General features: G+C 71.7%; 54 protein-coding genes, 2 tRNA genes and 1 riboswitch (1 of these 57 running past the window's edge). Of the genes, 26 read left to right on the top strand and 30 right to left on the bottom strand.

Annotated features, from left to right (window positions below; genetic code table 11):
• Positions 1-314: 314 nt before the first annotated feature.
• Positions 315-1817: an LVIVD repeat-containing protein gene (locus CCN29_RS08255; RefSeq protein ID WP_031016529.1), complete on the top strand. Its 1503-nt coding sequence runs from the start codon at positions 315-317 to the stop codon at positions 1815-1817.
• On the opposite strand, the gene CCN29_RS08260 is transcribed toward CCN29_RS08255, so the two are convergent.
• The 3 genes from CCN29_RS08260 to CCN29_RS08270 form a co-directional block, all read right to left on the bottom strand.
• Positions 1805-2482: a TetR/AcrR family transcriptional regulator gene (locus CCN29_RS08260; protein ID WP_031016530.1), complete on the bottom strand. Its 678-nt coding sequence runs from the start codon at positions 2480-2482 to the stop codon at positions 1805-1807. The genes CCN29_RS08255 and CCN29_RS08260 overlap by 13 nt on opposite strands.
• Positions 2483-2568: 86 nt before the next feature.
• The gene (locus tag CCN29_RS08265; protein WP_086680814.1) at positions 2569-3369 is read right to left on the bottom strand and encodes a phosphatase PAP2 family protein; all 801 of its coding nucleotides are present in this window, start codon (positions 3367-3369) and stop codon (positions 2569-2571) included.
• Positions 3370-3706: 337 nt separating this feature from the next.
• Positions 3707-5113: a family 2B encapsulin nanocompartment shell protein gene (locus tag CCN29_RS08270; protein WP_006136261.1), complete on the bottom strand. Its 1407-nt coding sequence runs from the start codon at positions 5111-5113 to the stop codon at positions 3707-3709.
• 310 nt (positions 5114-5423) lie between these two features.
• Here CCN29_RS08270 and CCN29_RS08275 point away from each other — a divergent pair, with 310 nt between their 5' ends.
• Both CCN29_RS08275 and CCN29_RS08280 read left to right on the top strand, forming a co-directional pair.
• Positions 5424-6005 carry an N-acetylmuramoyl-L-alanine amidase gene (locus tag CCN29_RS08275; RefSeq protein WP_006136262.1) on the top strand — a complete coding sequence of 194 codons (582 nt, stop codon included), beginning with the start codon at positions 5424-5426 and terminating at the stop codon, positions 6003-6005.
• Positions 6006-6139: 134 nt separating this feature from the next.
• The gene (locus CCN29_RS08280; protein ID WP_051803224.1) at positions 6140-7078 is read left to right on the top strand and encodes a 1-aminocyclopropane-1-carboxylate deaminase/D-cysteine desulfhydrase; all 939 of its coding nucleotides are present in this window, start codon (positions 6140-6142) and stop codon (positions 7076-7078) included.
• A 24-nt stretch (positions 7079-7102) separates the two neighbouring features.
• Here CCN29_RS08280 and CCN29_RS08285 read toward each other — a convergent pair whose 3' ends face one another.
• Positions 7103-8695, bottom strand: coding sequence for a Na+/H+ antiporter (locus tag CCN29_RS08285; protein WP_086680792.1), 1593 nt, complete (start codon positions 8693-8695; stop codon positions 7103-7105).
• A gap of 59 nt (positions 8696-8754) precedes the next feature.
• Here CCN29_RS08285 and CCN29_RS08290 point away from each other — a divergent pair, with 59 nt between their 5' ends.
• From CCN29_RS08290 to CCN29_RS08300, 3 genes are all read left to right on the top strand, one after another.
• The gene (locus CCN29_RS08290; RefSeq protein ID WP_006136265.1) at positions 8755-9015 is read left to right on the top strand and encodes a UBP-type zinc finger domain-containing protein; all 261 of its coding nucleotides are present in this window, start codon (positions 8755-8757) and stop codon (positions 9013-9015) included.
• A gap of 258 nt (positions 9016-9273) precedes the next feature.
• On the top strand, positions 9274-9687 hold the full coding sequence (locus CCN29_RS08295) for an ATP-binding protein (protein ID WP_006136266.1): 414 nt from the start codon (positions 9274-9276) through the stop codon (positions 9685-9687).
• A 17-nt stretch (positions 9688-9704) separates the two neighbouring features.
• Positions 9705-10817, top strand: coding sequence for an RNA polymerase sigma factor SigF (locus tag CCN29_RS08300; protein WP_189404090.1), 1113 nt, complete (start codon positions 9705-9707; stop codon positions 10815-10817).
• A 40-nt stretch (positions 10818-10857) separates the two neighbouring features.
• On the opposite strand, the gene CCN29_RS08305 is transcribed toward CCN29_RS08300, so the two are convergent.
• A complete protein-coding gene (locus CCN29_RS08305; protein ID WP_006134763.1) occupies positions 10858-11310 on the bottom strand; it encodes a hypothetical protein in 453 nt (150 codons plus the stop codon).
• 117 nt (positions 11311-11427) lie between these two features.
• Here CCN29_RS08305 and CCN29_RS08310 point away from each other — a divergent pair, with 117 nt between their 5' ends.
• Both CCN29_RS08310 and CCN29_RS08315 read left to right on the top strand, forming a co-directional pair.
• On the top strand, positions 11428-12396 hold the full coding sequence (locus CCN29_RS08310; RefSeq protein WP_006134762.1) for a diacylglycerol/lipid kinase family protein: 969 nt from the start codon (positions 11428-11430) through the stop codon (positions 12394-12396).
• Between the two features lie 316 nt (positions 12397-12712).
• Positions 12713-12970 (top strand): WhiB family transcriptional regulator, encoded by a 258-nt coding sequence (locus tag CCN29_RS08315; protein WP_003992873.1) that lies wholly within the window; start codon positions 12713-12715, stop codon positions 12968-12970.
• A 226-nt stretch (positions 12971-13196) separates the two neighbouring features.
• Here CCN29_RS08315 and CCN29_RS08320 read toward each other — a convergent pair whose 3' ends face one another.
• Positions 13197-14663, bottom strand: a complete 1467-nt coding sequence (locus tag CCN29_RS08320) for a PAS domain-containing sensor histidine kinase (protein ID WP_006134758.1) — start codon at positions 14661-14663, stop codon at positions 13197-13199.
• A 543-nt stretch (positions 14664-15206) separates the two neighbouring features.
• On the opposite strand from CCN29_RS08320, the gene nagB reads away from it, so the two are divergent.
• The 7 genes from nagB to CCN29_RS08355 all read left to right on the top strand — a co-directional run bounded on the left by nagB (position 15207) and on the right by CCN29_RS08355 (position 23317).
• Positions 15207-15992: a glucosamine-6-phosphate deaminase gene (gene nagB, locus CCN29_RS08325; protein WP_006134757.1), complete on the top strand. Its 786-nt coding sequence runs from the start codon at positions 15207-15209 to the stop codon at positions 15990-15992.
• Between the two features lie 158 nt (positions 15993-16150).
• Positions 16151-16915 carry a GntR family transcriptional regulator gene (locus CCN29_RS08330; protein ID WP_031020506.1) on the top strand — a complete coding sequence of 255 codons (765 nt, stop codon included), beginning with the start codon at positions 16151-16153 and terminating at the stop codon, positions 16913-16915.
• Between the two features lie 202 nt (positions 16916-17117).
• Positions 17118-17384: a DUF3311 domain-containing protein gene (locus tag CCN29_RS08335; protein ID WP_189404096.1), complete on the top strand. Its 267-nt coding sequence runs from the start codon at positions 17118-17120 to the stop codon at positions 17382-17384.
• On the top strand, positions 17381-19009 hold the full coding sequence (mctP, locus tag CCN29_RS08340) for a monocarboxylate uptake permease MctP (protein WP_006134754.1): 1629 nt from the start codon (positions 17381-17383) through the stop codon (positions 19007-19009). The genes CCN29_RS08335 and mctP overlap by 4 nt, the downstream gene beginning before the upstream one ends.
• Positions 19010-19086: 77 nt before the next feature.
• Positions 19087-19590 carry a GNAT family N-acetyltransferase gene (locus CCN29_RS08345; RefSeq protein ID WP_006134752.1) on the top strand — a complete coding sequence of 168 codons (504 nt, stop codon included), beginning with the start codon at positions 19087-19089 and terminating at the stop codon, positions 19588-19590.
• Positions 19591-19690: 100 nt separating this feature from the next.
• A riboswitch (cobalamin riboswitch) is annotated at positions 19691-19821 on the top strand.
• Positions 19822-19946: 125 nt separating this feature from the next.
• Positions 19947-22304: a ribonucleoside-diphosphate reductase subunit alpha gene (locus CCN29_RS08350; protein WP_031020498.1), complete on the top strand. Its 2358-nt coding sequence runs from the start codon at positions 19947-19949 to the stop codon at positions 22302-22304.
• Positions 22305-22360: 56 nt separating this feature from the next.
• Positions 22361-23317 (top strand): ribonucleotide-diphosphate reductase subunit beta, encoded by a 957-nt coding sequence (locus CCN29_RS08355; RefSeq protein WP_228679158.1) that lies wholly within the window; start codon positions 22361-22363, stop codon positions 23315-23317.
• A gap of 21 nt (positions 23318-23338) precedes the next feature.
• On the opposite strand, the gene CCN29_RS08360 is transcribed toward CCN29_RS08355, so the two are convergent.
• Positions 23339-23560: a hypothetical protein gene (locus tag CCN29_RS08360; protein WP_167334637.1), complete on the bottom strand. Its 222-nt coding sequence runs from the start codon at positions 23558-23560 to the stop codon at positions 23339-23341.
• 93 nt (positions 23561-23653) lie between these two features.
• On the opposite strand from CCN29_RS08360, the gene CCN29_RS08365 reads away from it, so the two are divergent.
• Complete coding sequence (locus CCN29_RS08365; RefSeq protein ID WP_031020494.1) at positions 23654-24616, top strand: GlxA family transcriptional regulator; 963 nt, start codon at positions 23654-23656, stop codon at positions 24614-24616.
• A 22-nt stretch (positions 24617-24638) separates the two neighbouring features.
• On the opposite strand, the gene CCN29_RS08370 is transcribed toward CCN29_RS08365, so the two are convergent.
• The 10 genes from CCN29_RS08370 to CCN29_RS08415 form a co-directional block, all read right to left on the bottom strand.
• Positions 24639-26006 carry a bifunctional albaflavenone monooxygenase/terpene synthase gene (locus CCN29_RS08370; RefSeq protein WP_031063775.1) on the bottom strand — a complete coding sequence of 456 codons (1368 nt, stop codon included), beginning with the start codon at positions 26004-26006 and terminating at the stop codon, positions 24639-24641.
• Positions 26003-27088 carry an epi-isozizaene synthase gene (gene cyc1 / locus CCN29_RS08375; RefSeq protein WP_031063773.1) on the bottom strand — a complete coding sequence of 362 codons (1086 nt, stop codon included), beginning with the start codon at positions 27086-27088 and terminating at the stop codon, positions 26003-26005. Before cyc1 ends, CCN29_RS08370 begins: the two co-directional genes overlap by 4 nt.
• A 216-nt stretch (positions 27089-27304) precedes the next feature.
• Positions 27305-27955 carry a peptide deformylase gene (def, locus tag CCN29_RS08380; RefSeq protein ID WP_006134741.1) on the bottom strand — a complete coding sequence of 217 codons (651 nt, stop codon included), beginning with the start codon at positions 27953-27955 and terminating at the stop codon, positions 27305-27307.
• A 96-nt stretch (positions 27956-28051) separates the two neighbouring features.
• Complete coding sequence (locus CCN29_RS08385; protein WP_006134740.1) at positions 28052-29032, bottom strand: tetratricopeptide repeat protein; 981 nt, start codon at positions 29030-29032, stop codon at positions 28052-28054.
• Positions 29033-29188: 156 nt separating this feature from the next.
• The gene (locus CCN29_RS08390) at positions 29189-30436 is read right to left on the bottom strand and encodes an HD domain-containing protein (RefSeq protein WP_006134739.1); all 1248 of its coding nucleotides are present in this window, start codon (positions 30434-30436) and stop codon (positions 29189-29191) included.
• Positions 30433-31812 (bottom strand): HD-GYP domain-containing protein, encoded by a 1380-nt coding sequence (locus tag CCN29_RS08395; protein WP_031020486.1) that lies wholly within the window; start codon positions 31810-31812, stop codon positions 30433-30435. The genes CCN29_RS08390 and CCN29_RS08395 overlap by 4 nt, the downstream gene beginning before the upstream one ends.
• 140 nt (positions 31813-31952) lie before the next feature.
• Complete coding sequence (gene rsrA, locus CCN29_RS08400; RefSeq protein WP_006134737.1) at positions 31953-32255, bottom strand: mycothiol system anti-sigma-R factor; 303 nt, start codon at positions 32253-32255, stop codon at positions 31953-31955.
• On the bottom strand, positions 32252-32938 hold the full coding sequence (sigR, locus tag CCN29_RS08405; RefSeq protein WP_006134736.1) for an RNA polymerase sigma factor SigR: 687 nt from the start codon (positions 32936-32938) through the stop codon (positions 32252-32254). Before sigR ends, rsrA begins: the two co-directional genes overlap by 4 nt.
• A gap of 254 nt (positions 32939-33192) precedes the next feature.
• A complete protein-coding gene (locus CCN29_RS08410) occupies positions 33193-33822 on the bottom strand; it encodes an alpha/beta hydrolase family protein (protein WP_006134735.1) in 630 nt (209 codons plus the stop codon).
• 1 nt (position 33823) lies between these two features.
• Positions 33824-34639 (bottom strand): SOS response-associated peptidase, encoded by an 816-nt coding sequence (locus CCN29_RS08415; RefSeq protein WP_031020484.1) that lies wholly within the window; start codon positions 34637-34639, stop codon positions 33824-33826.
• 60 nt (positions 34640-34699) lie between these two features.
• Between CCN29_RS08415 and CCN29_RS08420 the strand changes: the two genes are divergently transcribed.
• The 4 genes from CCN29_RS08420 to CCN29_RS08435 all read left to right on the top strand — a co-directional run bounded on the left by CCN29_RS08420 (position 34700) and on the right by CCN29_RS08435 (position 38308).
• Complete coding sequence (locus tag CCN29_RS08420; protein ID WP_031020482.1) at positions 34700-35431, top strand: M50 family metallopeptidase; 732 nt, start codon at positions 34700-34702, stop codon at positions 35429-35431.
• Between the two features lie 107 nt (positions 35432-35538).
• Complete coding sequence (gene aroA / locus CCN29_RS08425) at positions 35539-36855, top strand: 3-phosphoshikimate 1-carboxyvinyltransferase (RefSeq protein WP_006134732.1); 1317 nt, start codon at positions 35539-35541, stop codon at positions 36853-36855.
• Between the two features lie 9 nt (positions 36856-36864).
• A complete protein-coding gene (rsgA, locus tag CCN29_RS08430; protein ID WP_006134730.1) occupies positions 36865-37875 on the top strand; it encodes a ribosome small subunit-dependent GTPase A in 1011 nt (336 codons plus the stop codon).
• A 109-nt stretch (positions 37876-37984) separates the two neighbouring features.
• On the top strand, positions 37985-38308 hold the full coding sequence (locus tag CCN29_RS08435) for a DMT family transporter (protein ID WP_006134729.1): 324 nt from the start codon (positions 37985-37987) through the stop codon (positions 38306-38308).
• Positions 38309-38338: 30 nt separating this feature from the next.
• Here CCN29_RS08435 and CCN29_RS08440 read toward each other — a convergent pair whose 3' ends face one another.
• The gene (locus CCN29_RS08440; protein WP_086680796.1) at positions 38339-38950 is read right to left on the bottom strand and encodes a TetR/AcrR family transcriptional regulator; all 612 of its coding nucleotides are present in this window, start codon (positions 38948-38950) and stop codon (positions 38339-38341) included.
• A 125-nt stretch (positions 38951-39075) separates the two neighbouring features.
• Here CCN29_RS08440 and hisN point away from each other — a divergent pair, with 125 nt between their 5' ends.
• A complete protein-coding gene (hisN, locus tag CCN29_RS08445; RefSeq protein WP_006134727.1) occupies positions 39076-39879 on the top strand; it encodes a histidinol-phosphatase in 804 nt (267 codons plus the stop codon).
• A 170-nt stretch (positions 39880-40049) separates the two neighbouring features.
• Positions 40050-40451 carry a CBS domain-containing protein gene (locus CCN29_RS08450; protein ID WP_006134726.1) on the top strand — a complete coding sequence of 134 codons (402 nt, stop codon included), beginning with the start codon at positions 40050-40052 and terminating at the stop codon, positions 40449-40451.
• 72 nt (positions 40452-40523) lie between these two features.
• On the opposite strand, the gene CCN29_RS08455 is transcribed toward CCN29_RS08450, so the two are convergent.
• Positions 40524-41975 (bottom strand): catalase, encoded by a 1452-nt coding sequence (locus CCN29_RS08455; protein ID WP_006134725.1) that lies wholly within the window; start codon positions 41973-41975, stop codon positions 40524-40526.
• A 142-nt stretch (positions 41976-42117) separates the two neighbouring features.
• Between CCN29_RS08455 and CCN29_RS08460 the strand changes: the two genes are divergently transcribed.
• Positions 42118-42534: a Fur family transcriptional regulator gene (locus CCN29_RS08460; RefSeq protein ID WP_086680797.1), complete on the top strand. Its 417-nt coding sequence runs from the start codon at positions 42118-42120 to the stop codon at positions 42532-42534.
• A gap of 138 nt (positions 42535-42672) precedes the next feature.
• On the opposite strand, the gene CCN29_RS08465 is transcribed toward CCN29_RS08460, so the two are convergent.
• From CCN29_RS08465 to CCN29_RS08480, 4 genes are all read right to left on the bottom strand, one after another.
• Positions 42673-42746: transfer RNA gene (locus tag CCN29_RS08465), tRNA-Met, on the bottom strand.
• A gap of 145 nt (positions 42747-42891) precedes the next feature.
• Positions 42892-44709, bottom strand: coding sequence for a tetratricopeptide repeat protein (locus tag CCN29_RS08470; protein WP_442538274.1), 1818 nt, complete (start codon positions 44707-44709; stop codon positions 42892-42894).
• A 222-nt stretch (positions 44710-44931) separates the two neighbouring features.
• Positions 44932-45005 (bottom strand) — tRNA-Met (locus tag CCN29_RS08475).
• 56 nt (positions 45006-45061) lie between these two features.
• The gene (locus tag CCN29_RS08480) at positions 45062-48010 is read right to left on the bottom strand and encodes a UPF0182 family membrane protein (RefSeq protein ID WP_373297220.1); all 2949 of its coding nucleotides are present in this window, start codon (positions 48008-48010) and stop codon (positions 45062-45064) included.
• 164 nt (positions 48011-48174) lie between these two features.
• Between CCN29_RS08480 and CCN29_RS08485 the strand changes: the two genes are divergently transcribed.
• Positions 48175-48717, top strand: coding sequence for a PPA1309 family protein (locus tag CCN29_RS08485; RefSeq protein ID WP_006134721.1), 543 nt, complete (start codon positions 48175-48177; stop codon positions 48715-48717).
• A gap of 9 nt (positions 48718-48726) precedes the next feature.
• On the opposite strand, the gene CCN29_RS08490 is transcribed toward CCN29_RS08485, so the two are convergent.
• The 4 genes from CCN29_RS08490 to CCN29_RS08500 all read right to left on the bottom strand — a co-directional run bounded on the left by CCN29_RS08490 (position 48727) and on the right by CCN29_RS08500 (position 51873).
• Positions 48727-49821 (bottom strand): YlbL family protein, encoded by a 1095-nt coding sequence (locus CCN29_RS08490; RefSeq protein ID WP_031063765.1) that lies wholly within the window; start codon positions 49819-49821, stop codon positions 48727-48729.
• Positions 49822-49919: 98 nt separating this feature from the next.
• Complete coding sequence (locus tag CCN29_RS35685; protein WP_239011852.1) at positions 49920-50066, bottom strand: hypothetical protein; 147 nt, start codon at positions 50064-50066, stop codon at positions 49920-49922.
• A gap of 133 nt (positions 50067-50199) precedes the next feature.
• The gene (locus CCN29_RS08495; protein ID WP_086680803.1) at positions 50200-50658 is read right to left on the bottom strand and encodes a molybdenum cofactor biosynthesis protein MoaE; all 459 of its coding nucleotides are present in this window, start codon (positions 50656-50658) and stop codon (positions 50200-50202) included.
• Between the two features lie 102 nt (positions 50659-50760).
• On the bottom strand, positions 50761-51873 hold the full coding sequence (locus CCN29_RS08500; protein WP_031020471.1) for an SDR family oxidoreductase: 1113 nt from the start codon (positions 51871-51873) through the stop codon (positions 50761-50763).
• A gap of 192 nt (positions 51874-52065) precedes the next feature.
• On the opposite strand from CCN29_RS08500, the gene CCN29_RS08505 reads away from it, so the two are divergent.
• Both CCN29_RS08505 and CCN29_RS08510 read left to right on the top strand, forming a co-directional pair.
• A complete protein-coding gene (locus CCN29_RS08505) occupies positions 52066-53550 on the top strand; it encodes a zinc-dependent metalloprotease (RefSeq protein ID WP_086680805.1) in 1485 nt (494 codons plus the stop codon).
• The gene (locus CCN29_RS08510; protein WP_086680808.1) at positions 53547-54074 is read left to right on the top strand and encodes an NUDIX hydrolase; all 528 of its coding nucleotides are present in this window, start codon (positions 53547-53549) and stop codon (positions 54072-54074) included. The genes CCN29_RS08505 and CCN29_RS08510 overlap by 4 nt, the downstream gene beginning before the upstream one ends.
• Positions 54075-54146: 72 nt before the next feature.
• On the opposite strand, the gene CCN29_RS08515 is transcribed toward CCN29_RS08510, so the two are convergent.
• From CCN29_RS08515 to CCN29_RS08525, 3 genes are all read right to left on the bottom strand, one after another.
• A complete protein-coding gene (locus CCN29_RS08515; protein ID WP_086680810.1) occupies positions 54147-54902 on the bottom strand; it encodes an AIM24 family protein in 756 nt (251 codons plus the stop codon).
• Between the two features lie 17 nt (positions 54903-54919).
• A complete protein-coding gene (locus tag CCN29_RS08520; RefSeq protein ID WP_086680812.1) occupies positions 54920-55600 on the bottom strand; it encodes an AIM24 family protein in 681 nt (226 codons plus the stop codon).
• A gap of 11 nt (positions 55601-55611) precedes the next feature.
• Positions 55612-56126: part of an AIM24 family protein coding region (locus CCN29_RS08525; protein ID WP_442538275.1), annotated on the bottom strand (this coding region is incomplete at its 5' end). Its footprint extends 258 nt past the window's final position; the window shows 515 of its 773 annotated nt.

A 56126-nucleotide genomic window follows, 5' to 3' on the forward strand; every position in this document is an offset into this window, starting at 1 on the left:
CCTGTCCGCCGTCGCCGCCGGAGTCGCAGCCCACGAGCCCGAGTACGGCCAGCGCGGTCAGCCCGGCGGCGACGGCGGACAGGCGTGGCACGCGGCGGTGTTGCACATGGACCTCCTGTGACTGGCGGTATGCCCGCTCGGCAGTGGTGCGGGACACCTCGTGAGTGTCGATGACCGTCCTAGCACGGTTTCGCGCAACTTCGATCAAAAAACTTTGTTGCGATGCTGTGGCGCCCCTGTTGGTATGTGCATGCCGAAGACGATACTGCCGGTGCCACACCGTTCCGACGTGAACGGAACCAGGGAGGAAAACAGTGATCCTGTTGAGCGTTTCCCGAACCCGGCGGAGACGGCTGGGAGTCGCCGCGGCCGCGGGCGGCCTGCTGGCCGCGCTGCTCACCGCGGCGCCCGCCGCGGCCATCCCGGACCCGGGGGACTCGCCCGCCGCCGCGGAGGACGTGTCCCGCAGCGACCAGGCTGAGGCCCGTGCCGCCATCAGGAGCGGCGAGATACCCGGCCAGGACGAGATCGTCCACTCCGCCAACATCGAGCACGTGGCCCACATCCCCAAGGACGTGCTGTCCGGCACCAACTCGGACCTCGCCTTCCAGGGGAAGTACGCCTTCGCCGGCAACTACGACGGCTTCCGCATCTTCGACATCAGCAACCCCAGGAGCCCCAAGACGGTGGCCCAGGTGCTGTGTCCCGGATCGCAGAACGACATCTCCGTCTCCGGCAACCTGCTCTTCCTGTCCACGGACTCCTCGCGCAGCGACAGCAGCTGCAACAGCACCACGCAGCCCGCCACCGAGAAGTCCTCCTGGGAGGGCATGAAGGTCTTCGACATCAGCGACAAGCGCAACCCGCGCTACGTCGCCGCCGTCGAGACCGCCTGCGGCTCGCACACCCACACGCTGGTGCCCGAGCGCAAGAACGTCTACATCTACGTCTCCTCGTACTCGCCGAACGCGGCCTACCCCGACTGCCAGCCGCCGCACGACGGCATCTCGGTCATCAAGGTGCCGCGCAAGGCCCCGCACAAGGCGGCGCTGGTCGGCTTCCCGGTGCTGTTCCCGGGTGAGGGCCCGGACGGCGGCGGCAACCCGGGCGCGCCCACCAACCCGGGCGTCTCCAAGACCACCGGCTGCCACGACATCACCGTGCTGCCCTCGAAGGACCTGGCCGCCGGCGCCTGCATGGGCGACGGCATCCTGTTCTCCATCAAGAACCCCGAGCGCCCGAGGGTGATCGACCGCGTCCAGGACAACGTGAACTTCGCGTTCTGGCACTCGGCGACCTTCAACCAGCGGGCCGACAAGGTCGTCTTCACCGACGAGCTGGGCGGCGGCGGCGCGGCCACCTGCAACGCGGAGACCGGCCCCAACCGCGGCGCGGACGGCATCTACGACATCGTCGGCAAGGGCGACCGCAGCAAGCTGGTGTTCCGCAGCTACTACAAGATCCCCCGCCACCAGGCGGACACCGAGAACTGCGTGGCCCACAACGGTTCGCTGATCCCGGTCCGCGGCCGTGACCTGATGGTCCAGGCCTGGTACCAGGGCGGCATCTCGGTGTGGGACTTCACCAACTCGTCCAAGCCGAAGGAGATCGCCTACTTCGAGCGCGGTCCGCTGTCCACCGACCAGATCGTCACCGGCGGCTCGTGGTCGGCGTACTACTACAACGGCTACATCTACTCCAACGACATCGCCAAGGGCTTCGACGTCCTGAAGATCGACGACAAGCGCACGGACCCGGCCCGCTGGGTCCGTATGCAGGAGCTCAACGTGCAGACCCAGCCGGACTACTTCGACTGAGTCCCCGGGTCCGTCGCGAAGAACCGGGCCAGGTCCGCCCGGTCCTTCTCCTCCGTCCCGCCGGTCCCCTCGGGGTCCGGCGGGACGCCCATCTCCCAGTCCAGCCGGTAGCGCTTGAACAACTCGGCGCGCAGCACCGGCAGGGGCATCGGCGCCCCCGGCATCAGCGCCGCGTACACGGCGCCCATCAGCAGCGCCCGCAGCATCGGGTAGTCGGACTCGACGTCCTGCGAGCCGTGCCGGGCGACCGTGTCGCTCAGCAGCTCGGCCAGCCGCCGCTGCTCGGGACACGGCAGGAAGCCCTCCGCCTGGAGCAGCCCCGCCATGTGCTGGCGCATCAGCACCGGACGGTCCCGCGCCAGGCCCAGGATCGCGTCGATGGCCCGCGCCATCCGCTCCCCGCCGTCGTCGGTGCGCGGCTCCCGCTCCAGCGCCTCCTCCAGGGTGCGGTGCATCAGCCGGTGCACGGCGGACTGCACGAGCTGGCGCTTCCCCGGGAAGTAGTACGACACCAGGCCCCGCGCCGAGCCCGCACGGTCGGCGATGTCGCCCAGCGTGGTCGCCTCGTAGCCGCGCTCGTCGACGAGCTCGACGGCCGCGTGCAGCAGCCGCTCCTTGGAACGCCGACGCAGTTCTTCATTGACCAGGGCGCTGCGCGGGGACATGCTGGACTCCTGCGTTGACTGGCTGACAGCCAACTATACTCAGCGCACCTGGAAGGGCCCCCGACGGGCCCGCTTCAGGCTGCCGTTCACCTCGGGCGACGCGGGGGATCGTCCGAGGTGGGCGGTTCGGGCGAGGTGGGCGGTTCGGGTGAGGACGACGGCGGGCGCGCACCGCCGGACCCGTCCGGCGCCGCGGGACAGAGCCGCCGGTGTGCCGCGACCGCCGCGACCACCGTCAGCGCGCCGAGCAGCCAGCCGCCGAGGACGTCCGTCGGCCAGTGCACCCCCAGCCAGACCCGGGTGAGACCGACACCGGCCACCGACACGACGGCCACCGTCAGCGCCGTACGCCACACGTCGGGTCCCGGCCCGTGACGGCGCAGCACCCACAGCAGCAGCCCCAGGACGACCGTCGCGGTCATCGCGTGCCCCGACGGGAACGCGGCGTAGTGCGCCGAGTCCACCGGGTCGGACCACACCGGGCGTTCCCGGCCGAGCGCGGCCTTCAGTCCCTGCTGCACGGCCGTGGCCACGGCCACCACCACGACCAGCCACCCCGCGGTCCACCGGCCGCCCGGACGCCGGAGCAGCATCACCACGGCCACCGCGCACAGCAGCCGCATCGTCCAGGGGTCCCACACCCAGTCCGTCAGGACACGGGCCGCCTGCGTCAGTCCGTCCTCCGCCACCGCCCAGCGGTGCGTGGTGCGGGAGATGCCGGCGTCCAGGTCGAGCAGGGGCCGCCACTCGGCGGCGACCAGTGCCAGCAGCAGCGCGGAGGCCGCCGCGAGCACCAGGGCGGGCCTCAGCGCCTTCCCCGAGCCGCCGCCCGCCGGGGTGCCGTCCTCGTTCTGCCAGCCGAAGTGGTAGAGCGCGACGCGGCGCATCGGGGCGGGCAGGGAGCCGAGGGCCGTGCGCAGCACCGGGTCGACGGCGGCCCGGGTCCGCTCCAGCAGGGCGGCCGCCTCGTGCCCGTCCGCGGTGTGCGCGTCCCCGGTGTGCCGGTCCGGCCCGGGTGCGCCGTCGGGCGCCGTGCGGGCCGTGCGCTGCTCCGGGCGGCCCGTCGTCGGGTGGGCCATGGACTCCGTCATCGACTTCCCCCTGGGACCGACTCGGTGAAGGCGCGGAGGGACGGCGCCTGCGCACCCGTCGAGCACGTTCCCCCCAGATGTACCCGCCCGGGCGGGCGGGGACACGGCGGGCGCGGCGTCAGCCGGCGGACGGTCACCGCCACCGGCCGATCTCGACGTTCTCCAGGACGCCCAGCGCGTCCGGGACCAGCACCGCTGCCGAGTAGTAGGCCGTGACCAGGTACTTGATGATGGCCTGTTCGTTGATGCCCATGAACCGCACGGACAGGCTCGGCTCGATCTCGTCCGGGATGCCGGCCGCGCGCAGGCCGATGACGCCCTGGTCCTCCTCGCCGGTGCGCAGCGCGATGATGGAGGTGGTGCGGGCCTCGGTCACCGGGATCTTGTTGCACGGGTAGATGGGCACGCCCCGCCAGGTGGGGATGCGGTTGCCGCCGACGTCGATGGTCTCCGGGACGAGTCCCCGCTTGTTGAGCTCACGGCCGAACGCGGCGATGGCGCGCGGGTGGGCGAGCAGCAGCCGGGTGCCGCGGCGCCTGCTGAGCAGTTCGTCCATGTCGTCAGGGCCGGGCACCCCGTCGTGCGGCTGGATCCGCTGGTCGTACTCGCAGTTGTGCAGCAGGCCGAAGTCGCGGTTGTTGATCAGCTCGTGCTCCTGGCGCTCCTTCAGCGCCTCGACGGTCAGCCGGATCTGCTGCTCCGTCTGGTTCATGGGCTGGTTGTAGAGGTCGGCCACGCGCGTGTGGATGCGCAGCACGGTCTGGGCGACGCTGAGTTCGTACTCGCGGGGCCGGGCCTCGTAGTCGACGAACGTGTGCGGGATGTCCGGCTCGCCGCTGTGGCCGGCGGCGAGGTCGATCTCCTTCTCGCCGTACTTGTTGGTGCGCTGCTGCGGAAGGTCGGCCCGCCGGCGCAGATGCTCGCGCAGGGTCTCGGACCGCTCGGCGACCTGGTCGACCGCGTCCCGCGGCAGCACCAGGACCGTGCAGGCGGTGAGGGTGCGGGCCGTGTACTCCCAGATGGCGTCGTCGTCCTGGAGGGCCTGTTCGCCGAAGTAGGCGCCGTCGGCGAGCACGCCCAGGGACTCGTCCTCGCCGTACGGACCGGTGCCGACGCGCTCCACCCTGCCGTGCGCCAGCAGGTACACCTCGTCGGCCGGGCTGCCGAAGGAGGCGACGACCTGGCCCGCCTCGATCTCCCGCTGCCGGCACCGGGAGGCCAGCTCGGTGAGCACTTCCTCGTCCTCGTAGTCGCGCAGCACCGGCAGTTCGCCCAGCTCGGCGGGGATGATCTCCACCCGGTCGCCCGTCTTCACGAAGGTCAGCCGGCCGTCGCCCACGGCATAGGTGAGCCGCCGGTTGACCCGGTACGTGCCGCCCTGCACGTCGACCCAGGGCAGCATCCGCAGCAGCCAGCGGGAGCTGATCTCCTGCATCTGCGGCACGGACTTGGTCGTGGTGGCCAGGTTCCGCGCCGCCGCCGTGCCGAGGCTCTGCTGCTGCCTGGCCTGCTCCGTGCGAACCTCTTCGCCTACCGACATAAGGAAATGCCCTCCCCAATAGATCCACGCCCGGCCGTGCCGGGCGTCGCGGTGCGTGATCAAGCGTTCCTCACGTCCCGTGTCCGCGCCATTACCCGATCGAGCGGGGTTGGATCTTGAGCAGGCTGGGCACACTGACCGGCCGGACGGCGGCGGCAACGGCGGCCGGGCGGAAGGAGATTGTCCGGATCGGCTCGCACAGCAGCCGAACGAGTACTTGAAACGCCGACTTTCGGCTATAGGCCCTGTACCAGACGGCCGCGTCCGGCGGCCGTCGTCCGGGTCGAAGGAGGGCGGCATGGCCCCACCCATGTCCGCGAGCGCGTTCCTGCGCGCTCTCAAGGCGGAGGGTCTCACGGTCGTCGAGGTCGGCGACTGGCGCGACCACAACCGCAACCACAAGGGCCCCTGGGGGCCGGTGCACGGGGTGATGATCCATCACACGGTGACCAAGGGCAGCGCCGCGACGGTGGACATCTGCCGCAAGGGCTACTCGGGGCTGCCGGGCCCGCTGTGCCACGGCGTGATCACCAAGGACGGCCGGGTGCACCTCGTCGGCTACGGCCGCGCCAACCACGCGGGGCTCGGCGACGACGACGTGCTGCGGGCGGTGATCGCCGAGAAGAAGACGTTCCCGCCGGACAACGAGGCCAACACCGACGGCAACCGGCACTTCTACGGCTTCGAGTGCGAGAACCTCGGCGACGGGAAGGACCCGTGGCCGGCGGCGCAGCTGGAGGCCATCGAGAAGGCCGCGGCGGCGGTCTGCCGCCACCACGGCTGGAACGAGCAGTCGGTCATCGGCCACCTGGAGTGGCAGCCGGGCAAGGTGGACCCGCGCGGGTTCACCATGGCCGCGATGCGCAAGCGGATCCGCGACCGTCTGAAGTGACCGGATGAGGTGATCCGGACGACGTCACCGCCCGCCGCGGCCCCGCGCGCACCGGGGGCCCGCCGCCGGTGTTCCGCCCTCGTGCCCCCCACGCGGAACACCGGCGCCCGCACCGCACCCCGCCTCGGGTGACAATGACGCGCGTGACCAGCTCCACCCCCGGCCCCGACATTCCCGGCCCCGGCGCCATGGCCGGCCTGCGCCCGCGGCTCCCCTCGCCGCTGGAGGAGGCCGTCGACGCGCGGTTCGAGCGGCACGGGGTGCGTCTGCTGCTGAAGCGGGACGACCTCGTCCACCCCGAGCTGGTCGGCAACAAGTGGCGCAAGCTCGGCCCGAACCTGGCGGCTGCCGGCGGACGGACGGTGGTGACGTTCGGCGGGGCGTACTCCAGCCATCTGCGGGCCACGGCCGCCGCCGGACGGCTGCTCGGTCTGCGCACGGTGGGCGTGGTGCGCGGCGAGGAGCTCGCGGGCCGGCCGCTCAACCCGTCGCTCGCGCGGTGCGCGGCCGACGGCATGCGGCTGCACTTCGTGGCGCGGTCGGTGTACCGCCGTAAGTCCGATCCGGACACCCTCGCGTCGGTGCTGCGCGCGGCGGACGCGGAGGGCGCGTACGTCGTGCCCGAGGGCGGCAGCAACGCCGCCGCGGTGCGCGGGTGCGTGCAGCTCGGCCGGGAGCTGGCGGGCGCGGCGGACGTGGCCGCGGTGGCGTGCGGCACCGGCGGCACGCTCGCGGGGCTGGCCGCCGGGCTCGCCGGGAGCGCGCGCACGCTCGGCATACCGGTGCTCAAGGGCGGCTTCCTCACCGCGGACATACGGGCGCTCCAGACGGAGGCGTTCGGCGGGACCCGAGGGGAGTGGTCCTTGGACGAGCGGTTCCACCACGGCGGCTACGCGCGCGTGCCGGCGGACCTGGAGGCGTTCGCCGCGGACTTCGAACAGCGTCACGGCGTCCCGGTGGAACGTCTCTATGTCGCCAAGTTGCTGCACGCCCTCGCCGCCCTGGCCGGGGAGGGCGCCTTCCCGCGCGGGAGCACGGTCGCCGCGGTGATCACCGGGCGGCCGTTCCCCTGAGCCCGCGCGCCGGCCGGGAAGGGCCTACTCCGTCTCCCGGTAGGCCGCCGCCTCCTCAAGGTCCAGCCGGCGCAGCAGCGTCCGCAGCATCTCGTCGTCGATGTAGCGCCCGTCGCGCAGCTTCACGAACACCTCGCGCTCGGCGCCGATCATCTCCCGCGACAGTCGCCGGTAGGTGTCGTCCACCGACTCGCCGGTGACCGGGTTGACCTGCCCGAGCCGCTCCCAGACGGCGTTGCGGCGGCGCTCCAGGACGCTGCGCAGCCGGTCGGCCAGCGGCGCCGGAAGGGCGTTGCGCTCGTCGGCGAGCAGGGCGTCGAGGCGCTCCTCGGCGACCCGGGACGCCTGCGCCTGCGCGTTGGCCTCGGCCAGCGTCTCCGCCTGCGCGTCGCGCCCGGGCAGCCGCAGCATCCGGATCAGCGGCGGCAGGGTCAGCCCCTGCACGACGAGCGTGCCGATGACGGTGGTGAAGGTCAGGAAGAGCAGCAGATACCGGTGCGGGAAGTCCTCGCCCTCCGCGGTGACCGGGATCGAGAAGGCGATGGCCAGCGAGACCACCCCGCGCATCCCCGCCCACGAGATCACGAACGGCGCCTTCCAGCCGGGCCTGCGCTCCCGCGCCCGGATCCGCGCCGAGACCAGGTACGGCAGCCAGACCGCCGGGTACACCCAGAGGAACCGCACGACGACGACCGCCGCGAACACGACCGCGGCGTACCAGGCGGAGGAGCTGCCCTCGTGGTCCCCAAGCCCGCGCATGACGAAGGGCAGCTGGAGTCCGATCAGGGCGAACACGGCCGACTCCAGGACGAACGCGACCATGCCCCACACCGCCGACTCCTGGAGCCGGGTGGCGAAGTCCACCTCCCACGCGCGGTGCCCGAGGTACAGCGCGACCACGACGACGGCGATCACCCCGGAGGCGTGCACCTGTTCGGCGACGCCGTACGCGACGAACGGGATGAGCAGCGACAGCGTGTTCTGCAGCAGCGTCTCCTTGACGTGGGTGCGCAGCCAGTGCAGCGGCGCCATCAGCACCAGGCCGACCGCCACGCCGCCCACCGCGGCCAGCAGGAACTCCCCCACTCCCCCGGCCCAGCTCACGCCCTCGCCGACGGACGCGGCCACGGCGACCCGGAACGCGGTGATCGCGGTCGCGTCGTTGAACAGCGACTCGCCCTGGAGGATCGTCGTGATCCGCGAGGGCAGGCCGACCCTGCGGGCCACCGCGGTCGCCGCGACGGCGTCCGGGGGCGCCACCACGGCGCCGAACACCAGCGCCGCGGTCAGCGGCAGCCCCGGCACCAGCAGGTACAGCACCCAGCCCACGGCGAGCGTCGCGAACAGCACGTACCCGACGGACAGCAGGGCCACCGGCCGCAGCTGCGCCCGCAGGTCCAGGTAGGAGCTCTCGACGGCCGCCGTGTAGAGGAGCGGCGGGAGGATCAGCGGCAGCACGATGTGCGGGTCGAGGGCGTACGGGGGCACGCCGGGCAGGTAGCTGACCGCCAGACCCACCGCGACCAGCACCAGCGGCGGTGGCACCGGCGTCCGCCGGGCGGCGGCGGCCACCGCGGCACTGCCCGCGACCAGGAGCAGCAGGGGCATCACGTCCATGTCGGGCCCACCCTCGTTTTTCGCGCGGCCGTCCGCGCGACCGTCGTAATCTGGCAATCATGAAACAGTGCACGCACGTCGAGGCGCTGCCGCACCCGGACCCCGTCCCGCTCGGTGAGACATGTCCCGAGTGTCTGCGGGACGGCACCGATCCGGTGCAGCTGCGCCTCTGTCTCACTTGCGGCCACGTCGGGTGCTGCGACTCCTCGCCGAACCGGCACGCCACGGAGCATCACAAGGAGACCGGCCATCCCGTGATGCGGACCCATGAGCCCGGCGAGGACTGGCGGTGGTGCTTCGTCGACCACGTACTGGTGTGACGTGGCGGGACCACGGAGCCGGACGGTTCGACGGTCCGGCGCCTGGGTACGTCAATGCGGCGCGCGCTCTTCCCATTTGGGCGTCGCAGACCCCTAGCCACGCAGCGTGTTCACAGTTTTACTATGAGTGACGGCAACGGGCCGGGGTCCCGGCGACAGGACCGCGGGGAGCGCGATAGCGTCACCGCTGAACCACGTAGCGCGTTGCCCGGGGGCGAACACAGGCCCTGAAACGCTTGTACCACCTTGGAGGTGAGGGTGTCCCAGATCGCTGGCGAGCCCGCGACCCAGGACTTCGTGGAAGTCCGGCTGCCGGCCGCGGGGGCCTACCTGTCGGTGCTGCGTACGGCCACGGCCGGCCTCGCGGCCCGTTTGGACTTCACCCTCGACGAGATCGAGGACCTGCGCATCGCGGTCGACGAGGCCTGCGCGATCCTGCTCCAGCAGGCCGTGCCGGGATCGGTGCTCAGTTGCGTCTTCCGGCTCGTCGACGACTCGCTCGAGGTCACCGTCTCGGCGCCCACCACGGACGGCCACGCCCCCTCGCGGGACACCTTCGCCTGGACCGTGCTGTCCGCGCTCGCGGGCAAGGTCTCCTCGGCCGTGGACGAGGACAGGACCGTGTCGATCAGCCTCTACAAACAGCGCGGCGCGGGACCCGGGCCGGCGTGAGGAGCGAGGACGGGCCGGTGCGGGACGAAGAACGCGGCACAAGGGAGCTGCCGGCCGAGCGCGCGCCGGACGGCATCGACGGCATCCCCGAGCAGGCCCGGCCGCATCCGGAGGACGACTCCGCCAGGGGCGTCCGGCCGGGCGGCGGGCAGGCCGGCGGTGCCGTGCGGGACACGTCCGCGGCCGGGCCGGCCGCTCCCGGCGGGGACGCCCCCGCCCTGGCCGAGCCGGTGGCGGGGGACGAGGCGAGCGCTCGGGGAAGGGCGACGGGCGGGACGATGAGCGAGCACGAGCGAGAGGCCGAGGAGCAGGCGGCGCCTGCCTCCGGCGCACGGAGCGCACCGGGTACGCCGGGCACGCACGCGCACCACGACCCGCACGACCGCAGCGGGGCGCGCGCCCTCTTCCTCGAACTGCGCACGCTCCAGGACGGCACCCCGGAGTACGCGGAGCTGCGCAACCGCCTGGTGCGGATGCATCTGCCGCTCGTCGAGCACCTGGCGCGCCGCTTCCGCAACCGCGGCGAGCCGCTGGACGACCTGACCCAGGTCGCCACCATCGGGCTGATCAAGTCCGTGGACCGCTTCGACCCGGACCGGGGCGTGGAGTTCTCCACGTACGCCACCCCGACGGTCGTCGGCGAGATCAAGCGGCACTTCCGCGACAAGGGCTGGGCGGTGCGCGTGCCGCGCCGGCTCCAGGAGCTGCGGCTGGCGCTCACCACGGCCACGGCGGAGCTGTCCCAGCTGCACGGCCGCTCCCCCACGGTGCACGAGCTCGCCGAGAAGCTGGCGATCTCCGAGGAGGAGGTCCTGGAGGGCCTGGAGTCGGCGAACGCCTACTCCACGCTGTCCCTGGACGTCCCCGACACCGACGACGAGTCCCCGGCGGTCGCCGACACCCTCGGCGCGGAGGACGAGGCGCTGGAGGGCGTGGAGTACCGGGAGTCGCTCAAGCCGCTGCTGGAGGACCTCCCGCCGCGCGAGAAGCGGATCCTGCTGCTGCGCTTCTTCGGCAACATGACCCAGTCGCAGATCGCGCAGGAGGTCGGCATCTCCCAGATGCACGTCTCCCGGCTGCTGGCCCGCACCCTGGCCCAGCTGCGGGAGAAGCTGCTCGTCGAGGAGTAGGCGGACGGCCGGACGCGGGATCAGGCGCCGGCGCGGCGCGTCACCGCGCGCCGTCGCCCGCGTTCCCGGGTCCGCGGATGCCGAGGGCCCGGGTGGTCTCCGCGTTGATCAGCAGCACCAGCGCGGTCACGGCGACGACGGCGAGCACGATCCCCGCGGGGATGGCCACGCCGTCGGACATCAGCATGTTGTAGGCCACCGGCAGCGCCATGATCTGCGTGATGACGGCGGGCCCCCGGCTCCAGCTCCGCCGGGCGAACAGGCCGCGCGCGGCCAGCAGCGGCAGCAGCGCCAGCACGATCAGGGTGACCCCGCCGGTGACGGCCTGCTGCCGGTCGTCCGGCTCTCCGGCGAGGCCGAGCACCAGCAGCCAGACGCCGCCCACGACCAGCGCGACGCCCTCCAGCACGGCGAGGGCCGCGGCGTACGTCAGGCGGCGCGGCCGGGCGCCGGTGTCGTCGGGGCCGGTGACGGGGGTCTGCTCGCTGCTCACCCTTGCAGGGTAGCCGCCGCTGTGACGCCGTCCCGTGGCGAGGTTCACGCCCCGCGCCGTCCACCGGGCGGGGCCTCGGTCTGGGCCGGGTACCGCCGAGTAGGTACTCTGCACGTCATGCGTGCACTTCTCGTGGTCAACCCGGCGGCAACCACCACCAGTGCGCGCACGCGCGACGTGCTGATCCACGCGCTCGCCAGTGAGATGAAACTGGACGCGGTGACCACCGAGTACCGGGGTCACGCCCGCGACCTGGGACGGCAGGCGGCGGAGAGCGGCGAGGTCGACCTGGTGGTCGCCCTGGGCGGCGACGGCACGGTGAACGAGGTCGTCAACGGCCTGCTGCACGCGGGCCCCGACCCGGAGCGCCTGCCCGGTCTCGCCGTGGTCCCCGGCGGCTCCACCAACGTCTTCGCGCGCGCCCTGGGGCTGCCCAACCAGCCCGTGGAGGCGACCGGCGTGCTGCTGGACGCGCTGCGCGAGGGCCGGGAGCGGACCGTGGGCCTGGGGCTGACCTCGGGCACGCCGGGCACCGAGGACGAGGCGGTGCCGTCCCGCTGGTTCACGTTCAACGCGGGTCTGGGCTTCGACGCCGGCGTGGTCGGCCGGGTGGAGCAGCAGCGGGAGCGGGGCCGGAGGTCGACGCACGCGCTGTACATGCGCCAGGTGGTGCGTCAGCTGCTGGGCGACCCGCACCGCCGACGCGGGGTGATCACGCTGGACCTCGTGGGCGAGGAGCCGGTCGAGGATCTGGTGCTCTCCATAGTGTCGAACACCTCGCCGTGGACGTTCCTCGGCAACCGCCCGATCTACGCCTCGCCGCAGGCGTCCTTCGACACGGGACTCGATGTTTTCGGTCTCACCCGGATGTCGGCCCCCGCGGTTGCCCGGTATGGCACGCAGTTGCTCACTTCGTCCCCGGAGCGCGGACCCCGCGGCAGGCACGCCGTGACGCGGCACGATCTGACCCGCTTCACCTTGCATTCGAAGGTGCCGCTGCCCCTTCAGATGGACGGTGACCACCTGGGGCTGCGTACCAGCGTGACGTTCACAGGCGTTCGCCGTGCACTGCGTGTGATTGTGTGAGCAGAAAGGGCCAAAGTCCTTTCAGTCGAACGTTTAGGCCAGGGTCCACCCCATGGAAGTACGGCTGTGACCTAGTCGACACCGAAGAATCAAAAAAAACTTTCCGGAAGGGGTTGTATCCGCCGCCGAGGTTTGCGAGTCTCTTCTTGGCGATCGGGACGGCCCGCACCACCGGCCTCCAGAGATCACCGGAACCCCCCTTCAAACCATGGACCACGCCAGGGAACCTGGCGGTCGGCCCTTCCCTTGTCGGGGGATTCGTGAAAGCGTTCACATTCACAAGCACCTGCAGTAATACCAAGGAGAGGTAGCAGCCATGGACTGGCGTCACAACGCCGTTTGCCGCGAGGAAGACCCCGAGCTCTTCTTCCCCATCGGCAACACCGGTCCCGCGCTGCTGCAGATCGAGGAAGCCAAGGCCGTCTGCCGCCGCTGCCCGGTGATCGAGCAGTGCCTGCAGTGGGCGCTCGAGTCCGGTCAGGACTCCGGCGTCTGGGGTGGTCTCAGCGAGGACGAGCGTCGCGCGATGAAGCGCCGCGCCGCCCGCAACCGGGCGCGTCAGGCCTCCGCCTGACGACCCCGCCCCTGCAAACAGCCTGAGCTTGGCGGCGCGTGTGCGCCCGTCCGGATGATTCCGTGGACGGCGCACACGCATCTCCCGCCCCGAGCCGCAGCGCGAAGTTCCCCCGTTGTCCGACCCGATCGGGCAGGGGAAGCGAAGGAACGAGCATCAGCCCCGGACCATGGGTCCGGGGTCTTTTGCTGTCCGGGCCCGGACGGCGGCGCCGGACCCCGGGCGGTCAGGCGTCCGCCTGCACCGGGATGTCGAGGATCACCCGGGTCCCCCGCTCCGGCGCCGGCACCATGTCGAAGGCGCCGCCCAACTCCCCCTCCACCAGCGTCCGTACGATCTGGAGGCCCAGGTTGCCGGCGGTGTGCGGGTCGAAGCCCTCGGGCAGCCCCACCCCGTCGTCCTGCACGGTGACCAGCAGACGTGCCTCCCGTGAGGTGCCGCCGCGCACCGCGGACACCTCGACGGTGCCGGTCTCGCCCTCGCGGAAGCCGTGCTCCAGCGCGTTCTGGAGCACCTCGGTCAGCACCATCGACAGCGGCGTGGCCACCTCGGCGTCGAGTATCCCGAAGCGGCCCGAGCGCCGGCCGGTGACCTTGCCCGGGGAGATCTCGGCGACCATGGCGAGCACCCGGTCGGCGATCTCGTCGAACTCCACGCGCTCGTCCAGGTTCTGGGACAGCGTCTCGTGGACGATGGCGATGGACCCGACCCGCCGCACGGCCTCCTCCAGCGCCGCGCGTCCGCGTTCGGAGCCGATCCGGCGGGCCTGGAGCCGCAGCAGCGCGGCCACCGTCTGGAGGTTGTTCTTCACCCGGTGGTGGATCTCCCGGATGGTGGCGTCCTTGGTGATCAACTCGCGCTCGCGGCGGCGCAGTTCGGTCACATCCCGGAGCAGCACCAGCGAACCGATGCGGGTGCCCTTCGGCTTGAGCGGGATCGCCCGGAACTGGATGACGCCGTCGTCGGACTCGATCTCGAACTCGCGGGGCGCCCAGCCGCTCGCGACCTTCGCCAGCGCCTCGTCCACCGGACCGCGCGAGGGCGCCAGTTCCGCGGTGGTCTGCCCGAGGTGATGGCCCACCAGGTCCGCGGCGAGGCCCAGACGGTGGTAGGCGGACAGGGCGTTGGGCGAGGCGTACTGGACGACGCCGTCGGCGTCGAGGCGGATCAGGCCGTCGCCGACCCGCGGCGAGGCGTCCATCTCCAGCTGCTGGTTCGCGAACGGGAAGGCGCCGGCCGCGATCATCTGGGCCAGGTCGGAGGCGCTCTGGAGATACGTGAGCTCCAGCCGGCTGGGGGTGCGCACGGTGAGCAGGTTGGTGTTGCGGGCGATCACCCCGAGCACCCGGCCCTCGCGGCGTACCGGGATGGACTCGACGCGGACCGGGACCTCCTCGCGCCACTCCGGGTCGCCCTCGCGCACGATCCGGCCCTCGTCCAGGGCGGCGTCCAGCATGGGCCTGCGGCCGCGTGGGACCAGATGGCCGACCATGTCGTCCTGGTAGGAGGTGGGGCCGGTGTTGGGCCGCATCTGGGCGACGGAGACGTAGCGGGTGCCGTCGCGGGTGGGGACCCACAGGACGAGGTCGGCGAAGGAGAGGTCGGAGAGCAGCTGCCACTCCGAGACCAGCAGGTGGAGCCACTCGAGGTCGGTGTCGTCGAGGGCGGTGTGCTGGCGTACGAGTTCGTTCATGGAGGGCACGTCGGCGAGCGTACCCGTGGGTTCGCGCGCCCCGGAAACACCCGCGGGCCGCGGCGCCTGGGAGGGACCCTCAACCCTCCCGGCACCGCAGCCCGGAGCAATATCGGCCGGTGGGGTGTGCGGTCCCGGTCGGCCGAAGGATGAGGAGCCGGGGCAGTCAGGGCAGAGAGCCTCGGATCCTCGGTCCGCCTTCCTGTGCGGGGAAGGCAGGTCTGTGTGTCCTGCTACGCATTGTGGACTAGACCACTGCGCCTGTAAATGCGTCGTGCGGAGGTTCTTCGACCGTCGCTCCGCGCCGCGCCGGACACAGACGGGTCCACCACGCAGCCTAACCCGGCGGGGGTCGCCACGGGGCCGGTCGGGCGCGGCGATTTCGGGGGCATCCGGGCGCGGGGGACGGTTTCGCGCCCGAGGCCGGTTTCGCCTCGGCCGAAGGGCGGCCCTCTGCTAGATTTGAGATTGGTCTAAACCACATGGTCCCGGCGCCCCGGGACCCGTCCCAGTCGAGTCCACCGGAAGATCGGCAGGCCCACCGTGGAAGTTGTCATCGTTGCGGACGCCAAGGCGGGAGGCGAGCTCGTCGCCGAGGCCATGGCGCGGCTGCTGCGGCGCAAGCCCGACGCCCTGCTCGGCGTGGCGACCGGTTCCACGCCGCTGCCCGTCTACGAGGCGCTGGCGGCGAAGGTCCGCGCCGGCGCCGTGGACACCTCCCGCGCGCGGGTGGCGCAGCTCGACGAGTACGTGGGGCTCCCCGCCGACCACCCCGAGTCCTACCGCTCGGTGCTCCGGCGCGAGGTCCTCGAGCCGCTCGGCATCCCGATGGACGCCTTCCTGGGCCCCGACGGCACGGCCGAGGACGTGCAGGCCGCGTGCGAGCGCTACGACCGCGAGCTGGCCGAGGCCGGCGGCGTGGACCTCCAGCTGCTGGGCATCGGCACCGACGGGCACATCGGCTTCAACGAGCCGTGCTCCTCCCTCGCCTCGCGCACCCGGATCAAGACGCTGACCGAGCAGACCCGGGTGGACAACGCCCGCTTCTTCGACGGCGACATCGGCCAGGTGCCGCACCACGTCATCACCCAGGGCATCGGCACCATCCTGGAGGCCCGGCACCTGGTGCTGCTGGCCACCGGCGAGGGCAAGGCGGAGGCGGTCGCCGCCACCGTCGAGGGCCCGGTCGCCGCGGTGTGCCCGGCGTCCGCGCTCCAGCTGCACCCGCACGCCACCGTGGTGGTCGACGAGGCCGCCGCCTCCGAGCTGAAGCTCGCCGGCTACTTCCGCCACACCTACGCCAACAAGCCGGAGTGGCAGGGGCTCTGACCACCGCCCGTGGTCTGGACCATCCCTGGTCACAGGGGTATACAAAAGGGATCACGGAGCGTGCGGAGGGACCGCCCCCGCCCGGAGCCGTGCCACGATGTCAGCCGCGGCCGACGGTCTGTCGGCCGCTTCGGCAGCCGGAGCCGGGAAGGCAGAGCATGAGCACCGACGTCAGCAGTACGGAGAACGAGGGTGGGACCGCGGTCCGTACGGCACGCGTGCCCAAGTACTACCGGCTGAAGAAGCACCTGCTCGACATGACCGAGACCGCGCCTCCCGGCACGCCGGTCCCGCCCGAGCGCACGCTGGCGGCCGAGTTCGACACCTCGCGCACCACCGTGCGCCAGGCGCTCCAGGAGCTGGTGGTCGAGGGCCGTCTGGAGCGTATCCAGGGCAAGGGCACGTTCGTCGCCAAGCCCAAGGTGTCCCAGGCGCTCCAGCTGACCTCGTACACCGAGGACATGCGCGCGCAGGGCCTGGAGCCGACCTCGCAACTGCTGGACCTCGGGTACATCACGGCCGACGACCGGCTCGCCGGCCTGCTCGACATCACCGCGGGCGGGCGTGTGCTGCGCATCGAGCGGCTGCGCATGGCCAACGGCGAGCCGATGGCCATCGAGACCACCCACCTCAGCGCCAAGCGCTTCCCGGCCCTGCGTCGCAGCCTGACCAAGTACACCTCCCTCTACACCGCCCTCGCCGAGGTGTACGACGTCCATCTCGCGGAGGCGGAGGAGACCATCGAGACGTCCCTGGCCACGCCGCGTGAGGCGGGCCTGCTGGGCACCGACGTCGGCCTGCCGATGCTGATGCTGTCCCGGCACTCGCTCGACCGGGACGGACAGCCGGTGGAGTGGGTGCGGTCGGTGTACCGCGGCGACCGGTACAAGTTCGTCGCCCGCCTCAAGCGCCCCCAGGACTGAGCCCGGCGGTGACCGGGCGGCCGGTCGCCCGGCCGCAAATCCCGGCATTCCGGGTGGTTGACAGGATTTTCGTTGCTGTTGCCTCTCGGTTGCGCTGCTGCTGCATACCGCCCCTCTCACGGGGGGTTCCGAGGTCACCGCACCCTCACCTACATTGCCGCGAGCCAACGTCGGCGATCAGTGAGGGGACGGGAGCCGTCTGATGTCGCAAACCCCGCAAACTACTCCGGGGCCGGTGGTGACGCCTGTGCGCGTCGTCATCGGCCTCTGCCTGCTCGCACCATTCGTCGCCATGCTGTGGGTCGGGTCCTACGCCAAGACCGACCCGGTGGTGATCGGCATCCCCTTCTTCTACTGGTACCAGATGCTGTGGGTGCTGATCTCGACCGTCCTGACGATGGTCGCGTACAAGCTCTGGCAGCGTGACCAGCGCGCCCGCTCGGACCGGAAGGGCGGTGCGGAGCAGTGAACGACGGCGTCAACGGCGTGGCACTCGCCGTCTTCATCTTCTTCTTCCTGCTCGTCACGGTGATGGGCTTCCTGGCCGCGCGCTGGCGCAAGGCCGCGAACGAGCACACCCTCGACGAGTGGGGCCTGGGCGGGCGCTCGTTCGGCACCTGGGTCACCTGGTTCCTGCTGGGCGGTGACCTGTACACGGCGTACACCTTCGTGGCCGTCCCGGCGGCGATCTACGCGGCGGGCGCGGCCGGCTTCTTCGCGGTGCCGTACACGATCCTGGTGTACCCGCTGATCTTCACCTTCCTGCCCCGGCTGTGGTCGGTGTCGCACAAGCACGGCTATGTGACGACCTCCGACTTCGTACGCGGGCGGTTCGGCTCGAAGGGTCTGTCGCTGGCCGTCGCGGTCACCGGCATCCTGGCGACGATGCCGTACATCGCGCTCCAGCTGGTCGGCATCCAGGCCGTGCTGGACGTGATGGGCGTCGGCGGCGGCGAGAACACCAACTGGTTCATCAAGGACCTGCCGCTGCTCATCGCCTTCGGCGTGCTGGCCGCGTACACCTACTCGTCGGGTCTGCGGGCGCCCGCGCTGATCGCGTTCGTCAAGGACACGCTGATCTACATCGTGATCGCGGTGGCGATCATCTACATCCCGATCAAGCTCGGCGGCTTCGACGAGATCTTCGCCAAGGCGACCGAGGCGTACAGCCAGACCAACCCGGCCACGGGAGCGCCGCGCGGCGCGACGGTGCCGGGCGAGGCGGGCCAGTGGACCTACGCCACGCTGGCGCTGGGCTCGGCGCTCGCGCTGTTCATGTACCCGCACTCGATCACCGCGACGCTGTCCTCGCGCAGCCGTGAGGTGATCCGCCGCAACACCACGATCCTGCCGCTGTACTCGCTGATGCTGGGCCTGCTGGCGCTGCTCGGGTTCATGGCGATCGCGGCCGGGGTGAAGGTGGACAACGGCCAGCTGGCCATCCCGCAGCTGTTCGAGAACATGTTCCCGGACTGGTTCGCCGGTGTGGCCTTCGCGGCCATCGGCATCGGCGCGCTGGTGCCGGCGGCGATCATGTCGATCGCGGCGGCGAACCTGTTCACCCGCAACATCTACAAGGACTTCATCAAGCCGGACGCGACGCCCAAGCAGGAGACCGCCGTCTCCAAGGCCGTGTCCCTGCTGGTGAAGGTGGGCGCGCTGGTCTTCGTGCTGACCATGGACAAGACCGTCGCGATCAACTTCCAGCTGCTGGGCGGCATCTGGATCCTCCAGACGTTCCCGGCGCTGGTGGGCGGCCTGTTCACCCGCTGGTTCCACCGCTGGGCGCTGATCGGCGGCTGGGCGGTCGGCATGATCTACGGCACGGTCGCCGCGTACGGGGTGGCCTCGCCGACGCAGAAGCACTTCGGCGGGTCCTCGGACGAGATCCCGGGCATCGGGGAGATCGGCTACATCGGTCTCACCGCGTTCGTGATCAACGTGCTGGTCACGGTCGTCCTGACCTTCGTCATGCGGGCGGTCAAGGCGCCGGAGGGCGTCGACGAGACCACGCCGCAGGACTACACGGCGGACGCCGGCGACCCGGGCGTCCAGGTGGAGCTCCCGCCGGCCACGGCGGGCAGCACGCACTGACGCCGTCGCGTCCAGGGCAGCGGGCCGCCGGTGGAAACCGGCGGCCCGCTGTCGTACCCGTCCGGCAGACTCCCCCCATGGACATCGTCATCCGGCCGGTGACCGCCGGCGAACACGCGGAACTCGGTGAGATCACCGCGCAGGCCTATCTCGGCGACGGGCTGCTGGACTTCGGGGAGAGCGACAGCTACCTCGGCGAGCTGCGGGACGTGGCGAAGCGGGCGGCGGCGGCCGAGGTGCTGGTCGCCGTGGAGCACGGCGCTCTGCTGGGCGGGGTGACCTTCGTGCCGGGCCCCGGGCCCATGGCGGACATCGCGGAGCGGGGCGAGGCGGAGATACGGATGCTGGCGGTCTCCGGCGCCCACCGCGGCCGGGGCGCCGGAGAGGCGCTGGTGCGCGCCTGCGTCGACCGGGCGCGGGCGCTCGGGCGGGAGCGGATGGTGCTGTCCACCCAGCGCACGATGCACGCGGCGCACCGGGTCTACGAGCGGCTGGGCTTCACGCGCAACCCGGCGCGGGACTGGAATCCGCTGCCGGAGCTGGACGACATCATGCTGGTGGTCTACGAGCTGACGCTCTGACGGCTCCGCCGGGCACCTCCCCTGGCCCTCCCGTACGACATCACCCGACTCGCGTGCGACACAACATATGGGTCTGTCTGCGGCGCCCGGCACAAGATGTATGCTCGTGCTCGCTGTCGTCGCAGGGGAATCCGGTGCGAATCCGGAACTGTCCCGCAACGGTGTACCCATGCCTGCCCACGGGCGCGCACGGGAGTCAGTCCGAGGACCTGCCGACAGTGCGCCCGGCCCTTCCGGTCCGGGTGCCCTGACGTCCGGGCCTCGTGGAATGGGCCGGTGGACGCGACGCCCCGTGCGTTCGTGTGCTGCCCCCTGCGCTCTTCGAGGCCCCCGTGCCGAGCGAGGGAGAGCCACACGTGACCATCGCGCCAGCCGATCCGGCTTCAGCGACCCGCGTGACCGAGGAGAGCGACGGTCCCGGTGCCGCGCTGCTGCGGACCCTGACCCAGCTGACCGCCGACCTGCCCGACGCCGACCCCGGCCGAGTGGCCGCCGCCGCCCTGCGCGGCCGGTCCGCCGCCGCCGACGAGGCGGAGCTGCGGGAACTGGCCACCGAGGCGGCCGCCGGGCTGATCTCCGAGGACCCCGCCTACTCCCGGCTCGCCGCCCGGCTGCTGACCCTCGCCATCCGCGCCGAGGCCGCCTCGCAGGGCGTCACGTCGTTCACCGGGTCGGTCGCGACCGGGCACCGCGAAGGGCTGATCGCCGACCGGACCGCCGCGTTCGTCCGGCTCCACGCGGCCCGTCTGGACGCGCTGATCGACGCCGGCGCCGACGACCGGTTCGGCTACTTCGGGCTGCGCACCCTGCACAGCCGCTACCTGCTGCGCCACCCGGTCACCCGCAAGGTCGTCGAGACGCCCCAGCACTTCCTGCTGCGGGTCGCCTGCGGGCTCGCCGAGGACGACAGCGCGCGGGCGCTGGAGGAGGTCGCCGCGCTGTACGGGCTGATGAGCCGGCTGGACTACCTGCCCTCCTCCCCCACGCTGTTCAACTCCGGCACCCGCCACCCGCAGATGTCCTCCTGCTACCTCCTGGACTCCCCCGCGGACGAGCTGGACTCCCTCTACGAGCGCTACCACCAGGTCGCCCGCCTGTCGAAGCACGCCGGCGGCATCGGCCTGTCCTTCTCCCGCGTCCGGGCCCGGGGTTCGCTGATCCGCGGCACGAACGGGCACTCCAACGGCATCGTCCCGTTCCTGAAGACGCTGGACGCCTCGGTCGCCGCCGTGAACCAGGGCGGCCGGCGCAAGGGCGCGGCGGCGGTCTACCTGGAGACCTGGCACGCGGACATCGAGGAGTTCCTCGAACTGCGCGACAACACCGGTGAGGACGCCCGCCGTACGCACAACCTGAACCTGGCGCACTGGGTGCCGGACGAGTTCATGCGCCGGGTCGCCGACGACGCACCGTGGTCGCTGTTCTCCCCGGTGGACGTGCCCGAGCTGGTCGACCTGTGGGGCGAGGAGTTCGACGCGGCCTACCGCGCCGCCGAGGCGAAGGGCCTGGCCCGCAGGACGCTCCCGGCGCGCGAGCTGTACGGCCGGATGATGCGCACCCTCGCGCAGACCGGCAACGGCTGGATGACGTTCAAGGACACCGCCAACCGCACCGCCAACCAGACCGCCGAGCCGGGTCACGTCGTCCACTCCTCGAACCTGTGCACGGAGATCCTGGAGGTCACCGACGACGGGGAGACGGCGGTCTGCAACCTCGGCTCGGTCAACCTCGCGGCCTTCGCCGACGGGGACGGCATGGACTGGGAGCGTCTGGACGCGGCGGTCCGCACCGCCGTGACGTTCCTGGACCGGGTGGTCGACATCAACTTCTACCCGACCGAGGAGGCGTCCCGGTCCAACAGCCGCTGGCGCCCGGTGGGCCTGGGCGTGATGGGGCTCCAGGACGTGCTGTTCCGGATGCGGCTGCCCTTCGACTCCCCCGAGGCCAGGGAACTGTCCACCCGGATCGCCGAGCGGATCATGCTCGCCGCGTACGAGACGTCGGCCGCGCTCGCCGAGCGGCACGGCCCGCTGCCCGCGTGGGAGAAGACCCGCACCGCGCGGGGCGTGCTGCACCCCGACCACTACGGCGTCGAGCTCGCCTGGCCGGAGCGCTGGGCGGCGCTGCGCACCCGGATCGCCGCCACGGGCCTGCGCAACGCGCTGCTGCTGGCGATCGCGCCCACCGCGACCATCGCGTCCATCGCCGGCGTGTACGAGTGCATCGAGCCGCAGGTGTCCAACCTGTTCAAGCGCGAGACGCTGTCGGGGGAGTTCCTCCAGGTCAACTCCTACCTGGTGGAGGACCTCAAGCGGCTCGGCGTGTGGGACGCGCGCACCCGGGAGGCGCTGCGCGAGGCGGGCGGCTCGGTGCAGGACTTCGCGTGGATCCCGGAGGACGTACGGCGGCTGTACCGCACGGCGTGGGAGATCCCGCAGCGCGGTCTGATCGACATGGCCGCCGCCCGCACCCCGTTCCTGGACCAGGCGCAGTCGCTGAACCTGTTCCTGGAGACGCCGACCATCGGCAAGCTCTCCTCGATGTACGCCTACGCCTGGAAGCAGGGGCTGAAGACCACCTACTACCTGCGCTCCCGCCCGGCGACCCGGATCGCCCGCGCGGCCCGCGCCGCCGTCCCCGTCCAGCAGCCGGCCGACCCCGAGGCCGTCGCCTGCTCCCTCGAGAACCCCGAATCCTGCGAGGCCTGCCAGTGACCACCAGCGCGACCAAGAACCTGCTCGACCCCGGCTTCGAGCTGACCCTGCGCCCCATGCGCTACCCGGACTTCTACGAGCGCTACCGGGACGCGATCAAGAACACCTGGCACGTCGAGGAGGTGGACCTGCACTCGGACGTCGCCGACCTGGCGAAGCTGACGCCCGAGGAGCAGCATCTGATCGGCCGGCTCGTGGCGTTCTTCGCCACCGGCGACTCGATCGTCGCGAACAACCTGGTGCTGACGCTGTACAAGCACATCAACTCGCCCGAGGCCAGGCTGTACCTGTCGCGGCAGCTGTTCGAGGAGGCCGTGCACGTCCAGTTCTACCTGACCCTGCTGGACACCTATCTGCCCGACCCGGACGACCGGGCGGCGGCCTTCGCGGCCGTGGAGAACATCCCGTCCATCCGGGAGAAGGCCGAGTTCTGCTTCCGGTGGATGGACTCGGTGGAGACGATCGACCGGCTGGAGTCGCGGTCCGACCGGCGCCGCTTCCTGCTGAACCTGATCTGCTTCGCCGCCTGTATCGAGGGCCTGTTCTTCTACGGCGCGTTCGCCTACGTGTACTGGTTCCGCAGCCGGGGGCTGCTGCACGGTCTGGCGACCGGCACCAACTGGGTGTTCCGCGACGAGACGATGCACATGTCGTTCGCGTTCGACGTGGTGGACACCGTGCGCAAGGAGGAGCCGGAGCTGTTCGACGAGGAGCTCGGACGGCAGGTCACCGACATGCTGCGCGAGGCGGTCGAGGCGGAGCTGCAGTTCGCGCGGGACCTGTGCGGCGACGGGCTGCCCGGCATGAACACCGCGTCGATGCGGCAGTACCTGGAGTGCGTGGCCGACCAGCGGCTGGTGCGGCTGGGCTTCGCTCCGGTGTACGGCTCGGAGAACCCGTTCTCGTTCATGGAGCTGCAGGGCGTCCAGGAGCTGACCAACTTCTTCGAGCGGCGTCCGTCCGCGTACCAGGTCGCCGTGGAGGGCACGGTCGACCTGGACGAGGACTTCTGATGCCCGGGCGCCGGGGCCGTCTCACGCCGCCCGTGCGGAGTGGCGTGGGGCGGTCCCGTGCGCCGGGCGGGACACGGCCGGCGGGTCGGGCGGTTCGGTGACGGGGACCGCCCGGGCCCGCCGGATCTGCCTCTCGATGCGGCGGTCGCGCAGGATGCCGATCACGGCGGGCGCGACCATGAGGACGAACAGGCCGAGTACGGCCACCAGGGAGATCAGGGCTTCTGTCTGCGTCGTGTTCATGGACACCACTGTCGCGCCGGACGCTCCTGACCGGGAGTGGCAGGACTGCCGTAGACCCTCGATTTACTGCCAACGGCGAGGCACACTGGTGCCATGCTCCGTAATGTGGCGGCCGTCCTCCTCGACGGTGTGAATCCCTTCGAACTCGGCGTGGTCTGCGAGGTCTTCGGCATCGACCGCAGCGACGACGGGCTGCCGGTCTACGACTTCGCCGTCGCCTCGGCGGAGGGGGCCTCGGTGCGCGCGAGCACCGGTTTCACGCTCCAGGTGGAGCACGGCCTGGAGCGGCTGGAGACGGCCGACCTGATCACCGTGCCCGCCGGCGCCTCCTACGCCTCCCGCGAGTTCCCGCCCGAGCTGCTGGACGCGCTGCGCCGGGCGGTGGACCGGGGCGCGCGGGTGCTGAGCGTGTGCTCGGGGGTGTTCGTGCTGGCCGCCGCCGGGCTGCTGGAGGGGCGGCGCGCCGCGGTGCACTGGAAGCACGCGGAGGAGCTGAGCCGCCGCCATCCGCATCTGACGGTCGAGCCGGACGTGCTGTACGTCGACGAGGACCCGGTGATCACCTCTGCGGGCACCGCCGCGGGCATCGACGCCTGTCTGCACCTGGTGCGCAAGGAGCAGGGCCCCGAGGTGGCCAACCGGATCGCCCGGCGGATGGTGGTGCCGCCGCACCGCGACGGCGGGCAGGCCCAGTACATCGAACGTCCGCTGCCCGAGCCCGGGGGCGACTCGGTCGCCGGGGTGCTGGTGTGGATGGAGCGGCATCTCGACGAGGAGGTCACCGTCGAGCAGCTCGCGGCCCGCGCCCTGATGTCCCCGCGCACCTTCGCCCGCCGCTTCCAGCAGGAGACCGGCACCACGCCCTACCGCTGGATCCTGCGCCAGCGGGTGCTGCTCGCGCAGCATCTGCTGGAGCGGACGGACGAGACGGTGGACGCGATCGCCGGCCGTACCGGCTTCGGCAACGCGGCCGCGCTGCGCCACCACTTCGTGCGCGCGGTGGGGACCACCCCGCAGTCCTACCGGCGCGCGTTCAGGGGCCCGGAGGCTGCCTGACCGCGCGCCGGGCGGCAGGGCGTCAGCGGGCCAGCGCCCGCAGCATCAGCCGACGGGGCCGCAACGTGATGCCGATGCGGGGCCGGGCGTCGGAGTGCGCGGCGTGCTCGAAGCGGTACGCGTGCGCGACCGCGGCGGTGAGGAGCGTGAGCTCCGCCATGGAGAAGTGGTCGCTGGGGCACTTGCGGTTGCCCACGCTGAACGGGCTCATCGCGTACTTGGGCACGTCCTTGGACCGCTCCGGGAGCCAGCGGTCCGGGTCGAAGTCCTCGTTCCGCTCGTAGGAGCGCCGGTCGCGCTGGATCGCGTACGGGCTGTAGATGAGGTCCGCGCCCTTCGGAATGCGGTATCCGCCGAGTTCCGTGTCGGCGACCGCGCGGCGGGTCAATATCCAGACGGCCGGATACAGCCGCAGGGTCTCCGTGACGACATTCGCGGTGTACGTCAGCTTCCGTACGTCCTCGAATGCGACCGGGCGGTCGCCGACCACGGATTCCACCTCGTCGCGGATCTTGTCACCGAGTTCCGGGTGCTCCGTGAGAACCAGGAGCAGCGACATGACCGTGGATCCGACCGTTTCGGCGCCGGGGGTCAGGATGGCGATGACCTGATCGTGGATCTCCTGTTCCCCGATGGGGTCGCCATTGTCGTCCTTCGCCTCCAGCAAAGCCGTCAGCAAATCGTCCGGTTTTTGACCGCCTGCCCGTCGGTCGGCGACGATCTCGTCGACCAGGACATGCAAATCGGCCAGTGCGCGGTTGAATTCCCGATTGGCCGGAAGCGGAACCTTGTAGAGGGGTCCGAGCGGCACCACCATCCGCTGGTACATCCCCGCGAACAGGGTGGTGAGGTCCGCGCAGATGCGGTCGGCGCGGGCGTCCATGTAGCTGCCGCGCATCAGGCAGCGGGCGGCGACCCGCACGGCCACGCGGAACGACTCGTACGTGATGTCCAGCACCCCGCCCGCGGCCCGCCAGCGTTCCACCAGCGCGTAGGACTCCTCGGCCATGATCGGCCCGTAGGCGGGGATCGCGTCCAGCCGGAACGCCGGCTGGATGGTGCGCCGCTGGCGCCGGTGCAGCTTGCCGTTGGCGGTGGCCACGCCCTCCTTGCCGAGGAGGCTCTCCAGCGACTCCCACAGGGGCCCGGCGATGATGTAGTCCGGGCTGAGCGCCACCGCGCCGGTGAGGGCGGGGGTGGTGACGGCGTAGACGGTCTTGGGGCCCAGCTTCAGGCGCACCACGTCGCCGTGGTCGCGCAGCTGGGACAGGAAGGCCAGCGGATCGCGCACCAGGCGCCAGCCGTGGCCGAGGAGCGGGACGGCGCCGCCCGCCACGGGCGGCTCGGCGGACGCGGTGGTGTCCTTCGGGCGTACGGACTCGACGGTCATTGCTCACCTTCCGCTGCGTTGTTGACGTACGGGGGCGTGGACCGGTCGTCCCAGCTGTCGACCCGGTACCGGCCGGACTCGTGGTGGAACCAGTAGACGGAACTGAACCAGTTCCGCATGTTGCCGACGCAGGCGCGCACGGCGGTGCTCGTCTCCTTTCCGCCCACCGTTCCGTCGTCGAGCCGGTCGGCGAACCGTAAGGCCTCCTGTTCCGCGTCCAGGAATTCGCTGATGCATTCCTCCACGCGGCGCCGCACCTCGGCTATCGCCTCTTCGAGGGTCATGTTCTCGTGGATGACGAGACTGATGCCGAGATTGTGCACCTCATTTCCCGCGATTTCCTTGGGCAGCGAGCAGAGGTCGTTGTACCAGGCGGCGAATTCCTGGCTGAGCAGCGCCGGTTTCCGGTAGGCCGGGTTCTTCCGCACCGCGTCCGGGAGTTCGTGTCCCGCGCTCGGTTCCAGAAGGTCCGTCCAGATCCAGTGCGCGAACGTCAGGCGGCGCAGTTCGAGGTATTCCTCGACGGTCGGGACGATGCCTTCGGTGCGGTTGTGGAACTCCCGGTCGTACGCCTCGATCACGGTGTGGAAGTGGCGCGCGAACCGCGCGTTCCAGGTGTCCGGAAGGAACGCGTAGAGCCGCAGCACGCTGTCGGCGAGACCCGCGACCACGGGGTCCTGGTGACGCAGGTGGTCTCCGGGGCGGTCGAGGGCGCTGTGCAGCAGGTCCTTCAGCCGCCGCCAGGCGGCGGGACGGCCGTGGACGATGTCGCGGTCGTGACGGTCGTCCCAGACGAAGAACCAGGCACTGTAGTCCGCTATCGCCTGGAGGACCTCGTCGGGGGCGCCTATGTAGTAGCCCGCCATGAGGTCCGTGTAGCACAGGCCGTCGGCATATGACTCCACCTTCTCCGGCGTCATGAGCCGCTTTTCGAGCAGCCATGCCCGGGTCTCCCTCTGGAGCTTCGGCCAATACGGGTGGAGTTGCCGGGGAAACGCCGCCTCGATCACCGGAAGAGACAGCGCCGGTGGAACTGCGATGGTGGTCGGTGTCGATGTGGAGCCGTGTGACAAAGCATGCACGAACATTCCCCTCTCAGCCGCCAGTTGAGCGCCCGTCCCCCGAGCCGGGCGTACGCCGTGCGTATCCCCGCACCACCATTCAGCACCACAAGTGACCGTTGTGGGAACGGATTTGCTTCTTTCACTACCTCTGGATGCGCACAGACGAACGGCGCCCGTCCGGGATGTGCCGGATCGGGCGCCGTGTGCGCGATGTGAAGAAAGCCGTGCGGGCGGTCAGTCGTTGGCGACGACGGGGTACCGCGGCTCGTTCTCCGCCATCTGCTGGAGCGCGGCCTTGCGCTCACGCTTCGACAGACGGTCGATGTACAGGTAGCCGTACAGGTGGTCCGTCTCGTGCTGGAGGCAGCGCGCGAAGTAGCCCGTTCCGCGTACCCGGACCGGGTTGCCCTGCTCGTCCTGACCGGTCACCTCGGCGTAGTCGGGCCGGGCCAGCGACGCGTACGCGGTGGGCACGGACAGGCAGCCCTCGCTGCTGTCGTCCAGCCGGCGCAGCTCGGCGGGCAGTTCGACGAGTTTGGGGTTGCACACCACGCCGACATGGCGCACGCCCTCGTCGTCCGGGCAGTCGTACACGAAGACCTTCAGGTCGACACCGATCTGGTTGGCGGCCAGGCCCACGCCCTCGGCGGTGCGCTGGCTGGCGAACATGTCGGCGACCAGCTGCTGGAGCTCCTCGCCGAAGTCCGTGACGTCCTTGCACTCCTTGTGCAGCACCGGGTTGCCGACCACGGTGATCGGGCGCGAGGTGCCACGCTCCCGCCACGCCGCCTCGCGCTCCTCGCAGTCCTCCGTGTCGATGACGTAGCCCTCGTCGTCGACGGGGAGCACGCCCGTGTGCTGCTGATCGGTGTCCTGCTGAGCCATGACCGACGTGTGCCTTCCTGAGAAAACCGGAGGTGGTGTGACAAGGGTAAGCCGCAGCGCCCCGTAAGGGACGCGGGACAGTTTCGATGTGCGGCCCTAACACACCTCTTCGAGATCCCGCCAGTCCCGGGAGTCCGGACTGTCCGCGACCCACCCGTCCAACAACCCCCGGACCAAGGAAGCCGGGGCAGCGATGCCACACTCCCGCTCCGGCACCCACAACTGCCCGTCCGTACGGTGCCCGAGGGGCCCGGGATGCCCCGGCTCACTGTGATCGTGAGGATCGAGATGCTCACCGTCACCCTCGTCGGACGGCATCCGCGACTCCGAGCACATGCGGCACAGCAGCCGCACCGACGACGACCAGTCCTCCGCCGCGAACCCGGCGTCGGAGGCGAGCTGCTCCAGCGCGTCCCGGTCGGCCTCGGACGCGGCCTCGAGCAGCACCACCCAGGTCGGCACCGGCGAGGGCGCCCACAACTCGATCTCGTCGAACACCGGGTAGGTGTGCCCGGCGGCGGTGCTCCGCTCGCCGTGCGGCACCCCGTCGTGCAGCACGACCTCGCCCCAGCGGCGCCCGGAGGACGGCAGCGGGATGGACAGCACCTCGATGCGGGCGGGGTCGAGCCGCCGCCCCCACACCACCTCGGCCTCCCCCTCGGGGGACAGCCGTACGGCCGCGCTGCCCAGGTCCATGCCGAGGGGCTCGCCCGAGTCGGTCGCGGAGCCGGGCACCTTGAGCCCGTACGCCTGCCAGGCGCGGCGCGCCAGCGGCCAGTCCTGGAGAGCGGTCGCGGCGATGCCCACGTTCCACCAGTCCGGCGCCCCGGTGTCCCGGTCGAGCAGGGCGACGGCGCGCAGTCCGGCCGCGCGCGCCTGCTCCCAGTCGTGCCGGAACTTGTGCAGCAGCGCGAGGTTGAACCAGGACTCCGACAGCCAGGGCTCCAGGTCGGCGGCCCGGGTCAGCAGCGCGCCCGCGTCCTCGTACCGGCCGTCGCCGATGAGCGTGAACGCGCGGTCCGTGGCCTGCCGCCAGGAGGCGGAGGGCCGGTGACGTCCCTTGCCGAAGATCCTCACGATTCCCGCCTGCCAGTTCCGTTCGGTGGGCCGGCCGCAGCGATCGGCGCCCCCGGACACCCTCTCCTTCGCATCCAACCACGTACGGCCGCGAGGGCGCTCATTACCCATGGGTTACCCAGCTCGGCCGGGAACCAGACCGCCGGGTCCGTCCCCTCACCACGACCGGTCCACCTGTTCACGTGTCCCCTCCGTGTCCCGGGACAGAACCCTGGCCAGGGCCTCGACGACCTCCGGCGCGTACTCCCCGGCGGCCTCGAGCCGCAGTTCCTCCAGCGCGGTCAGCGGCCCCCCGGGCCCTCCTTCCCTGCACTTCTCGTCGTACGCGTTCACCACCCGGACGATCCGGGCGGCCAGGGGCTGCTCCGCGTGCGGGTCGGCCTGGCGTTCGACGATCCCGGCGACCCGGGGGTCCACCCCGGTCTGCCGCACCACCGCGCCGCCCAGGAGCGCGATCCGCCGCTGCTCGGCGGGCGGCAGCCCGGCGGTGGCGCCCTCGGGCACCGGGTCGACGAGGCTGAGCTGCCCGATGTCGTGCATCAGCGCCGCGTACTCCAGCACGGTCAGCTCCGGCTCGGTCAGCCCGAGGTCCCGGCCCACCGCCTGGCTGAGCGCGGCGACCCGGCGCGAGTGCCCGTGCGGGGTGTACCCGGCGATCTCGGTGGCCCGCGCCAGGGACGCGATGGTCTGCCGGTAGGTGGCGCGCACCGCCGTGTACCTGCGGTGGGACAGCTGCGCGAGCAGCAGCGGCACCGAGAACACGGGCAGCGCCCACAGCCCCGCGACGGCCGTGCCCAGCGCCATCACCGCGCCGGTGGCCACGACGGCGGCGCCGATGCCGGGCACCGCCCGCAGTTCGTCGCGCAGCAGCGGCGGGAAGGGCCAGCCGGTGCGGGAGTGGGCCAGCGCGGCGGCGAGCACCGCGTCGCACAGCGCGGTCAGGGTCAGCAGGACGAGCAGCAGCAGCGCGTGCCCGGGCCCGCCGAGGCCGTCGAACGCGCCCCGGGCGTGCAGCGGGTGGAAGCACACGGCGACGAAGCCGACGGTCAGCACCCGGCGGGTCACCGGGTCCAGGGCGGGCCCGTCACCGCGTCCGACGTGCGGGACGCTGCCCAGCAGCGACGCGGCGAGCACCACGGTGACGACCTGGGCGGCGCCGTGCTGGGCGGGCCGCCCCGCGACCTCGCCGAGCAGCGCGTACGCCAGCGCGCCTGCCGCGGCGAGCGGCGCGGGCTCCCGGATCCCCCGGCCGCCGCGCCGGGTGAGCTCGCCGACCGCGACGAGCGTGCCGAAGGCCAGGGCGGTGGAGCGGTCCTCGACGCCGTGGTACAGCGTGGTGCCCAGCGATCCGGCCGCGAAGGCGGCGGCGCACAGGTGCACGACGGTGTGCAGCCGGGGCCTCACCGGCGCGCCCCGGGACGACCGGTGACGGGCTCGGCGGGACCGGGGACGGGCGTCCGCAGGGGCTCGTCGGCGGTCACGGCCGGGTGCCAGCCGGTGCGGCCGATCGCGCGGACCAGCGCCTTCACCATCCGCGGGTCGAAGTGCGTGCCCGCGCACCGCTCCAGCTCCTCCAGCGCCACGGGCACCGGGCGGGCCCTGCTGTAGCTGCGGGTGGACGTCATCGCGTCGAAGGCGTCGGCGACCGCGACGACCCGCGCGGACTCGGGGATCTGACGGCCCGCCAGCCCGTAGGGGTAGCCCTTGCCGTCGAGCCGCTCGTGGTGGTGCAGCACGGCCGCGCGGGCCTCGCCGAGGAAGGAGATGCCGCGCACCATCTCGTGCCCGTACTCGGGGTGCAGTTCGATGACGCGCCGCTCCTCGGGGGTGAGCGGGCCGTTCTTGGTGAGCAGCCGGGTGGGCACGCCGAGCTTGCCGACGTCGTGCAGGATGCCGGCGAACCGCAGCATCTCGACCCGCTCGTCGTCCATGCCGAGTTCGCGCGCGATCAGCATGGACGCCCGGCCGACGCGCTCGCTGTGCCCGCGCGTGTAGCCGTCCTTGATGTCGACGGCCTGCACCAGCGCGCGGATCGTGGCCTGGTGGGCGGCGCGCTCCCGGTGGTACTGGGCGAACGCCCACCAGGAGACGCCCATCGGCAGCAGCACCAGCAGCGCCGCGACCGGGCCGTACGGGCTGCGCCACAGCAGGGCCGTCATCAGTCCGGCCAGGCCGTGCACGGTGAGCGGCGCGAGGGAGCCGAGGAACAGCCGCCACCAGGCGGCCACGGGACGGCCGCGCGGCACCCCGCCCGGCGCGGGCGCCAGGACGCCGCCGTCGAGGAGCGTGAGGACGAGGCAGAACGCGAGCACCGCGGCGCCCGCCGTGGCGAGGGCGCCGGGCATGTCGCACTGCGCCACCGCGTCCCGGCCGCCGGTCTTGAGGTGGACGAGGCTCGCGGCCCACACGGCGACGACGAGCCGGCCGGTGCGCCACAGCCTGCGCGCGAGACGGGGGCCGTGCTCGACGGGGAGCAGCAGCGCCCCGGGCAGCGCGACGAGGGCGGCGGCGGTGGGCGGGAGCAGGAAGGCCCCGGCGAGCAGCACGGGGTGGAAGGTGCCGCCGGGGTGGGGGCCGGCGGCGAGGCGGGAGCGGGCGAGGCGCTCGCAGCCCGCGTACACGGCGGCGAGCAGGACCACCGGCCACCAGGGGACGCGCGGGTCGGGCAGGGACGCGAGCACCCCCGGCCGGGGAACGCCCGGCAGGGGGAGCAGACAGCACAGTCCGAGCAGGGTGACGCCGACGAGATACACCCGGGCCCGCGCCGGTAACGCCTCCATGAGCCCCTCCCCCGACCGTGCCGCGCGCATCGTCCGTCGCCCGTCGGCTCCTGGAGCCTAGGACGGGCGGAGGCGCCGCCGGGGGCGGACCGCCCGCGGATTAGCACAATCGGGTGACGCGGCCCCTGGGGAGGGGGAGGTCAGGACTCCTGCGGGGCGGCCGTGACGTCCTGGTCGGGCACGGTCTCGCCGGAGCGGATCAGCTCGATCCGGCCCATGACCTTGGAGCGCAGGTCGCCCGGCACGTCGTCCTGGCCGCAGCACCGCTTGACGAGCTTCTTCACCGCCTGTTCCAGCCCGTACTTCTCCAGGCAGGGCGAGCACTCCTCGAAGTGGTGCTCGAACTTCTGGCAGTCGGCATCCGGCATCTCACGGTCGAGGAACTCGTAGAGATGATCGAGGATTTCGCTGCAATCCGTCTCGTGCGGCTCTCCGCAGCTCATGACCCCGAGCCTTTCGCTTCGTTCGACTCTCCGGCACCGGCCGGGACCAGTCCGCGCTCGCGCGCGTAGTCCTCGAGCATGCCGCGCAGCTGGCGACGTCCACGGTGAAGCCGGGACATCACCGTTCCGATGGGTGTCCCCATGATGTCGGCGATCTCCTTGTAGGCAAAGCCCTCGACATCGGCGAGATAGACCGCGATACGGAACTCCTCCGGGATCGCCTGCAGGGCTTCCTTCACGTCCGAGTCCGGCAGGTGGTCCAGCGCCTGCGACTCGGCGGAGCGCAGACCCGTGGACATGTGCGACTCGGCGCGCGCGAGCTGCCAGTCCTCGATCTCCTCGGCCGCGGAGCGCTGGGGTTCGCGCTGCTTCTTGCGGTACGAGTTGATGAAGGTGTTGGTGAGGATCCGGTACAGCCACGCCTTGAGGTTGGTGCCCTCGCGGAACTGGTGGAAGGACCCGTACGCCTTGGCGTAGGTCTCCTGCACCAGGTCCTCGGCGTCGGCCGGGTTGCGCGTCATGCGCAGCGCGGCCGAGTACATCTGGTCGAGGAACTCGAGTGCGTCCCGCTCGAAGCGCGCGCTGCGCTCCGCGGTCGTCTCCGCTCCCCTGCTGCCCTGGCCCTCGGGCTGCTCCGCCTGGCCGTGTTCGGTCCCTGCGTCGGTACCGGGAACCGGACCCACCTCCTCCAGAGTTGTCGCGAGGCCGAGACCGGCCTCACCCGAATCGGAGGATAGACGACGATCCGGTCCGCCCGCCGCCCGAATCGGGGCGGTCTTGGCCGCGTGCAGCACCGTCCAGTCGAGGTCGGCGCGGGCACTGCGGCTCGGGCAGAACGTGGAACCCATGCGGTGGACTTCCTCTCCTACGGCGGCGGTGCCGTTCGACCGGCACGTACGCACCCCACAACAGCGGGGCCCGCCGTCGCATTCCCGCCTCAGTGAAGGGCGGCCGTCCACCGCACGACCGCGTCCGTGATCACCCGGAGCGCCTCCTCCTGCGTGAGGCCGGCGCGCTTCGGCACGGCGAAGCCGTGGTCCGCCTGCGCCACCTCGACGAGTTCGTGGCCGCCCTCGGGGAACTCGGCGGGTTTGCCGAAGGGGTCGTTGCCGCCCTGGACGACGAGTGTGGGGACGCCCGCGTCCAGCAGTTCCCGCGCGCGGGACTTCTCGGGCCTGCCCGGCGGGTGGAGCGGGAAGCTCAGCGCCAGCACGGCACGGGCGCCGAGTTCCCTGGCGGTGCGGCAGGCGACGCGGGCGCCGGCGCTGCGTCCGCCGGAGATCACCGGCAGGCCCGGGGCGGTCAGCGCCGGCCAGACGCCGCGCCAGCCGGTGTCCAGGGTCTTCGGCGCCGGGGCGACCTTCTTGCCGGCCACCCGCCAGGGCTGCTCGACGAGGGCGACGGTCACGCCGTGCGCGGGCAGGACGGCGGCGAGCGCGGCCAGGTCGCGGGCCTCGATGCCGCCGCCGGCGCCGTGGCTCGCGGCGAGGACGAGGCGCGGCTTCGCGGCGGGGTGCCAGGTGACGCGGGCGTCGCCCGCGTCGGTGGTGATCGTCTCGGTGGTCACGTCAGAAGAGTGTGCCCTCTTCCGGGGCGGCCAGCTCCTTCAGCAGCTCCGGGCCGTTGTTGCGGACGTTGCTGACGGCGGTGGTGACCGGGTAGGCGCGCATCAGGCCGGGCGGCGGCGGGGCGAGCAGTCCGCGCAGGTCCCCGGGGTCGGTGCGGGACGGATCGAGCCAGGCGTCCCAGCGGTCCGGGGTGAGCATCAGCGGCATCCGCGGGTGGATGTCGGCGAGGGAGTGCGGCCCCTCCTCCGGGGCGACGGCCAGCGGAGTCGTCTCGGCCTCGGTGGTGATCACGGAGCAGGTCACCCACCAGGCCAGGGGGTGGTCGTCGGGCAGCGTGCGGTCGCGCCAGAACTCGTACAGTCCGGCCATCGCGAAGACCGAGCCGTCGGCCGGCGTCACGAAGTACGGCTGCTTGCGGGGCCGCTTCTTCTTGCCCTCGACCTCCAGGTCGCGCTCCTGCTTGCCGGTGACCCACTCGTAGTAGCCGTCGGCGGGGAGGATGCAGCGGCGGGCGGCGAAGGCGCGGCGGTACGACGGCTTCTCGTGGACGGTCTCCGCGCGCGCGTTGATCATCCGGGCGCCGCCCTCGGGGGTCTTGGACCAGGACGGCACCAGTCCCCACTTCAGCGTGCGCAGCTGCCGAACCGGGCGGGGGTCGTCCGCGTCCTTCAGTGGACGGGAGAGGACGGCGTGGACCTCCTTGGTCGGCGCCACGTTGTAGTCGGCCTCCAGGGTCTCCTCGGGCTCCCACTTCTCGATCTCGAAGATCCCGGCGAGGTCCTCGGGCCTGCGACTCGCTGCATACCGTCCGCACATACGTGCAACACTGCCAGACTCCGCACGCGTACAGGGAGCGATCCGAAACACATGACGAGCATGGTCACCACCGCGTCCGTGTCCCTGATGTCCCTCGGCTCCCTCTGGGACGAGGTCTCGGGCACCCAGCCCGACCCGGACCTGTGGGTGGTCGTCGCGACGCTGGTGGCGGCCGCCGCCGTGGTGGTGCCGCGGGCGCCGTGGCGGATCGCGCGCAACGCCGTCACCATCGCTCACGAGGGCGGGCACGGCCTGGTGGCGCTGCTCACCGGCCGCACCCTGACGGGGATACGCCTGCACTCGGACACCAGCGGCCTGACCGTCAGCCGGGGCAAGCCGACCGGCATCGGCATGATCCTCACGGCCGCCGCCGGCTACACCGCTCCCCCGCTGCTGGGCCTGGGCGGGGCCGCGCTGCTCGGCGCGGGACGCATCACGCTGCTGCTGTGGCTGGCCACCGCGCTGCTGCTGGCGGTGCTGGTGATGATCCGCAACGCCTACGGCGCGGTGTCGGTGCTGGTCACCGGGAGCACGTTCGTGCTGGTGTCGTGGCTCGCGGGACCCCAGGTGCAGGCGGCGTTCGCGTACGCCGTGGTGTGGTTCCTGCTGCTGGGCGGGGTGCGCCCGGCGTTCGAGCTCCAGGCCAAGCGGCGGCGCGGGGGCGCAGGGGACTCGGACGCGGACCAGCTCTCCCGGCTGACGCACGTGCCGGCGGGGATGTGGCTGTTCCTCTTCCACGCGGTGTCGGTGTGCTCGCTGCTGGGCGGCGGGCGCTGGCTGCTGGGTCTGTGACCGCGGGCGGCGGCGACCGGGCAGCCGGGGCGCGGCCCGCGCCGGGCGGTGTTCCGCCTGGCGGGCACGGAACGGCCGGCCTCCTCACCTCCTTATAAAGTGGCCCCATGGCCCCGAATCCCACGCACACCGCCCTCTGGCCCGCCCCGCACGCGAGCGGAGCCGTCGACGCGACGGTCCACGTGCCCGGGTCCAAGTCGGTCACCAACCGCGCCCTCGTGCTGGCCGCCCTCGCCTCCGAGCCGGGCTGGCTGCGCCGCCCGCTGCGTTCGCGGGACACGCTGCTGATGGCGGGCGGGCTGCGCGCCCTGGGCGTGGAGATCGAGGAGGGCGTCGGCCCCGACGGGACGGGCGAGGCCTGGCGTGTGGTGCCGGCCGGTCTGCACGGCCGGGCCACCGTGGACGTCGGCAACGCGGGCACGGTGATGCGCTTCCTGCCGCCGGTGGCCACCCTGGCGGACGGTCCGGTGCGGTTCGACGGCGACCCGCGGTCGTACGAGCGTCCCCTGAACGGCGTCATCGACGCGCTGCGCCGGCTGGGCGCCCGGATCGACGACGACGACCGGGGCGCGCTGCCGATGACGGTGCACGGCGGGGGCGCGCTGGACGGCGGTCCGGTCGAGGTGGACGCGTCCTCCTCGTCGCAGTTCGTCAGCGCGCTGCTGCTGTCGGCGCCGCGCTTCAACCAGGGCGTGGAGGTGCGGCACACGGGCGCGACGCTGCCGTCGATGCCGCACATCCGGATGACGGTCGACATGCTGCGCGCGGTCGGGGCCCAGGTCGACACCCCCGAGTCGGGCGGCCGGCCGAACGTCTGGCGGGTCACCCCGGGCGCGCTGCTCGGCCGGGACCTGACGATCGAACCGGACCTGTCCAACGCGCAGCCGTTCCTGGCGGCGGCGCTCGTCACCGGCGGCAAGGTGGTGATCCCCGACTGGCCCGCGCGGACCACCCAGCCCGGCGACCGGCTGCGGGAGATCTTCACCGAGATGGGCGGCTCCTGCGAGCTGACCGAGTACGGGCTGGTGTTCACGGGCTCGGGCGCGGTGCACGGCATCGACGTGGACCTCGGCGAGGTGGGCGAGCTGACGCCGGGCGTCGCGGCCGTCGCGGCCCTCGCGGACTCCCCGTCGACCCTGCGGGGCGTGGCGCATCTGCGGCTGCACGAGACGGACCGGCTGGCCGCGCTGACCAAGGAGATCAACGAGCTGGGCGGCGACGTCACCGAGACGGCGGACGGTCTGCACATCCGCCCGCGCCGGCTGCACGGCGGGGTGTTCCACACCTACGAGGACCACCGCATGGCCACCGCCGGTGCGATCATCGGCCTGGCGGTCGAGGGCGTGCAGATCGAGAACGTGGCGACCACGGCGAAGACCCTGCCGGACTTCCCCGAGCTGTGGACCGGGATGCTCGGGGCGTAGGGGTTCACGATGCGCCGCTACGGCAAGCACACCGACGAGGACGACATCCGCTCCCGCCCCAACCGCAGGGGCAACCGGCCGCGCACCCACATCAGGCCCAAGCACGAGGACGCCGCCGAGGGCATGGTGCTCACGGTCGACCGGGGCCGGCTGACCTGCCTCGTCGAGGACCGCGTCGTGACCGCGATGAAGGCCCGCGAGCTGGGCCGCAAGGCCGCCGTGGTGGGCGACCGGGTGGCCCTCGTCGGCGATCTGTCCGGCAGGAAGGACACCCTCGCCCGGATCGTGCGGATCGCGGAGCGCACGTCGGTGCTACGCCGCACCGCCGACGACGACGATCCCTACGAGCGCGTGGTCGTCGCCAACGCCGACCGGCTGGCCGTGGTCACCGCCCTCGCCGACCCCGAGCCCCGGCCGCGCCTGATCGACCGCTGCCTGGTCGCCGCCTACGACGGCGGCCTGGAGCCGCTGCTGGTGCTCACCAAGTCCGACCTGGCCCCGCCCGACAAGCTGCTGGAGCTGTACGGCGACCTGGACATCCCGTACGTCGTGACCAGCCGCGCGGAGCTCGAGAGCGGCGAGGCGGTGGAGCGGGTGCGCGAGCAGCTCGACGGCCGGATCACCGCGTTCGTGGGCCACTCGGGCGTCGGCAAGACGACGCTCGTCAACGCGCTGGTGCCCGAGGAGCGGCGCCGCACCACCGGTCATGTCAACGCGGTGACCGGGCGGGGGCGCCACACCACGACGTCCGCGCTGGCGCTGCCGCTCGCGGGCGCCGAGGGCTGGGTGATCGACACCCCGGGCGTGCGGTCGTTCGGGCTGGCCCACGTCGATCCGTCGCGGGTCATCCACGCCTTCCCCGACCTGGAGCCTGGCACGGAGGGGTGTCCGCGCGCGTGCAGTCACGACGAGCCGGACTGCGCCCTGGACGACTGGGTGGCCCAGGGCCACGCGGACCCGGCGCGGCTGTACTCGCTGCGGCGGCTGCTCGCCGCGCGGGAGCGCACCGACGGCGACTGACCCCCGTCGTGTTTGCCCTGCGGTGTCACCGGTAAGTGCATAATCGCACCGAGCCGGACACGAACCAGACGAAGCGGTCACTGTACGCGGGGAATGCGGGAGGACACACATGGCGTGGCTGCTGGTCATCGTCGCCGGGTTGCTCGAGACCGGTTTCGCCGTGTGCCTGAAGCTGTCGCACGGGTTCACCCGGCTGTGGCCGACGGTCGCCTTCTGCGCCTTCGCCCTGGGCAGCTTCGGTCTGCTCACCCTGGCGCTGCGGAAGCTGGACGTGGGACCGGCGTACGCGGTGTGGACGGGCATCGGGGCGGCGGGGACGGCCATCTACGGGATGGTGTTCCTCGGTGACCTGGTGTCCACGCTGAAGATCGTCTCGATCACCCTGGTGATCGTCGGGGTGATCGGGCTCCAGCTGTCGGGCTCGGCGCACTGAGCCTGCACGGGGGCCGTACGACGGGCCGTCCTACGGCACCGGCTGCCGGTGCAGGGCGCCGCGGACCAGCTCGGCCACGCCGTCTTCGGGCGAGGGCGCGACGACGCAGGACAGGGCGAGTCTGATCACCAGCTCGCAGGACCGGGCGAGATCGGCGGTGTCGGCGCGCGCGGGTCCCGGACCGGCGAGCGCGGCGACGGCCCGGTCGCGGACCAGGTGCACGAAGTCGGCGGGCGAGGGCAGCGGCCCGTCGGCGCGGCGCTGCGCGGGCACCGGGGAGCCGGACGGCACGGCCGCGAGGGGCGGCGCGGGCAGGCGCTCGTTCCAGCAGCCGGTGAGCATGGCCCGCACCAGGGCGTTCTCGCGGGCGCTCAGCGTGGTCCACTCGGCGGTGGCGGTCAGGCGGTCGCGGGGATCGGCGTGCGCGGTGAGGGCCCGTTCGACGCCGGCCAGGTAGCCGTCGGCCTCCCGGCGGACCAGGGCGCGGGCGAGACCGTCCTTGCTGCCGAACTCGTTGTAGAGCGTCTGGCGGGAGACCCCGGCCGCGGCGGCGACGTCCACCATCCGCACGGCGGACCACGGCCGGCGGGCGAGTGCGGTGTAAGCGGCGTCCAGCAGTGATTCCCGCGCTGCAGGCATCATCGCCTCCCTCGGGGCGAGCGGCCGACCCTGCGGTTCAGATTTGACGGGGTGCCGGGCACTGTCAAGGGGTCGCGGAACCGGCCCCCGGTGGCCTGGAACCGATCCCGGCCGATACCGTTCGTGCCATGCCCGACTACCTCGACGACCTGCGTCTCGCCCATGTCCTCGCGGACGCCGCCGACGCCGCGACCATGGACCGGTTCAAGGCTCTCGACCTCAAGGTGGAGACCAAACCCGACATGACGCCGGTGAGCGAGGCGGACAAGGCCGCCGAGGAGCTCATCCGCGGCCACCTGCGGCGGGCCCGCCCGCGCGACGCCGTGCTGGGCGAGGAGTACGGCGTGGAGGGCACCGGTCCGCGCCGCTGGGTGATCGACCCGATCGACGGCACCAAGAACTACGTGCGCGGCGTGCCCGTGTGGGCCACGCTGATCGCGCTGATGGAGGCGGGCGGCGAGGGGGGTTTCCAGCCGGTCGTCGGCGTGGTGTCCGCGCCCGCCCTGGGCCGCCGCTGGTGGGCGGCGAAGGGCCACGGCGCCTATGCCGGACGCAGCCTGTCCTCGGCCACCACGCTCCAGGTCTCCCGCGTCTCGCGGATCTCCGACGCCTCCTTCGCGTACTCCTCGCTCACCGGCTGGGAGGAGCAGGGGCGGCTCGACGGCTTCCTCGACCTCACCCGCGAGGTGTGGCGCACGCGCGCGTACGGCGACTTCTGGCCGTACATGATGGTCGCCGAGGGCTCGGTGGACGTCTGCGCGGAGCCGGAGCTGTCGCTGTGGGACATGGCGGCCACGGCGATCGTGGTGACGGAGGCCGGCGGCACCTTCACCGGCCTCGACGGCCGCCCGGGCCCGCACAGCGGCAACGCCGCCGCGTCGAACGGCCTGCTCCACGACGAGCTGCTGGGGTATCTCAACCAGCGGTACTGAACCGGCCGCGCTCGCGTCGCGCGCCCCCGGCCGGCCGCGCGCGCCCTCTTGTTGACCTGTGCTTTGCCTGCCACTCTGGGAGCTCCCCCACTTGTGAACTTGTGAAAGCGCGAACGAACGGGCCCACGCGCCCGTGACGTGGCGTTTTCCGGTAGGAGGTGGCTCCATCCATGCTCGTCCGTGACGCCATGAGCACCGTGGTCCTCACCATCGGCCCCGCCCACACGCTCCGCCAGGCCGCCGCCCTGATGTCCGCGCGCCGGGTGGGCGCGGCCGTGGTCCTCGACCCCGACGGCACCGGGATCGGCATCCTCACCGAACGGGACGTCCTCAACTCCGTGGGTCTCGGCCAGGACCCGGACGCGGAGCGCGCCCATGCCCACACCACCACCGACGTCGTCTTCGCCGACCCCTCCTGGACCCTGGAGGAGGCGGCGGCCGCCATGGCCCACGGGGGCTTCCGGCATCTGATCGTCCTCGACCGGGGCGGCCCCGCGGGCATCGTCTCGGTCCGCGACATCATCCGCTGCTGGGCGCCCGCCCGGCAGCGGGCCCCGCAGGTGCCCGCCTGACGGCACGGCGACGGGCCGGACCCCCGGGAGGGGATCCGGCCCGTCGGTCGGCAAGCGGTCCAGCGCTGGTGATCAGCCGCGCAGGGCCTGCACCGCGGCCTCCAGCCGCTTGCCGAAGTCGCCGTCGGCCTGACGGAAGTTGTTGATCGCGCGCTCGGCGATGTCGTCGCGCGTGACACCCGAGATGGCGTTCGCCAGGTTGTTCACCAGGCGCTCCTTCTCGTCCTCCGACATCAGCCGGTAGAGGTTGCCCGCCTGGACGAAGTCGTTGTCCTCGGCGTGGACGGGCGTGACCGACTCGCCGGTGACCCCGGTGACCGCGACGGGCTGCCACAGCGGGCGGTCCGTCTGGAAGGGGCCGCCGAAGCTGTTCGGCTCGTAGTTCTTCGCGCCCTTGTGGCGGCCGTCGTACAGGTAGCCGTCACGGGAGTTGGTGCGCGCCTCGGTGGCGTGCGGGCGGTTCACCGGCAGGTGGTCGGCGTTGATGCCGACGCGGTAGCGGTGGGCGTCGCCGTACGCGAAGAGACGGCCCTGGAGCATCTTGTCCGGGGAGGGACCGATGCCCGGCACGAAGTGGGCGGGGCTGAAGATCGACTGCTCGACCTCGGCGAAGATGTTCTCCGGGTTGCGGTTGAGCTCCAGCTTGCCGAACTCGACCAGCGGGTAGTCCGCGTGCGGCCAGACCTTGGTCAGGTCGAACGGGTTGAAGCGGTAGGTGGCCGCCTCGGCCGCCGGCATGATCTGGACGTACACGGTCCAGGACGGGTACTCGCCGCGCTCGATGGCCTCGCGCAGGTCGCGCTGGTGCGAGTCGGGGTCCTTGCCCGCGAGGATCTCGGCCTCCTCGGCGGTCAGGTTCTTGATGCCCTGGTCCGTCTTGAAGTGGTACTTGACCCAGAAGACCTCGCCGGCCTCGTTGTTCCACTGGTAGGTGTGGGAGCCGAAGCCGTCCATGTGGCGGTAGGACGCCGGGATGCCGCGGTCACCGAACAGCCAGGTCACCTGGTGGGTCGACTCGGGCGACAGGCCCCAGAAGTCGAAGACGTTGTCCGCCTCCTGCGAGCCGGTGTACGGGTCGCGCTTCTGGGTGTGGATGAAGTCGGGGAACTTGATCGCGTCGCGGATGAAGAACACCGGGGTGTTGTTGCCGACGAGGTCGTAGTTGCCCTCCTCGGTGTAGAACTTCACCGCGAAGCCGCGCGGGTCGCGCACGGCGTCCGGGGCGCCGAGGTTGCCCGCGACCGTGGAGAAGCGCAGGAAGACCTCGGTCTCCTTGCCCACCTCGGACAGGAACTTCGCCCGGGTGTACGGCGTGACGTCGCCGGTCACCGTGAAGGTGCCGTACGCGCCGGCGCCGCGGGCGTGCACCACGCGCTCCGGGATGCGCTCGCGGTTGAAGTGGGCCAGCTTCTCGAGGAGGAGCTGGTCCTGGACGAGGACCGGGCCGCCGACGCCCGCGGTCTCGCTGTTCTGGTTGTCGGCGACCGGGGCTCCGGCCTCCGTCGTAAGCGGTCCCTGCGTCACGTGCGCCTCCTGCGTCATCACTGCACCTTGCATCTTGGCCAAAGCCGAGCTCGATCCTACAATGGACATTGTCTAAGTCAAGTAAGACTCCAAAGTCACACCCGTTCGGAGCACGACTCCCCTTGCTGTTAGGCTGGTGCCTATGAGTGACCTTCTGGAACGACTTCGCGGACGCGGTTGGCGGATGACCGCGCAGCGCCGTGTGGTGGCCGAGGTCCTCGACGGCGAACACGTCCACCTGACGGCCGACGAGGTGCACGCCAGAGCTGTCGCCAAGCTGCCCGAGATCTCCCGGGCGACCGTCTACAACACCCTGGGCGAGCTGGTCTCGCTCGGCGAGGTGCTGGAGGTCGCGACGGACAAGCGGGCCAAGCGCTACGACCCGAACGCGCACCGTCCGCACCACCACCTGGTGTGCGCACGGTGCGGGGCGATCCGCGACGTCCACCCGACCGGCGACCCGCTGGCCGACCTGCCCGACACGGAGCGGTTCGGTTTCACGGTGTCCGACGTCGAGGTGACGTACCGCGGCCTCTGCCCGAACTGCGCGTCGGCCTAGCAGGCACCCAGGGCCTCGACAGAGCCCCGGCCACTTCCGAGTGCCCGGGGCTCTTCGTGATGCCTGCACGCAGGCCGCATCCCCTTGGGAAACGACCGAGGGCCGGAACCCTGTCGGATTCCGGCCCTCGGCCATCAGTAGCGGGGACAGGATTTGAACCTGCGACCTCTGGGTTATGAGCCCAGCGAGCTACCGAGCTGCTCCACCCCGCGGCGATGTCTTCAACCTACGTCAAGGTGCCCGGCAGAAGCAAATCCGTCAGGGACGCGGGGAACTGCGCGAACGGGGGTCCGGGGCGGAGCCCCCGAAAACGGGCCGAGGGAGCCCCCTCACTTACTCAGCCGCGCCCCGCACCCACTACGCCGACAACTCTTCACGCAGCGCGTCCCTCAACCGCACCGCCCGCTCCGTGACCGCCGGAGGCCCCAGCTCGGCGGCCCGGTCGGCCCACCGCTGCCCCTCCGCCAGCTCCCCCCGCCGGGCGTGGACGAGCGCGAGCCGCAGGGCCGCGCGCCCGTGGCCGGCGTCGGCCGCGCGGGTCCACCACACCGCCGCCTCCGGCTCGCTGCCCTCCCGCGCCAGCAGCAGCCCCAGATTGAAGGCGCCGTTGCGCGAGCCCGCCTCCGCGGCCTCCCGGTACCACCGGGCCGCCTCGACGACGTCACCGCGGGCCGCGGCCAGCATGCCGACCCGGACCTGGGCGCGCCGGTGCCCCTGGGTGGCCGCCCGCTCGTACCACTCCTCGCACTCGCTGCGCCGGTGCACCGGCTCCCCCAGCTCGTGCGCGGGCTCCGGCGGCCGACGGGCGTCCAGCACGGTCGCCAGCCGGTACGCGGCCTCCGCGCTGCCGCCGCCCGCCGCGCACCGCAGGAACCGCTCGGCCTCGCCCTCCTCGCCGTCCCGCAGCCGCGCCATGCCGACCTGGAGCGCCGCCTCGGTGTGCCCGGCGGCCGCCGCGCGCTCGTACCAGCGCAGCGCGGCCCGCTCCTCGCCGCGTCCGGCGTGCAGGATGCCGAGGTTGAAGGCGGCGTCCACGCTGCCCGCCTCCGCGGCCTTGGAGAACCACGGCTCCGCGCCGGTCTCGTCCCCGGCGCGCAGCAGCAGGATCGCCAGCGCGTTCGCCGCCTCGCGGTGCCCGGCGTAGGCGGCGCGGCGGTACCACTGCTCGGCCTGGGTGACGCGTCCCTGGTCGGCGCAGAGCAGGCCCAGGTTGTACGCGCCGTTGTTGTCGCCGGCGTCCATGGCGGCCCGGTACCACCGCTCGGCGGTCTGCGTCTCGCCCCGCTCGGCGTGCAGGGCGCCCAGCGCGTTGGCGGCGTTGCCGTCGCCGTCCTGGGCGGCGCGCAGCCACCACATGGCGGCGTTCTCGGTGTCCCCGGCGTCGCGCAACAGGAAGCCGAGGGCGCACGCGGCACGCGGCTCGCCGTCCTTGGCGGAGGTCAGGTACCAGCGCCCGGCCTCCTTCAGCTCGCCGCGCTTCTCCAGGATCGTGCCCAGGTGCAGGGCGGCCCGGCGGTGTCCGCGCGCGGCGGCCTGCCGGTACCACTGCTCGGCCTCCTCGACCAGCGCCGCGCCCCTGTCGCCGGACGCGCGCGTGGCCTTGCGGTCCAGGGCGCGGGCCAGCCGGTAGGCGCCCTCGCGGTGCCCGCGCTCGGCGGCGGCCCGCATCCAGCGCTCGCTGCCCTCGGCGTCTCCCCGGTGCTCCAGGAGGTCGGCGAGGGCGTACGCGCCGAGGGTGTGGCCCTGCTCGGCGGACTGGCGCAGCCAGTACTCGGCGGCGGGTTCGTCGCCGCGCTCGCGGTGGTGGCGGCCGAGCGCGTGGGCCGCGGCCGTGGAACCGGCGACGGCCGCGATCCGCCACCAGCCGGCGGCCTCGTCGGGGTAGCCCCGCTGGTGCAGCAGGACGCCCAGGTTGTTGGCGGCGGCGCGGTCGCCCGCGGCGGTGGCGGCACGCAGATGGGGTTCGGCACCGTCGAGGTCACCGCGGCGCAGCAGCATGGCGCCGAGGACGCTCATCGCCTCGACGTCCCCGGCCTCGGCGGCGAGCCGGCGGCTCAGCTCCTCCGCGGCCTGGTCGGCCGCCTCCCCCGCGTCGTGGGGATGCTCCTCCCGAGGGGAGGACTGCACAAAACGCCCTGACTCGAACAGAGTTGCCTTGTCCCCCATAACATCCATCGTCGCACCACCTGCAACCTGGGTACACCTGGTATACCGCAGTCAGTGAGGTCACTACAGCGTTTTGTCGACATGCCCACAGAGAGACAAGTCAAACACAGATCGCTCAACTCCCGTCGGCGGCAGGGCCGTCGGGAGGGCGGGTACATGCGTTCGCCCACCACAAAGGCCCGGATTCCCTTGGGAATCCGGGCCTTTGGTGTCGCTGTCGTGCGACGTCAGTAGCGGGGACAGGATTTGAACCTGCGACCTCTGGGTTATGAGCCCAGCGAGCTACCGAGCTGCTCCACCCCGCGCCGTTGTGCTGCAACCGTAGCACGGCGCGGGGTGGGCTCCTGACCAGGGCGTCTGGTCAGCCGTTCGAGCGGGGGGTCGAGCCGGGGCTGCTGCTCGGACTCGCGCTCGGGTTGCTCCGGGCGCCGCCGGCCCCGCCGGGCTGCGCCTCCTCGGCCCTGCGCAGCGCGTCCTCGAGGTCCTTCTGCGCCCGGCCGTAGGCCTCCCAGTCGTTGTTCTTGAGGGCTTCCTGGCCGGCCTCGAAGGCCGCCTGCGCGTCGTTGAGCGCCTCCTGGACCGTCGCCGGCTGCTCCGTGCTCGGCGGGGGCGTGGTGCCCTCGTCCTCGTCGGTGCCGTCGTCGGCCGGCGGTTCGACCGGGGTGCCCTCGCCGCCGAAGACCTTGTCGAGCGCCTGCTCCAGCGTGTCCTCGAACGCCGTCTGGCCGCCGTAGGTCACCAGCACCTTGCGCAGCAGCGGGTACTTCAGTCCGCCACCGCGTACGTAGACCGGCTCCACGTAGAGCAGTCCGCCGTCCAGCGGCACGGTCAGCAGGTTGCCGTACTCGACCTCGGAGTCGCCGCCTCTCAGCAGCCTGATCGTCTCGGCGATGTCCTGCTGGGAGTTGAACTGGCTCTGCACCTGCTTGGGTCCGGAGACCGTGGTGCTGGTCGGCAGCTTCAGGACTCTGATCTTGCCGTAGTCCTCGGTGCCCGGATCGGCGTTGACCGCCATGAACGCGCTCAGGTTGTCACGGCCGTTCGGTGTGAACGTCGTGGTGAGCGAGAAGACCTGCTCGTCCTGGTCGGGCATCTTCATGCTCAGGTAGTACGGCGGAACCGCGTCGCCCGTCTTGTTCGTCGGGTCGTCCGGCACCTGCCAGACCTCGCTGCCGGAGAGGAACGTGTTGGCGTCCTTCACGTGGTAGCGGGTGAGCAGCTCGCGCTGGACCTTGAACAGGTCCTGCGGGTACCGCAGATGGGCCATCAGGTCGCCGGAGATCTCGCTCCGCGGCTCCACGGTGTCCGGGAACGCCTTCATCCACGTCTTCAGGACGGGGTCCTGGGTGTCCCACTGGTAGAGCTTGACCTCGCCGCTGTACGCGTCGACGGTCGCCTTCACCGAGTTGCGGATGTAGTTGACCTGGTTCTGCTGCGCGACCACCGCGCGCTGGTCGTTGGTGGCGGTCAGCGAGTCGGCCGTGGTGTCGCCGAGCGTCGTACGGGACGCGTACGGGTAGCCGTTGGTGGTCGTGTAGGCGTCGACGATCCACTGGATCCGGCCGTCGATGACCGCCGGGTAGGCGTCGCCGTCGATGGTCAGCCAGGGCGCGATCGCCTCGACGCGCTCCTTGGGCGTGCGGTTGTACAGGATCCGCGAACCCTCGCCGATGGCGCCGGAGTAGAGGATCTGGGGCTCGCCGAACGCGACCGCGTAGGCGGCCCGGTTCACCGGGTTCTCGAGGTTGACGCCGCTGTCGCCCTGGTAGCTGTACGTCTTCTCGCCGCTGTCGTCGGAGTAGTCGATCTCCTTCTGGGGACCGCCGACGATCGAGTACGTGGTCGTGCGCTCGCCGTAGTAGACGCGCTGTTCGTACGAGCCGAGGTCGCCCTTGGAGGGCAGGTCGGACTCGGTGAACGCCGGGCGTCCGCCGGAGTCGGCACTGGTGCCGTCGGCGGCGACGACGCCGTAGCCGTGGGTGTAGCGGAAGTGGTCGTTGATCCAGTTCCGCTTCGGGATGCCCGCGTAGTTCAGCTCGCGCAGGCCGATGACGGTGTCCTGCTCCTTGCCGTCCTTGGCGTACCGGTCGACGTCCAGGTTGGTCGGGAACGCGTAGTAGTTCCTGATCTGCTGGAGCTGCTGGAACGTCGGCGAGACGATGTTCGGGTCCATGATGCGGATGCTGGCCGCGCCCGCCACGTCGTCCCGCAGCTTCGCCTGGTCCTTGGTCTCGGCGACGCCCGGGTACTCGGTGACCTGGGAGTCGTCGATGCCGTAGGCCTCACGCGTGGCCTTGAGGTTCTTCTCGACGTACGGCGCTTCCTTGGCCTGCTCGTTCGGCTGGACCTGGAACTTCTGCACGATCGCCGGGTACAGGCCGCCGATGAGGATCGCCGACAGCACCATCAGGCCGAAGCCGATGACCGGCAGCTGCCACGTGCGCCGCCACAGGGTGGCGAAGAACAGCAGCGCGCAGATCACGGCGATGCAGAACAGGATCGTCTTGGCGGGCAGGTAGGCGTTCGCGTCGACGTAGCGCAGACCGGTCCAGCTGTCGGTGGCCTTGAAGTCGCTGGACTTCACGGCCAGTCCGTACCGGTCGAGCCAGTACGCGACCGCCTTCAGCGCGACGAAGATGCCGAGCAGCACCGACAGGTGTCCGGTGGCGGCGGCCGTGGCGCGCGCGCCCGGGCTGGTGACGCGCAGCCCGCCGTACAGGTAGTGCGTGAGCGCGGCGGCGATCAGCCCCAGGATGGCGGCGGCGAAGCCGAAGCCCAGCAGGAACCGGTACCAGGGCAGGTCGAAGGCGTAGAAGGAGACGTCCAGGTGGAACTGCGGGTCCTTCTGGCCGAAGGACACGCCGTTGACCCACATCAGCCACGTACGCCACTGGCTGGAGGCCGAGGCGCCCGCGATCAGGCCCACCAGCGCGGTGATGCCGAGCAGCAGCCACTTCTTGTACGGCGCGATCCCCATCCGGTACCGGTCGAGGTTCTGCTGCTCCATCGACATGGCGCTCAGCGGCGGCCGCAGGCGGTGCGCCAGCCAGATGTTGAAGCCGACCGAGACGGCCATGAGCAGGCCGAAGACGAGGAACAGTCCGATCTTGGTCGACAGCGTCGTCGTGAACACGGACGAGTAGTTGACCGACCGGTACCAGAGCCATTCGGTCCAGAAGCCCGCGAACATGGTGAACACCATGCCGAGGACGGCAAGGACGCCCAGTGTCATGAGCAGGGTCCGGACCCGCCGCGACGGCCGGCCGACTCTGATCCGTGGCCCCGTCGGGCCTCCGCCGCGGTCCGGCATCTGGAAAGCCAAGGTAGGCACCTCGAAGTTCGCTGTCGATTCGTCGAGCCCGCGTCTTCACGGACCGTCGTGGTCCCCCGTGATCGCGGGCCCACACCCTATGCAACTTACTCACGCTTTACTCGGTTCCCGTTTCCGGCCAGGAACGAGAGAGGATTGTGACCATGTCCAACACACCCATGGCCGCGAACCCCCTCACCCGGGCCGTGCTCGAGATCGACGAGTACGTGTCCGGACTGGGCTGGGACCAGCCCGCCCGCCTGTTCGCCCTCGTAGACACCGCCCGGCTCCGGGCGGAACAGCCCTCCCTCGCGGACCGCCTCGGCCTGGACGGCGGGGAGGAGTCCGCCGCCCTCACCCCGATCGAGCAGGAGGAGATTCCCGCCGGCAAGCCGCTCGACGAGTTCCTCGGCACCATCGCCTGGCCCGACGCGGTCACCGGCTGCGCGCTCACCGTGGAGCGGCTGATGCTGCCGCCGTCCGCGGAGGCGCAGGTCCCGAAGGACCTGGACGAGGCCGCGCTCACCCGGTGGGTGGCCGGGCACCCGGAGCGTCAGGAGGTCCGGATGACGGTCGCGGTGCTGCGCGACGGCTCCCGCGACTCGGCGCTGCGCCTGCGGGAGAAGGACTCCCCGACCGAGGTGCTCACCGGCTCGGATCTGGTGCCGGGTCTGGCGCAGGCGCTGACGGCAACGTTCGAGGAGTAGCCGGCCCGGTCAGGACGTGGTGCACGCCGGCAGGTCGGCGGTGTCGCCCGCGCGGATGTCCTTCAGGGCGTCCAGGGCGTCGTCGATCGTGCCGACCTTCACCAGGGTGAGGCCGTCGGGGGTGTCCTTGGCGGCGGCGGCGCAGTTCTCGGCGGGCGTGAGGAAGTACTCGGCGCCCTTGTCGCGCGCGCCGACCGTCTTCATCTCGATGCCGCCGATCGGCCCGACCTTGCCGTCGTCGTCGATGGTGCCGGTGCCCGCGACGAACTCGCCGCCCGTGAGGCTGCCCGGGGTGAGCTTGTCGTAGATGCCGAGCGCGAACATCAGTCCGGCGCTGGGGCCGCCCACGTCGGCGAGCTTGATGTCGACGTCGAACGGGAAGGTGTGGTCGGTCCCGGCCGAGATGCCGACGACGGCGCGCTTCTCGCCGGCGTCGTCGGAGGTCCGGGTGGTGATGGTGACCTTCTCGGTCTTCGTCGCCGTCCGCTTCTGCTTCTCGGCGGCGGCCTGCTCCTTGGCGGGCACGATGGTGAAGACGACGTCCTCGCCCGGCTTGTGCTCGGTCACCAGGTCGGCGACGTCGGAGGGCTCCTTCACCGGCTTGCCGTCGACGGCCTTGATCACGTCGCCGGCGTGCAGCTTGCCCTCGGCGGGCGCGTCCTTGACGACCGTGGAGACGATCACCCAGGACTTCACCGGGATGTCCAGCTCCTTCAGGGCCGCCACCTTGGCGCTCTCCTGGGACTGGCTGAACTCCTCGGCGTTTTCCTGGGTCGACTCCTCCTCCGTCTTGCCGTCCGGGTAGAGGGTGTCGTGCGGGACGACCTTGGTGTCGTGCGCGAGCCAGCCGTACACGGCCTCGACGAGGTTCATCCGGTAGTCGGCGCTGGTGACCCGCACGGTGGTCATGTTGAGGTGACCGTCCGTCGGGTACGTCTTGTGCCCGGAGATCTGGAGCACCGGCTCGCCGCCGTGCTCGCCCAGTGTGTTCACCGTCGGCCCCGGCGACATCTCCGCGTAGGGCACGGGGATGAAGACTCCCGCGCACAGGAGCGCGATCAGCATCAGGGTGGAGGCGAGCATCGTCGCCGTACGGCGTGGCATGCCTCGACAGTACGGGACGGACCTGTCAGCGCACCGTCAGGGCCGCCCGGTCGAGCGGCCCTGCCCCCGTCGCAGGCCCTGGCCTGCGGTTTCCCGGCTCAGCTGCCCGCGCGCTCCCGCTCCATCGCCTCGCGGAAACGGGCGTACCCGATGAGTTCGGGACCGTCGCCGCGCACCTTGCGGGTCCGGTTGGCCCAACTGCCCCACAGTCCCGCTCCGATCGCGGCCACCAGCGGAATCAGCAACCAGGCAAGCGCCGCCATGCCGACCTCCCAACCCCATGAGCGTCCGCAACACTGACTGATCAGCAGATTAACCATCCGCAGTGACAACGCTCACCTCAGGGGTGCGGTTACGCAACCGCACGGAACGGGTGTGCTAGACGCCCACCCACTCCTCGGTGCCGTCGGAGAAGCGCTGGTGCTTCCAGATAGGAACCTCGTGCTTGATGTCGTCGATCAGCTTGCGGCAGGCCTCGAACGCCTCGCCCCGGTGCGCGCACGACACGCCGACGACCACGGCGAGGTCCCCGACCCTCAGGTCCCCCACCCGGTGGGCCGCGGCCAGCGCCCGCACGGGAAAGTCCGCGACGACCTTCTCCGCGATCCGCCGCATCTCGTCCTCGGCGCTCGGATGGCAGGAGTAGCCCAGCTCGTTCACGTCGGCGCCGCCGTCGTGGTTGCGTACGGTCCCCACGAAGAGCGCCGTCCCGCCGGCCGCGTCGTCGCCCACCGCGCGCAGGATCTCGTCCACCGACAGCGGGGTGTCGCGGATCGCGATCAGCTTGACCGGGTCCTGGGCGGGCTGCTCACCGGGGTGGTCCGTCATGGGTGCCATGCACCCCATCGTGCCCCACCTCGCCGACGGCGCGGAACAGCGGTGTCGCTCACAACCCGCGCGTGGGGCTTCGGAGACTCCTCCAAGGGGGGCCGGCCGGCGTCAGATGCGGCGGCGCGCCTTCCGCGCCCGGCGCACCACCGCCGCCGCGCCGAGCAGCGCGACCGTCGCGCCCGCCGCGCCCGCGGCCGTCGCGTCCTTGCGGCCGAGCCGGCGGCCCGCGACCGTGTGCCGGCCCGACACCTCCTCGAGCAGCTGCGCGAGCACCTCCTCGTTGGTGTACGAGGGACGCCACCCGGCGTCGTGCAGCCTGCTGCCGCTGACCACCCAGGGGTACATCGTGTACGCCAGGTCCCCGGCCGGGGACGGGGTGAGCCCGATACGGTGCAGCCGGGCCGCCGCGCCGAGCGCCACCGCCGACGGCAGCTCCATCCGCCGGATGCCGCTGAGCTCCTCCACCTCCTCCTGCTCCAGCCAGCCGTCGCAGCCCACGGCCAGCTCACCGTCGACCTTCTCCAGCACGGCGTACTCCAGGGCGCTGCACAGGTCCTCGACGTGGCAGAACTGCCAGGCGGGCCGGGAACCGGCCACCACCAGCAGCCGGGGCGACTCGAAGTACCTGGTCAGCGCGGTGTCGGTGCCGCCGACCAGCACGGCGGGGCGCACCACGGTGACGTTGAGCCCGGGGTGCGCGCGGGGCGCCCGACGGGCCAGTCGCTCGATCTCCAGGAGGTCGCCGACACCGGTCGCCTCGGCGGTGGCGCGCAGCTCCGCGTCCTCGGACAGCGGCAGCTCGTTGTCGGGCAGCGCCCCGTAGACCATGGTCGAGGTGCACAGCACCACCCGGTGCACGCCGGCGGCCGCGGCCGCGGTCAGCACGGTCTGCGTGCCGCGGACGTTGTAGGCCGTCCGGGCGGCCGCGTCGGTCTCCAGATCCAGGTCGAGGGCCAGGTGGACGACCACGTCGGCGCCGCGCAGCCGGTCCGCGATCGCGGGGTCGCGGACGTCCAGGATGTGCCACTCGGCCTCGGCGCACTCGCCGCGCCGCTCGTCGACGGCGACGACCTGCTTGACCTCCTCCGACGCGGCGAGCCGTGCGGTGAGCAGGGCCCCGACGCCGGAGGCGGCACCGGTGACCGCCACGACGGGCCCGCGGGGCGGAGGACTGGTTGACTTGTTTCGCGCTGCGCGAACCTGCGGATCTGGGGAACTCACCGGGCGTCTCCAGCGGTTGTCTTCAGTACGGGCGCGAGCGACGCGTACGTACCAGGTGGCATCCATCCTGCCGCAGGCCTCCTGTCGGCGAAGCACCGAGGCCCGAACCGTCTCAGGTGTCTACGCTGGGTGGTGTTGTCGGGCAGCCGTGCCGCCGGAAAGAACCGGTGGCCCTACAAGCCGAGGAAACCCGTGAGTGACACCCCATTCGGATTCGGCCTTCCGCCGGAGGAGCCGGACGACGGCGACGAAGGCAAGAAGAAGGACCCGCAGGGCGGCGGTGGTCAGGGCCCGGCCAACCCGTTCGGCTTCGGCACGCCCGGGGCGGGCGGCTTTGGCGGCTCCGGCGCGGACAATCCGTTCGCCGCGATGTTCGGGTCGATGAACCCGGGCGATCTGGGCGCCGCGTTCCAGCAGCTCGGCCAGATGCTCTCCTACGAGGGCGGGCCGGTGAACTGGGACATGGCCAAGCAGATCGCCCGCCAGACGGTCGCCCAGGGAACCGCGCAGGGCTCCAAGGACGCCAGTGTCGGCCCCGCCGAGCGCCGGGCCGTGGAGGACGCCGTCCGGCTGGCGGACCTGTGGCTGGACGACGCCACCTCCCTGCCGTCCGGTGCGAACTCGGCGCTGGCCTGGAGCCGCGCGGAGTGGGTCGAGGCGACCCTGCCCGCGTGGCGCGAGCTGGTCGACCCGGTGGCGGAGCGCGTCGGGAACGCGATGGGCGACGTCCTGCCGGAGGAGATGCAGGCCATGGCCGGCCCGCTGATCGGCATGATGCGCTCCATGGGCGGCGCCATGTTCGGCACGCAGATCGGACAGGCCGTCGGCGTGCTCGCCGGCGAGGTCGTCGGCTCGTCCGACATCGGCCTGCCGCTGGGCCCGGCCGGCAAGGCCGCGCTGCTTCCGCTGAACGTCGAGAACTTCGGCAGGGACCTGGGCGTCCCGCAGGAGGAGGTGCGGCTGTACCTCGCCCTGCGCGAGGCCGCCCACCAGCGGCTCTTCGCGCACGTCCCGTGGCTGCGGTCGCATCTGTTCGGCGCGGTCGACGGCTACGCCCGCGGCATCAAGGTCGACACCGGCAAGCTGGAGGACGTGGTCGGCCAGTTCGACCCGCAGAACCCGGAGCAGCTTCAGGAGGCGCTCCAGCAGGGCATGTTCCAGCCGGAGGACACGCCCGAGCAGAAGGCGGCCCTGGCCCGGCTGGAGACGGCGCTCGCGCTGGTCGAGGGCTGGGTGGACGCGGTCGTGCACGCGGCGGCCAAGCCGCGGCTGTCGTCGGCCGACGCGCTGCGGGAGACGCTGCGCCGCCGCCGCGCCTCGGGCGGTCCGGCCGAGCAGACGTTCGCCACGCTGATCGGCCTGGAGCTGCGTCCGCGCCGGCTGCGCGACGCCTCGCGCCTGTGGGCCTCGCTCACCGACGCGCGCGGGGTGGACGGCCGGGACGCCCTGTGGGCGCACCCGGACATGCTGCCGACGGCCACCGACCTGGACGACCCGGACGGCTTCGTGCACCGGGAGCAGATCGACTTCTCCGAGCTGGACAAGATGCTCGGCGAGGCCGCCGACAAGCCCGACCTGCGCAAGAAGGACGCCGGGGACGCCGACGCGGCGGACAAGGGCGACCAGGACGGCAAGGGCGGCAAGGGCGACGAGAGCAAGGGCGACGGCGCCGAGTGAGCCTGCACGACGACGCGGTGCTGGTCCTCAAGACGTACGAGGACCAGCCCGAGCTGAGGGACGCGTACCTGGAGCATCTGGCCGCGCATCCGGACGGCCTGTGGAAGGCGTGCGGGGCCGGCCATCTCACGGCGAGCGCGCTGGTGGTCGACCCCGAGCGCGGCCGGGTGCTGCTGACCCTGCACCGGAAGCTGCGGATGTGGCTCCAGATGGGCGGCCACTGCGAGCCGGGCGACGCCTCGCTGGCCGCGGCGGCGCTGCGCGAGGCGACCGAGGAGTCCGGCGTCGCGGGTCTGACGCTGGTGCCGGGCGGCCCCGTCCGGCTGGACCGGCACCCCATCCCGCCGCCCTGCCACTGCCACTTCGACGTGCAGTATGCGGCCGTGGCCGCCCCGGACGCCGTGCACACGGTCAGCGACGAGTCCCTGGATGTGCGCTGGTTCCCGTACGCCGAGGTGCCGGACGTGGCGGACGTCTCCGTCGTACGGCTGCTCGACGCCACGCGCGCGAGGCTCGGAGCCTGAGCGCACCCGAGACGTACGAAAGGGGCCGCGCCTTCCGGGAAGGCGCGGCCCCTTTTCGCGGTCCGGGGGTGGTCAGCTCCAGACGTTGCCCTGGTTCTGGCCGCGGGCGCCCTGCTGGCCCATGCCGTACTGCGCGGCGAGGCCGGAGCCGATCTGGGCGTTCTGCGGGGGCAGCAGTTCACTCGGCTGGACCAATGCGAAGCCGCTGCCCATGAAGCTCAGCTCCCAGCCCTCGCCGGTGTTGCCGCGGCGCCGCCACACCCCGGAGGAGTGCGTCTGGGCCTGCATCTGCACCCGCAGCGAGGTGGACCAGGCGACGATCGCGTCGGCGTCGCAGTTGACGTACTTGTCCGGCGTCACCTGGAGCAGCAGCGGCATGCCCGAGGTCATCAGCGCGACCTTGCCCCGGCCGGTGATGTTGAGCTGGTACTTCCCCGAGCCGGAGATGCCGTAGAGGCTGTCGACGGCGATGACCTCGTGGTGCAGCGAGGAGTCCATGGCGAGGACGTAAGCGCTGTCGACCGTCAGGCCGTCCTGCTCCACGTTCATGATGTGGATGCGTTGGGCGAGGTTGGCGAAGTAGACGGTGCCCTGCCCGTGGCAGCGCATCAGGTCGAGGCCCTCGCCGGTGTGCACCCGCGCGCGTGCCGCGCTGTTGCCCTGGTACTCGGCGTCGAACTCGACGAGCCCCTGGTAGGCGACCATGGAGCCCTTGCGGGCGAGGATGTCGTCGTGGCCCTCGAGGGCGACCCGGAGCATCTGCGGGTTCTGCAGACCCCAGCGTTCCTGGGTCTGCTGCTCGTTGTGCGCGAAAAGCGGACTCTGCATGGTGTGCTCGCTCCCCCTCAGCCCCGGACCCGGAGACGGTCGGTGCTGTCCTCACTGGGCTGGACGACGACGATGCCCTGACCGGAGAAGGCCATCTGGTAGGCCTCGCCGCTGCCGCGGCCGATCAGCGACTGGGCGCGGAAGCTGCGCTTGCCCTTCACCTTGAGGTTCGGGGACCAGGCGACCAGCGCGTCCGGGTCGACGTACGTCTCGTCCTCGCCGCCTCCGCAGTCGACGACGATGGGCTTGCCGCGCGAGGTCAGCGCGACCCACCCCTGCCCGGAGATCTTGGTGTTCCACAGGCCCTGCCCTGCGAACTTCGCCAGGCCCTTGATCCGCTCCACGCCCCAGGTGAGGTGCGCGTCGAAGGCGAGCAGATTGGTGGCGTTGACGGAGATGCCCTCGCCGTTGAGGTTGATCACGACGACGTTGGCGCCGTAGTCGGCGAGGTACAGCAGGCCGTCGCCGGAGCACTTCATCAGGGGCGCGCCCTCACCGGTGAGCCAGTCCTTGGCGATCTGGCGGACGGCGGGCGGGTTGGGCTCGTACTGGACGAAGCCCTCGTAGGCGACCATCGAGCCGACGCGCGCGAGGAGGTCGTGCCCGGACTGCATGGCGACCTTCAGCATGTGGTTGCCGTGGTTCTCCATGCGGGCTGTGACGGGTGCGGGGGCGTAGCCCGCGAGTGGCTGGTTCATGACGGGCTCCCTCAGATCTCGTACGGCTGGACGACGATGAAGTTGCCGGGCGCTCCCCGGAACTGCAGGTTGACGCTCTCCCCGGTGGCTCCGGGGTAGGAGTTGCGGCGCATCCGCACCTGGCTGGAGACCACCACCTGTGCGGCGGCCGACCACGCGACGACGGCGTTGGCGTCGGCGAACGTGGTGGGCGTGACGGGCAGCACCACGGGGATGCCGTGCGTCTTGACGACGATCGTGCCGGTGCCCTGGAACTGCATCGTGAACAGCGCGCCGCCGGGGATGCCGTGCCCCTCGATGCGGCGGACCTCGTACTGGAGGGTCTCGTCGAAGGCGAGGACGTTCTCCGCGGAGACGCAGACGGCGTCGCCCTGGAGCTCGATCGGGTGCAGCATCGTGGAGTTCTCGGCGAAGAACACCTGGCCCTGACCGGTGCAGCGCATCAGCTGCATCTCCTGGCCGGTGGCGTTGCCGACGAGACGGCCGCTGAAGCCGGCGCCCTTGTAGCTGAAGTCGACCTTGCCCT

The sequence above is a fragment of the Streptomyces pseudogriseolus genome, from assembly GCA_002154585.1.
GTDB classification, from domain to species: Bacteria; Actinomycetota; Actinomycetes; order Streptomycetales; family Streptomycetaceae; genus Streptomyces; species Streptomyces pseudogriseolus.

Bases quoted from the DNA above. Each gene is read 5' to 3' on its own strand.
- CCN29_RS08415 (WP_031020484.1), bottom strand. From the start codon at position 34,639: ATGTGCGGACGGTATGCAGCGAGTCGCAGGCCCGAGGACCTCGCCGGG.
- CCN29_RS08460 (WP_086680797.1), top strand. From the start codon at position 42,118: ATGAGTGACCTTCTGGAACGACTTCGCGGACGCGGTTGGCGGATGACC.
- CCN29_RS08435 (WP_006134729.1), top strand. From the start codon at position 37,985: ATGGCGTGGCTGCTGGTCATCGTCGCCGGGTTGCTCGAGACCGGTTTC.
- CCN29_RS08265 (WP_086680814.1), bottom strand. From the start codon at position 3,369: ATGCGCCGCGTCGCGCTCTACCACTTCGGCTGGCAGAACGAGGACGGC.
- CCN29_RS08260 (WP_031016530.1), bottom strand. From the start codon at position 2,482: ATGTCCCCGCGCAGCGCCCTGGTCAATGAAGAACTGCGTCGGCGTTCC.
- CCN29_RS08355 (WP_228679158.1), top strand. From the start codon at position 22,361: ATGCGCTACCCGGACTTCTACGAGCGCTACCGGGACGCGATCAAGAAC.
- CCN29_RS08290 (WP_006136265.1), top strand. From the start codon at position 8,755: ATGAAACAGTGCACGCACGTCGAGGCGCTGCCGCACCCGGACCCCGTC.
- CCN29_RS08335 (WP_189404096.1), top strand. From the start codon at position 17,118: ATGTCGCAAACCCCGCAAACTACTCCGGGGCCGGTGGTGACGCCTGTG.
- CCN29_RS08515 (WP_086680810.1), bottom strand. From the start codon at position 54,902: ATGCAGAGTCCGCTTTTCGCGCACAACGAGCAGCAGACCCAGGAACGC.
- CCN29_RS08315 (WP_003992873.1), top strand. From the start codon at position 12,713: ATGGACTGGCGTCACAACGCCGTTTGCCGCGAGGAAGACCCCGAGCTC.
- CCN29_RS08365 (WP_031020494.1), top strand. From the start codon at position 23,654: ATGCTCCGTAATGTGGCGGCCGTCCTCCTCGACGGTGTGAATCCCTTC.
- CCN29_RS08520 (WP_086680812.1), bottom strand. From the start codon at position 55,600: ATGAACCAGCCACTCGCGGGCTACGCCCCCGCACCCGTCACAGCCCGC.
- CCN29_RS08470 (WP_442538274.1), bottom strand. From the start codon at position 44,709: ATGGATGTTATGGGGGACAAGGCAACTCTGTTCGAGTCAGGGCGTTTT.
- CCN29_RS08490 (WP_031063765.1), bottom strand. From the start codon at position 49,821: ATGCCACGCCGTACGGCGACGATGCTCGCCTCCACCCTGATGCTGATC.
- CCN29_RS08440 (WP_086680796.1), bottom strand. From the start codon at position 38,950: ATGATGCCTGCAGCGCGGGAATCACTGCTGGACGCCGCTTACACCGCA.
- CCN29_RS08330 (WP_031020506.1), top strand. From the start codon at position 16,151: ATGAGCACCGACGTCAGCAGTACGGAGAACGAGGGTGGGACCGCGGTC.
- CCN29_RS08450 (WP_006134726.1), top strand. From the start codon at position 40,050: ATGCTCGTCCGTGACGCCATGAGCACCGTGGTCCTCACCATCGGCCCC.
- CCN29_RS08310 (WP_006134762.1), top strand. From the start codon at position 11,428: ATGCGTGCACTTCTCGTGGTCAACCCGGCGGCAACCACCACCAGTGCG.
- def (WP_006134741.1), bottom strand. From the start codon at position 27,955: ATGGCTCAGCAGGACACCGATCAGCAGCACACGGGCGTGCTCCCCGTC.
- hisN (WP_006134727.1), top strand. From the start codon at position 39,076: ATGCCCGACTACCTCGACGACCTGCGTCTCGCCCATGTCCTCGCGGAC.
- CCN29_RS08360 (WP_167334637.1), bottom strand. From the start codon at position 23,560: ATGAACACGACGCAGACAGAAGCCCTGATCTCCCTGGTGGCCGTACTC.
- CCN29_RS08370 (WP_031063775.1), bottom strand. From the start codon at position 26,006: ATGACCGTCGAGTCCGTACGCCCGAAGGACACCACCGCGTCCGCCGAG.
- CCN29_RS08285 (WP_086680792.1), bottom strand. From the start codon at position 8,695: ATGGACGTGATGCCCCTGCTGCTCCTGGTCGCGGGCAGTGCCGCGGTG.
- CCN29_RS08320 (WP_006134758.1), bottom strand. From the start codon at position 14,663: ATGAACGAACTCGTACGCCAGCACACCGCCCTCGACGACACCGACCTC.
- CCN29_RS08280 (WP_051803224.1), top strand. From the start codon at position 6,140: ATGACGCGCGTGACCAGCTCCACCCCCGGCCCCGACATTCCCGGCCCC.
- rsgA (WP_006134730.1), top strand. From the start codon at position 36,865: ATGCGCCGCTACGGCAAGCACACCGACGAGGACGACATCCGCTCCCGC.
- CCN29_RS08345 (WP_006134752.1), top strand. From the start codon at position 19,087: ATGGACATCGTCATCCGGCCGGTGACCGCCGGCGAACACGCGGAACTC.
- aroA (WP_006134732.1), top strand. From the start codon at position 35,539: ATGGCCCCGAATCCCACGCACACCGCCCTCTGGCCCGCCCCGCACGCG.
- CCN29_RS08395 (WP_031020486.1), bottom strand. From the start codon at position 31,812: ATGGAGGCGTTACCGGCGCGGGCCCGGGTGTATCTCGTCGGCGTCACC.
- CCN29_RS08420 (WP_031020482.1), top strand. From the start codon at position 34,700: ATGGTCACCACCGCGTCCGTGTCCCTGATGTCCCTCGGCTCCCTCTGG.
- CCN29_RS08495 (WP_086680803.1), bottom strand. From the start codon at position 50,658: ATGGCACCCATGACGGACCACCCCGGTGAGCAGCCCGCCCAGGACCCG.
- CCN29_RS08480 (WP_373297220.1), bottom strand. From the start codon at position 48,010: ATGCCGGACCGCGGCGGAGGCCCGACGGGGCCACGGATCAGAGTCGGC.
- CCN29_RS08485 (WP_006134721.1), top strand. From the start codon at position 48,175: ATGTCCAACACACCCATGGCCGCGAACCCCCTCACCCGGGCCGTGCTC.
- rsrA (WP_006134737.1), bottom strand. From the start codon at position 32,255: ATGAGCTGCGGAGAGCCGCACGAGACGGATTGCAGCGAAATCCTCGAT.
- CCN29_RS08270 (WP_006136261.1), bottom strand. From the start codon at position 5,113: ATGTCGGTAGGCGAAGAGGTTCGCACGGAGCAGGCCAGGCAGCAGCAG.
- CCN29_RS08275 (WP_006136262.1), top strand. From the start codon at position 5,424: ATGTCCGCGAGCGCGTTCCTGCGCGCTCTCAAGGCGGAGGGTCTCACG.